Consider the following 57671-nt stretch of genomic DNA (forward strand, 5'->3'; position numbering starts at 1 on the left):
ACCGACAACCAGCACCCCGCCACGACGTCGGCAAACTCACCAAACGGGAACTGACGGTAACGGCGCACAAACAGCACACGGGTTAAACGTCAAGCTCTGGCGACAACAACTCTTCCGGATCATGAGTTACATCGCCCAGCCGTCGGATGGGCTGGCCGCTTTCCGTGATCCGGAAGGCTTTGTGCACCTCTGGCTATACGAAGTCTTCCGGATCACGGAAGATAGTCAGACATCGATTGCTGGACCGAGGGGTACCACGGTCCGAATGGTGATCTTCGGGTCGGCGGCTCGACAGCATGACGATTTCGGGGCGTGGTGTGGGGGTGAGGGAAGACGCCACTCGCACGCCAACAACGTGGACACGACCCAGCGGCGCGACGCCATGAGTGGCGCCGCCTCGAAGAACAGCGCCGCCTCGAAGAACAGCGCCGCCTCGAAGAACAGCGCCGCCTCGAAGAACAGCGCCGCCTCGGAGAGCGGCTCCGGCGGTCAGGTGGTCGCGGCGGTGTCCACGTCGAAGATGCGGACCTCGGACCAGAGGGTGGCGCACTCGTCCCGGAAGGTGTCGTGGACCGGGTCGACCTGGTAGGCGTCGTGCGCCGCCTGGTCGGTGAAGGTGACCACCAGGGCGTAGGAGTAGGCGCGGTCGATGACCGGCCGATCGGTCGCCGCGGGGCGGCCGAGGTGGCCGTCGACGACGGTCCCGATGGTCAGCAGGCTGCGGGCGCCGGCCAGGAACCGCTCGTGCTCGGCGGGCGTGAGGTCGGGGCGCAACGTGAAATACACGGAGTGGATGAACACGCCGGCACGCTACCGCACGCCGTCGTCAGTGTTCTGGACCGTCAGACCGGTGCGGAGCAGCGCGACCAGGCGGCGCGCGTTCGCCACCTGGCAAGAGCCAACTTCAGACTTCGATGTGGGAGCCCATGATGACGGTGCGGTCGCGGGGCAGGCCGAAGTGCTCGACGGCGTCCGCGGTGATGTACGAGGTGGCGATGAACAGGCGTTTGCGCCAGCCGGGCATGCTCGGCCGGTCGCCGCGGCGCAGGTCGATCTTCGACAGGAAGTACGACGCGGTGTCCAGCTGGATGCGGCCCTCGGTGGCGGCCGGGTCGAGCAGCCGCAGCGCGGCCGGCACGTCCGGGGTGTCCATGTACCCGAACCGGACCGTCACGTGGATGATGCCGTCGTCGGCGTAGCCGAGGTGGTCGACAGCGATCCGCTCGGCCGGTGGGACGCGCGGGACGGGCTCGGTCACCAGCGCGAGGATGAGCACGTGCTCGTGCCGCACATGGTTGTGCTCCACGTTGGCGCGCATCGCCAGTGGCGTCGTCTCCTTGCCGCGGTTGAGGAAGACCGCGGTGCCGGGCACCTGCGTCAGCCGCGGGCGGCCGCCGTGCAGCCCGTCGATGAACTCGCGCAGCGAGCCCTCCTGCCGCTGCCGCTCGGCGGTGACGATCCGCCGACCCTTCTGCCATGTCGTCATGACGGTGAACGCGGTGAGGCCGATGAGCAGCGGCAGCCAGGCGCCGTGCACGAACTTGGTGAGGTTGGCCGCCACGAACAGCAGGTCGACGGCGAGCAGCACGGCCGCGCCGCCGATGAGCAGCCATCGTGGCGTGCGCCACTTCCGGGCGGCGATGTAGAAGAACATCAGCGTGGTGATGGTGATCGTGCCGGTGACCGCCATGCCGAACGCGAACGCCAGCGCGGCGGAGCTGCGGAACGCGAAGATGAGCGTGAGGACCGAGACCAGGAGCAGCCAGTTGATCCACGGGACGTAGATCTGCCCGATCCGCGACTCCGAGGTGTGCACGACCCGCAGCCGCGGCAGGTAGCCCAGCTCGGCGGCCTGGGCGGCGACGGAGTACGCACCGGTGATCACGGCCTGGGCGGCGATGACGGTGGCCGCGGTGGCGAGGACGACGAGGGGCAGCCGCGCCCACTCCGGGACGAGCAGGAAGAAAGGGCCCTCGATGTTGGCCGGGTCCTCGAGGATGAGCGCCCCCTGGCCGAGGTAGCTCAGCACGCACGCGGGAAAGACCAGCCACAGCCAGCCCCGGGTGATGGCGCGCCGGCCGAAGTGCCCCATGTCGGCGTACAGCGCCTCGGCGCCGGTGACGGCGAGTACCACGGCGGCGAGGGAGAAGAAGGCCACGCCGAAGTGCCCGGACAGGAACCCGATCGCATAGGTCGGCGAGAGCGCCCGCAGGATGCCGGGGTCCCGCGCGATGCCGGCGATCCCGGTCCCGCCGATGACGACGAACCACAGGATCATCACCGGCCCGAAGACCCGGCCGACGGCGGCGGTGCCGCGCCGCTGGACCAGGAACAGCACGATGATGATGGCGGCGGTGACCGGCACCACCGCCTCGGCGAGGGACGGCTCGACCGTCTTGATGCCCTCGACCGCGGACAGCACGGAGATCGCCGGGGTGATCATGCTGTCGCCGAGGAACAGCGCCGCGCCGAAGATGCCGAGCGCGGCCAGCACCGCCGCGGTCCGCCGGCCGCGCTGCCCGCCCCACCGGCGCAGCAGCGTGATCAGCGCCATGATGCCGCCCTCGCCGTCGTTGTCGGCGCGCATCGCGAGGAGCACGTAGGTGACGGTCACGATGGTCATCACGGACCAGAACACCAGCGACACGACACCGTAGACGTTCTCCGCGCTGACCGGCACGGGATGCGGGTCGCTCGGCGCGAACACGGTCTGCAGGGTGTAGATCGGGCTGGTCCCGATGTCACCGAAGACGACGCCGAGCGCGCCCACGACCAGCGCCAGCCGCGCGGTGTCGTGGGCCTTCTGCACGCTGCCCGCCATCGGGTGCCTCCTTCGCAGAGGTCGCCCCTCCGTCCGGACTGTACTGGTCAAGGTCTGCCGCCCGTGGCGGAACCGGGACGGGTTGTCCCCCGTGCGAGCCACAAGCGATGCCCACCGCACGGTGACGCTGACACCCCTCGATTTCCCTAGCGTTGACCGGGTACGCGGAAGCGAAGGAGACGAAGATGTCGTTCTGGATCAGGTTGCCGGTCCTGCTCGTGGTGTTCCTGGCCGTGCTCGTGCTCGGTCAGCTGGTCGTCGGCGCGGCGGACGGGTCGCCGCCGGCTGCGCTGCTGGCCGGCCTCGGGTACTCGGGCCTGGCGCTGGCGGCCTACGTCATGGCGGTCCGCCGGCTCGAACGCCGGCCGGTCGCCGAGCTGCGCCGGGCGCGGGCCGTGCCGGAGACCGGGGCCGGCGTCGCGGCCGGCGTCGGGCTGTTCACGGCCGTAATCGCGGTCATCGCCCTGTTCGGCGGCTACCGGGTCGACGGCTGGGGGTCGGCCGGCGGCGCCGTGACGCTGGCCGGTGTGATGGCGGTCGCCGCGGTGGCCGAGGAGCTGCTGTTCCGGGGCGTGCTGTTCCGGCTGCTGCTCGAACGCTTCGGCGCGCCGGTCGCGCTCGTCGTGTCCGCGGTCCTCTTCGGCGGCCTGCACCTGTTCAACCCGGGTGCGACGCTGTGGGGCGCGACCGCGATCGCCGTCGAGGCCGGACTGATGCTCGGCAGCGCGTTCCTCGTCACACGTTCGCTGTGGCTGCCGATCGGGCTGCACTTCGGCTGGAACTTCGCCGAGGCCGGGCTGTTCGGCACGACCGTCTCCGGCACCGAGGGCGGCCCGGCCGGCCTGCTGCGCGGCGTCGCGCAGGGCTCCGACGTGGTGAGCGGCGGCGCGTTCGGGCCGGAGGCGAGCATCGTGTCCGTCGTGTTCGGCGCGGCCGCGACCGTCGTCCTCCTGCTCCTCGCGCGGCGCCGGGACGCGCCGGTCACGCCGGTCGCGCCGCTGCCGGCCGACGGTCGTTAGGCTCCACGGCATGCGTATGGGGGCCGGCTCCGGTGGCCGGGCGGCGCGCGTGCTGGGCCGGTGGCACGCACTGCCGGTCGTCGCCCGGGACGGGGTGCTGGCCGGGGCGTTGCTCGCGGTCGCGCTGCTGCCGCCGCTGACGAGGTACAGCACCGGGGTCGGCGAGCTGCCGGTCCGCCCGGCCGACGCACTCGCCGTCGTCGCCGTCGCCGCGCAGTGCCTGCCGCTCGCGGTGCGGCGCCGGCTGCCCGCGCTGTGCCTGCTGGTCGTGGAGGCCGGCTTCGCGGTGCAGCAGCTGCGCGGGTACTCCACCTTCGCCGGCCAGGCGCTGCTCATCGCGCTCTACAGCGCCGGGGCGTACGCGGGCGGGCGGGTGGACGCGGCCAGGGCGCGGCGGCGGCTGGCGGTCGTGGCGACGGCCGGGTACGCCGCGCTGGCCGCCGGGCTGGCCGCCGCCGGCTCGGCGGAGGGCTGGTTCGGCTTCACCACGTTCTACGTCACGCTGTGCGCGTGCTGGGCGGGCGGCGCGTGGATGCGCCGGCAGCGGCAGCTCGAGGCCGAGCGGCGCGAGCGGACGGCGGTGGAGACGCTCGCCGAGGAACGCGCCCGCCTCGCCCGTGAGCTGCACGACGTCGTGACCCACCACGTCACGGCGATGGTCGTGCAGGCGGACGCGGCGAAGTTCCTGCTCGACCCGGCCTCGCACGAGGTGGCCGCCGGCCTCGACGCGATCAGCGACACCGGGCGGCACGCGCTCAGCGAGCTGCGGCACCTGCTGGGTGTGCTGGACCCGGCCGGGCGCCCGACCACCGACGACCGCCGCCCGGTGCCGGGTGGGATCCGCGACCTGGTGGAGCGGACCCGGGCCGCCGGGCAGCCGGTCGACCTGGAGGAGTCGGGCACCGCGCGGCCGGTCCGCGGCGGGCCGGAGCTGGCCGCCTACCGGCTGGTCCAGGAAGGCCTCACGAATGCGCTCAAACACGCGCCGGGCCGGCCGACCCGCGTCGACGTGCGGTACGGCACCGCCACGATCGAGGTCTGTGTGAGCACCGAGAGCGTGCCGGCGCCGCGCGTACCATCCACGGTGGACGGTGGGCGGGGGCTCACCGGCCTCCGTGAACGCCTCGCCGTGTTCGGCGGCGAACTGACCGCCGGTGCCCACGCGGGCCGGTTCGTGGTGCGGGGCACGATTCCGTTGGGAGACGGCGATTGAGCGGCACGATCCGGGTCGCGGTCTGCGACGACCAGGCGCTGGTGCGCACCGGGTACGCCACCATCTTCGCGGCGCAGCCCGGACTGACCGTGGTCGGCCAGGCCGCCGACGGCGCCGAGGCGGTCCGGCTCGCCCGCCGCGAGCGGCCCGACGTCGTCGTCATGGACGTGCGGATGCCGGTGCTCGACGGCATCGAGGCGACCCGGCAGCTCGCCGGTCCCGGCGTGCCGGACCCGGTCAAGGTGCTGGTCGTGACGACGTTCAACCTCGACGAGTACGTGTACGAGGCGCTCAAGGCCGGCGCGAGCGGCTTCCTGCTCAAGGACACGCAACCGGCGCAGCTCGTCGACGGCGTACGGGCCGTCGCGGCCGGCGACACGCTGCTCGCACCCCAGGTGACACGGCAGCTCATCGGCCGCTACGCCGGGCGGGTCCGACCCGGCCCGCACCGGGACCAGCGGGTCGGCACGCTCGCCCCGCGCGAGCTGGAGGTCCTGCGGCTCATCGCGCAGGGCCGCTCCAACGCCGAGATAGCCGCCGCGCTCGTGATCAGCGCCGAGACCGTGAAGACGTACGTGTCGCGGATCTTCACCAAGCTCGACCTGCGCGACCGGGTGCAGGCGGTCATCCTCGCGTACCGCAGCGGCCTCGTCGCCCCCGACGACTGACCGGTCGCCGGAGTCGCGTTCGACGATCGGCGCGGCGGACGGCAGGACGGCCGCCCATGCGGGCAGCTCGACGCCTGCGCCGGCGCCCTGCGGGTGCCGCCCCTGCCGGCCGCCCTGCGCCACCTGGCAACCGCCGGCCTGTGGACAACGCGCGGGACCGCTGCGTATTCTGGCCAACTTTGCTTCGGACGGAGGTCACGATGGTCGAGTACCCACCGGAAGTCACCCGGCGCTTCCACGGCACCCCGGAACAGCTGCACGCAGGCGTCGTCGGCGAGTGGCCGAAGCCTCCCGGCCCGATCGTGCTGCACCCGTACGACCCGGCGTGGCCGGACAGGTACGCGGCGGTGAGCGCCGCGATCCGCGCCGTCCTCGGCGACCTCGTCGCCGGCCTGGAGCACGTGGGCTCCACGTCGGTGCCGGGACTGGCCGCCAAGCCGGTCATCGACATCGACCTGCTCATCGCGGACACCGCCGACGAGTCCGCCTACGTCCCGGCCCTGACCGCCGCCGGCTACGTGCTCGTGCTGCGCGAGCCGTGGTGGCACGGGCACCGGATGCTGGTCAGCGCCGCCGCCGACGTCCACCTGCACGTGTGGCCGCAGGACGCCCCGGAGCCGGTGCGGCACAAGCTCTTCCGCGACTGGCTGCGCACCCGCCCTGACGATCTGCGGCTGTACGCGTCGGTCAAGTACCGGCTCGCCGGGGAGACGGCTGCGAACCCGGGCGACTACAGCCTCGCGAAGAACGACGTCATCGACGACATCTACGCCCGCGTCTTCGCCGCCTGAGCGAGCCACCGCAGGACGGCGAGGGGGTGGGCGGCGGGTTCGGGGATCGGGTGGAAGACGTGCTCGACGACGTCGTCGAGCACGACGAGGGTGAGCCGTTCGTAGAGGGTCATGTCGGCGGCGGTGAAGGTGCCAGCGAAGGCAGGCGGCGGCCGACCAGGGCGGCCGGGTCCGTGCCCGGTGACGGCGCGCCGGTCGCGACGCGGGTGGTGGCGGCGTCGCGGCGGGTGTTGAGCGCGTCGCGCTGCGCGGGCGCCCACGAGGCCGTCGAACTGCGCGACGGCGATCCCGCGCGCTTCCACGGCAAGGGCCTCGCCAAGGCCGTCGCCGCGGTCAACGGCGAGCTGGCCGCGGCGGTGACCGGCCTCGACGCCGACGACCAGGCCCTCGTCGACGAGACGATGATCGCGCTGGACGGCACGCCGGACAAGGGGCGGCTCGGCTACGCCGGCGCCCGCTGACCGTCACCCGGCGCTGTCACGGGCCGGGTCTCGGCGGGGGTCTGCTCGAAGGTCTGCACCGTCCAGAACACGGCGAACAGCCCGGCGACGATGATCTCCAGCCAGAAGAGCGTGACGACGCCGGTCAGCCACAGCACGAGCAGGACCGCGGTGGCGCCGATCAGCACCAGGGCGATGATGCTGTACCGGTTGCGCGGCAGCGCGGCGGTTGACTGCTCCCCGGCCGGGGCGCGTTCCCGCTGGTGCCGGCGGGCGTTGATGACGACGACCGCCAGGATGCAGGCGAACAGGCCGAGCGCGGCGACGTAGTGCGCATAGTCGATGAACCGGTCCTCGGCGGCGACGAAGGAGCCCAGCGCCGAGCCGTACACCAGCAGCGCCACGAGCATGCCCAGCCACGTCGAGCGACCGTGCCGCCCCTCCTTCACCACGATCGCGAGGGTGGCCAGGATGCCGAGGCCGCCGAGGACCAGCAGGGCGAACATGTTGTTCTCCACGTTCGCGCGGGCGGCGGCCTCCAGGGACCGCACCGACAGGCAGTCCACCCCGTCGGGCAGCTTGTCGGTGGCGACGTCGCACAGGCGGACCGCGGTGCGGAAGTCCTTGTCCCGCGCGGTGGGGACGATGGCGACCACGGCCGCGAACATGCCGCCGAGGTTGAGCAGGACGTCCTCGGGGTCGGTCGTGCCGCGCAGCGCGATCATGAACGCGCCGAGACCGATCAGCGAACCGACGAAGAGGCTCTGCGCCGGGGTGTAGTAGTAGGCGCTCACCGACGACAGCAGGTGCCAGCCCTGCTCGCCGGTCTGGTAGATCACCGATACGCCGAGGCCGACCAGCAGCGCGACCATGGCGATGCGCACGTAGCGGTACGACCTGGCCCACGTCTCATTGGATAGTGGACGCATCGGAACACCTCCCGTCACTGCGAGTAAGGTCCTCCCGGACCGGGGGTGACGTCCAGCGTCTTGTCGGCAAGCTGACGCCTCCACCGATCGGAGCCGGCCCTCGCGCGAAGAGGTGCGCGAGGGCCGGCGGTCATGGTCGGCCTTCTGTTAGGCCCTGTACCGCCACGGATGACGCCGTCCGCTGCCGCCCACGTTGGCGTTGCCTGCGATTCCTGGACGCATCGCCGCTCCCTTCGTTGCTGTCCGCTGGGTCCACCGTGGACAGGTGCGGCGTTGTCCGGAAGGCCCGCGGGCGCCGGACAAACAACGCCGGACAACCGGCCACGGCGGTCAGGACAGGAAGCTGCCGTACGGACCGGCCAGGATCGCGTTCTTCTGGGCCTGGCTGAAGTGCGTGTTCGGGTAGCTGTAGAAGGACGCCGACATCGGGGTGCCGTCCGTGGACGTCGAGTCCGGCAGGCCGAAGCCGTGCCCGAGCTCGTGCACCATGCCGCCGTACCAGCGGTTCATCGGGCCGTTGATGCCGGCGCCGCCGTCGGCGTCGTGGCCGCTGAGCAGGAGCCAGCCGGGGCTCGCGCCGCCGCCGGACTTGCCGGGGTCCTCGGCGCTGATCTCGCCGACGATCAGCCAGCGGCTGTCGGGGTTGCCGAGGTTGAAGCGGCGGCGCAGCTCCGCCTGCATGTTGAACACCACGCACCAGTACCGGTCGCCGGTCGGCGAGCAGTTGGTGTTGATGTACCAGGTGGTGTCGTGCTCGCCGTTGACCGTCTCGACCACCGTGCTGTTGAGCGCGAAGGTCTTGCCGAGCTCCTGGCGGTAGTAGCGCTGCGCCTCGCGCATCACGTTGGCGATGCCGTCGGGGTAGCGCTGGTCGTACGCCACATCGGTGGGCTTGAGCCAGAAGACCCGCACGGTCTTGTTGACCGGCCCCGACGGTGACTGCGAGGCACTGGGCGACGACGACCTCGTCGGTGAGGCGCTGGGCGACGGTGACCTCGTCGGTGAGGCGCTCGCGCTCGGGCCGACGGTGCCGGTGCAGAGCACGTTGTTGAGCCGGAACGCCGTGGGCACCGTGTTCGTGCCGGTCCAGGCGCCGTTGAAGCCGAACGAGGCACTGGCACCGGTGCCCACCGCGCCGTTGTAGCCGGCGTTGACCGCCGACACCGCGGCGCCGTTCTGCGTCACCGTGGCGCCCCACGCCTGGGTGACGGTCTGACCGTTGGCGAAGCTCCAGGTCAGCGTCCAGCCGTTGATCGCGTCACCGAGGTTGGTGACCGCCACGCTCGCGCCGAAGCCGCCCTGCCACTGCGAGCTGATCGTGTACGTCACCCGGCAGCCGGCAGCGGCGGCGCTGGCCGTCGTGGCGACCACCGCTCCGGTCGCGGCGAGCCCGGCCGTGAGGGTCCCGACCAGGAGCCCGCGAAGCCCTTGTCGCATCATCCCACTCCTCCCATCCATCGATTCCGATAGAGCGAGCGTCACGATGCAGACCGAAAACCTTTTCGTCAAGCTGGGCGCCTTGGTCGAGCGGTCGGCGGGCGAAAGTTTCAACGGCCCGGGCCGCGCTCATGAGGGCCCCTGCCCGGGCCCGCCCGCATCGCAACCGGCGCGGGTCCGCACCTCATCGGCCGCACCGGCCCCCGCACGGTGACGGCGGACCGATAGGGTCGTCCGCGTGGATCTGGACAACATCGCCGCCCGGCTCGGGGTGGCCGTCGAGGACGTCGAGCGCGTGCACCGGCTCGCCGGTGACCGGCCGTCGGCGCCGCTGCCCGCCAAGGCCGACGCGCCCGCGATCCTCGACCGGCTCGCGGTGCCGCCGGACGACGCCGCGGAGATCATGGCCGGCTGGCCCGATCCCGGCGATCCACAGTGGACTCCGGAGCTGCGCTGGCTGCTCGACCGTTCGGTCGCGCTGGTCGGCGCCGACCTCGGTGGGCACGGCTGGCTGCCGCCCGGTCCGGAGCTGCCGCGCGAGCGGGGCCTCGCCTGGCGCCATCTCTACGTGTACGCGTACCTGGCCCTGGTCGACGTCGTCATGGGCTACCACCGCGACCACGGCGTCGCCGAGGCCGTGTCCTGGGCGACCCTCGCGGACCTGGGCCGCAACCTCGCGGTCGACCGGCGGATGCGCGGCGAGGGCTGGCCCGTCATGCAGGCGTGGCTGACCCTGCACGCGCGCGGGGGCCTGTTCGAGCTGGGCCGGCTGCAGCACCAGCGCGGCGAGACCTCCCTCGACCTGCACATCCCCGACGCCGGACCGCTGAGCGCGGAGGCGGTCACGGCGTCGCTCGACGAGGCCCGCGCGTTCTTCCCGCGCCACTTCCCCGACGAGCACTACACCGCGTTCTCCTGCGGCTCGTGGCTGCTCGACCCGCAGCTGCTGGAATACCTGCCCGGCGACTCGAACATCGTCCGGTTCCAGCAGCGCTTCGAGCTGGAGCCCTACGAGGAGCCGGAAGGCCTCGACCCCGACGTCGAGGTGCTGCGCTTCGCCTTCCGCAGCCTGACCACACCCCTCGACCGGCTCCCGCGCGGCACCGCCCTCCAGCGCGCCGTCATCGACCACCTCCAGGCCGGCCGCCACTGGCACTGGCGCCGCGGCCACTTCCCCATCTGAGCCGGACCTCGCCGCTCAGCCCGTCAGGTGGTCGCCCCGGCCGACGTCGTCGTCGAGCTCGGCCAGCTCGATGGACCGGTGATACAGCGCGACGATCCCGGCGGGCCTGCCGTCCAGGTGACGCCGCACCGTCCACTCGTCGGTGTCCACCCGGCGACGGCACGGGCGCCACGAGGCTCAGGGTCCGATGTGGACGAACGGCGCCCAGGTGCTCGGTCTGGCCGGGTCGGCGTCGCGCCGGCGGCGGGTGGCCGCGTGCAGGGCCGCGGCGGCGGTGTCCGGGCGCAGCTCGCCGTGCACGACGACGGTGCGGTAGACGTCCTCGGCGACGGTGGCCGCCGCGTCGTCCCACACCGTCCACAGTGTCCCGATGACGTGCCGCCAGCCGGTGTACTGCAACGCCGCCACCAGCGAGATCGCCTCGTCCGGGTTGTGGACGCCGCCGACGGCGGTCTTGCACGCCGACAGGAACGCGAACTCGCCGCCGAACCGGTCGCCGGCCAGCTCCGCGATCGTGAGCATCCCGTCGTGCAGCGCGAGCCCGCCGCGCGACGGGTCGCCGAGCTGCTGGTCGCCGTGGCAGCTGAAGTGCGCCCAGGCGTGCCGGCCGAGGGCGGCGCGCACCTCGGCCCGGGTCGCCGCCGGCCCTTCCCGCACCGTGCGCCGCGCCGCGGGGAACAGCGCGGTGAGCAGGTCACGTTCCCGCGTCACGTTCGGCAGCGGCGGCAGGCCCGGCGTGGCGGGCAGCGCCACGACCAGCATCCTGCTGTCCGCCGGTGGCGCGTCCGCCGTCCTGGCCTGCAGCAACGATCGCAGCGTCGGCGTGTACGACGAGACGACCCGGTCCAGCACGGTCCGCCCGGCGCCCTCGTCGTGATGGCCGGCCGCGTGGACAGGCAGGAAACTGAACGGCCCGGTCGGGCACCACCAGACCCGGGTGTGTCCGGGCGGGAGCGCGGCGAGCACCGGCCCGGCGACGTCGTCCCAGAGCCACCGCAGGGTGGCGTCGATGTCGAGCTCGGCGAAGATGTCCCCGGCCTCGACGGCGAGGAGCGCGGCGAGGTAGGCGTCGGCCCGCGCGGCGACGGCGGCGGCGTCCAGCCCCGGGAGGCTGATCACCCGCGTCCCGTCGGCGCCGACGAGGAGGGCGTCGCAGCGGGCGGCGGCGGCGTTGAGGAGCACGACGGTGCCCCCGGCCGCGGCGGCCCGCAGCCGCTCGACGCCCGGCGACCGCAGGAAGTCCTCGAAGCCGGGCAGCGCCCTCGCCTGCCGCACCAGCGCGTCCCACTGCACGGCGAGATTCATCCGCCGGTCGATCGCCCCGTCCTCCGCGAGGTTCAGGGCGGCACGGACCGCATCGACGCGGGCGGCGAGCGCCGGGGCGGCCTGCCGCAGGGCGGTGATGTCGGCGCGGGTCTCCAGCAGCTGCGACCACAGCACCCCACGGCCGTGTTCGAGCAGCTCGACCGCGCGGTCGGGCAGGCCGGCGGCGATCGCGCAGGCGCACGCCTCCGCGGCGATCCCCGCCCAGCGCCGCAGGAGCCGCTCGCGGCTGGACCGGACGCTCCCCCGCCATGCGACGAAGGGCATCATCGCCACCGCCACGGCGTAGGCGTCGACGGCCCGGTCCCACTGTCCGTGCGCGGCCGCGAGGGCACCGGCCCGGGCCCCGGCGGCGATCCGCTCCTGCGGGGTCGCCGTCGCCATGCCCGCCACGGCGCGCCACAGGTCGAGCGCCGCGTCGAGGTCCGTGGGGTCCGCCGTCCGCGCGAAGCGCCGCTGGAGGCTGTCGGCGAGGGCGTCGCGGGCGTGCGCCGTCGGCGCGGCCGCCAGGGCCTCGCGGGCCACCGCGACCGCCTCGTCGACGAGTTCCCCCGCGCCTTCGACGATCTTCGCGAGGAGCACCTTGTTGAGCAGGATCAGGTGGAGGTCCCGGTCCTGGTGCCCGGGGGCCGCGGCGCCGGCCGCCGCGCGGGCGAGGGTGACCGCCTCGTCCAGCGCCGCCGGGTCGCCGTCGGTGAGGAAGGTGTCGTACAGGGCCGTCGCGAGGTTCCCCAGGTACATCGGGCGGCTCGGATGTCCGGGAAGGGCCACGTCCACCGCCGCCCTGGCCAGCTCGACCGCCTCGGCCTGCGCGGTCCGGTCGGCGTCGCCGGGTTCGCGTCCGGCCGTGGCCGCCACCCCCAGGGTCGCGCCGAGGTTGGTGAGCAGCGTCGCCCGTTCGGGGCCGGCCGGGCCGGCCGCCGCGAGCGCCTCCCGGCCCAGCCGGACCGCCTCGGCGAGATCGGCCGGGTCGCCGAGGTCGAAGTACCGGTTCCGCAGGTGCACGGTCAGGTTCGACAGGTACCGGGGCCGGTCCGGATGGTCCTCGGCGAAGCCGGCGACGGCCGCCCGGGCGGCGGCCACGGCACCGTCGAGGTCGGCGCGGTCACCGCCGGCCAGGTACCGCTGCCGCAGCGCGAGCGCCAGGTTGGACCGGTACATGGGCAGATCGCCGTGACCGGCGGGCGTGGCCTCGACCGCGGCACGGCCGACGGCGACGGCCTCGTCCACGTCCGCCGGCGACCGCGTCCACTCGGCGCGGTGCCGCAACGCGGTGGCGAGGTTCGCCATCGGCGCCGCACGGTCGGGGTGCCCGGCGGCGGTCGCGGCCACCGCGGCCCGCCCGGCGGTCACGGCCTCGTCGAGGTCGGCCCGCGCACCGTGCCGTTCGAACCGCAGCAGCAGCGTGCCGACCAGGTTGGCCAGCGGGATGGCCCGCTGGTCGTCCTGCGCGGCGTCGACCGCGGCCCGGCCGGCCGTGACGGCCTCGGCGATGTCGGCCGGATCCTGCGTCACCGCGTACCGCAGCCGCAGCGCGATCCCGAGCCCCGACAGCGCCCCCGCCCGGCTCCCCCACCGGCCGTCGTCGGCCACCTCCACGGCGGACCGGGCCACGGCGACCGACTCGTCCACATCGGACAGTGCACCGAACCGCGTGAACCGGGAGAGCAGCGCGTTGGCCAGCCCGACCCGCGCCGGGCTGGGACCACCGGCGACGGCGGCGCGTCCGGCCGTGATCGCCCGGTCCAGGTCGGCGGGGTCCCCGAAGGTGACGGACCGGCACCACAGGGCGGTGGCGAGGTCGCTCATCGACTCCGTCCGGCCCTCCGCGCCGGGGCTGAACAGGTCGACGGCCTGCTGGAGCAGCCCGATCGCCGTGTCGAGCACGGCCGGGTCGCCGCCGGCGAGGACCCGCTCGAGCAGTTCCGCGCCCTGGCCGCCGCGCAGGTACGCGTAGGCGTCGCCGTCGCTGGGCCCGACGAGGTCGGCCATCGGGTCGGTCCCGATGCCGGCGTCGCGCTCCAGGACCCTGGCGGCGTCCCGGTCCGCCTCGTCGCCGAAGTGCTCGAACCGGGTCCGCAGCGCGTGCGCGAGCGCCTGGACCCGCTCGGCGAGCAGGTCCTCGTCGTCCGGGCCGAACCGCAGTGCCGCCTCGGCCGCGCCGACCGCGGTGTCGAGGTCCTCGCGCCGGCCGGTGCTGCCGAACCTGGTCATGGTCAGATCACTGAGGGCGGCCCAGACGTCCGCGTCGAGCGGGTCGACCCGCGCGGCGCCCCGCACGCACTCGACCGCCTCGTCGAGGTCCGCGACCCTGCCCGTGGCGGCGAACCGGCGGCGCAGCGCCGACCCGGCCTCCAGGCGGAACCGCACCGCGTCCGGGCCGTCCGGCGCGGCGGCGACGGCCCGGCGGACCAGCTCGATCGCCTCGTCCCGGTCGGCGGGGGCGCCGGTGGCCTCGAACCGGGCCCACAGCACCCCGCCCAGCCCGTGCAGCTCCGCCGGCGCCGCGGCGATCGGCCGCCACAACGTGATCGCGTCGTCGAGGTCCGCGATGTCGGCGGTCACGTCGTACCGCTGCGTCAGGGCACGCACGAGCAGCCCCGGCGACCCGGCGGGTTCCAGGTCCAGGGCGGACCGCCCGACCGCGACGGCCTCGGCCAGGTCGCCGAGGGCACCGCCGGTCGCGTACCGGGCCAGCAGCGCCCAGCCGAGCTCGGTCAGCGACGCGGCCCGCCGCGGGTGACCTGTGACGGCCGCGGCGAGCCGCAGCGCGTCGACCGCCTCGTCGAGGTCGCCGGCCGCGGACCGGGCGCGCAGGGTCCGGGCGAGGTTCACCAGCAGCTGCGGCACGAACGGGTGCTCCGGCGACGCGGCCGCCACCGCCTCGCGGTGCAGGTCGACCGCCTCGTCCAGGTCCGCCGGGGTGCCGGTGGCGGCCCGGGTGCGCAGCAGACCGGCGAGGCTGTTGCGGAACACGGACCAGTCGTGGTGGCCCTCCTCCAGCAGCGCGACGGCGTCTCGGCCGGCGTCGACCGCCGCGTCGAGGTCGGCCGGGTCACCCGTCACCTCGAAGCGGATCCCCAGCGCCTGCGACAGGGCGTTGCGGGACTGTGAGCCGTCCAGGTCCCGGACGAGGCCGACGGCGGCGTCGAGGTCCGGCAGCGCACGGTCGGCGAGGAACCGCTTCACCAGGACCACGCTGAGCTCGTAGGCGCCGCCGTCGTGCGCCGGGTCGTCGTCCGGCACGACGTCCATCGCCTGCTGGAGCACGGCGACCGCCTCGTCGAGGTCGGCGCGCCGGCCCCCGCGCTCGAACCGCAGCCGCAGCGTGTTGCCGAGGATGAGCTCCAGCCGCACCCGCAGCTCGTGCCCGGCCGGCAGCGCCGCCAGGATCCGCCGGCGCAGTGTGACCGCCTCGTCGAGGTCGGCCGGATCGCCGGTGAAGCTGTAGCGCACCGCGAGCATGTCGGCGAGCTCACTCGGCACGGTGACGGTGATGAGCTCGTCGTCGATGTCCAGCGCCATCAGCCACCGGGCGTTGCCGACGGCGTCGGCGAGGTCGGCGGGATCACCGGCGAGCAGAAACCGCTCCCAGAGCGCGCTCATCGCGTGGAAGCGGAGGTCGGGCAGGGAGTCATCCGGGGCGGCGTCCGTCGCGTCGCGCACCGCCCGCACCATGGCGTCGAGGTCGCCGGGGTCGCCGCTCAGGTCGTACCGCAGCCGCATCCCACCGACGAGCGCCAGGAAATGGTCCCAATGTGCCTCGCCCTCGGTCGTCGCAAGTGTGCCGCCGAGCGTGCGCAGGGCCTCGTCGAGGGTGTCGAGGTCGCCGTCCTCGCCGGTCAGTGCCTGCATCGCCGCGACGGCCCGGTCCGCTGCCTCGTCCTGCACGGGGCGCGCTCCTTCAGCTGGTGAACCGCATTCCCGGCGGCGCGATGCCGCGCCACAGGTAGGTCGTGACCGCCTCGCCGCCGGCGCGTTCCCGGTCGGGGCTCTCCGGCACCGGCCAGCGCAGCGCCGCGTAGATCAGGTGCCGGTGCAGGTCGAACGCCGCCTGCAGCAGCTGCCCGTACGCCCTGGCCCGGCCGAGCATCGCGGCGTGGTACGTCACGACGCAGCCGGCGACCGAGACCAGCGGCGCCCACCACGCCGTCCACGTCCAGGCGCTGAACAGCAGGAACCACAGCCACAGCCGGGCCGCGTCGTCCAGGCTCCGGCGGGCCTCGGTGAGCTCCAGCTGCACGTCCTTGTCCAGGGCGAGCCACAGGTGCGGCCAGCAGATGACGGGGTCGAGCCCGTACCGCTCGGCGGGCCGGTCCTCGGCGGCACGCAGGATGTTGCCGAGCCGGGTCGGCATGATCCGGTCGACGCCCGGGAAGTCGTGCAGCCGCTGCTCGGCCGCGGCGAGCCGCAGCGGGTCGACCGGCTCGCCGCGGAACGCCCGCCCCGACAACGCCTGCAGCTGCGCGTCGGCGTCCTCGTAGCGGCGGCGCTGGAAACGGCGCGGTGCGCGGGTGAGCGGGCCGTAGCCCTCCAGGAGGCGCAGCACCGGCAGCGTCAGCAGCTCGGCGACGACCGCCGACCCGGCGATCAGCGACACCGCCGCGGCGAGCAGTGCGACCTGCTCCACCCCGGACAGCGCCCCGATCCGCTCCGACCACCGGTGCCCCCGCGCCGGCGTCCACAGGGCGAGCAGGCCGCCGGCCCAGAACGCGAACGCCGGCGTCAGCAGCCGCGGCACGAGCTGCTCGGCGAGCCGGTTGCCGACGGTCAGCCCGAACGGGTTCACGCCGCCGCCCCGTCAGCCACCAGGTCGGCACCGTCGTGCGGGCAGGTGGGGACCGGTCTCGCCACGTCGATGCGGAAGTACTCGTAGTCGCCGTTCGGGCACACGTACCGCGGCGCGAGCGGCACCCGGGCGACGCCCGGCGGCGGGTGCACACCCCGCTGACCGTCGGCCGGGACGAGCTCCCCGGCCCGTTGCCGAAGTGCGGGGACGCCACGCACGTAGGTCAGCAGCGGCACGGTGACCCGCTCGCCGCGCCGCCCCCGCTCGACGATGTCCGCCAGCACGGCGTCGGCGCCGGCCACGGCGCCGGCGTCCAGCAACGTGGGCAGCTCCTCCCGCAACCGCTGCGCAAGCTCGACGGACACCGCGTCGTCCATCCGGCCCCCCTCAGAGCACCAACCGCGGCGCCCAATCTATCGCCGGCGCGCCCGCACGGTCACGCCCCGGAACCGTCGGATGCCGGTCAGCACCCGTAGGTGGCCGGGATCCGGGGGTGGCCCGGGGCGTTCCCCGATGCCCGGGCGGCTCCCCGGCGGCGACAGTTGAACGGTCGAACACGAATGGAAGGAGCGACGCGATGGAGACCGTTCACGGCACGATGCGGCAGCACGACCTGGTGCGGCCGGAGCAGGGGCGGGTGCTCGGCGGGGTCTGCGCCGGGCTGGGGCGGCGGTTCGGGATCGACCCGTGGCCGGCGCGGCTGCTGTTCGGCCTGGTCCTGCTGGCGATCCCGGGGACGCAGATCCTCATCTACCCGATCCTGTGGATCATCATGCCGGCCGAGGTGACGGCGAAGGTCGCCGAGCAGCCGGTTGAGCCGACACTGACGAGCGTCTGAGCTACTTGCCCTCCGGGGAGCCGTCCGACGTCATGGCGCCCTGGCCGGGGACGGCGGGCAGGAAGACGTGGGCGTGACCGTTGCCCGCGTCGACGTTGAGCTGGTCGAGCTGGGTGCCGCCGACGGCCCAGGTCGCGACGGCGATGTCGCGGAGCCGGCCGGCGTGGGTCAGCTGGGCGGCCTTGCCCGGCGCGGGGGTCGCGAGCGCCTGTTCGTAGGCGACGACGGCCTGCTGCACGGTGCGCGCGCCGGCGGCGAAGCCGGACCGGGCCACGTTGACCCCGGTGCCGGCGGACGGCGGGTCGGCGAACCCGGCCACCGCCTTGGCCGCCGCCGCCTGCCAAGCCGCGACCTGCTGGGCGGTAGCGTCGGGTCCGGGTGCGGCGCTGCCGGGCGGGACCGCGACGGCGAGCCCGTCGAGCACCGGAGTCAGCACATCAAGGGCCTTGCGGGCCTGATCGGTCAGCGCCACGATCTGCTCCGCGTCGCGTTTCGCGTCGGCGGCCTTGAGCGCGTCGATGGACCGTTCGGTGTCGGAGCGCGGGTCGGCCGTCGCGGCGCCGATCGGCCCGCCGAGCAACGCACCGACCGCCAGGGCCAGCACCAGCCACACCCAGTGGACACCGGTCCGGCGCCGTTGCGACGCGGCGACCGGCCGACGGTTGACCTTGTTGCCCACAGCGGTGCTCCTCGCTCACGATGACGGCCGTCATCGACGCGGCCCGCCGAGGCCACCCGATTCTGTCCTGCGCACCGGATCCACGACGGCCGGCCGCCTCCCGCCGAGGAGCGCCGGCCGGTCCGTTTTCCGGCCTTCCGACACAGTACGGTCCATGACGAGCGCGGGAAAGACCGGGCGGCACGGCGCTGCCGCCGGCGCTGCCGTTCGCGATCATGTTCGCCGCCTGGGAGATCGCGGCCCGGCGCACCCGGGTGACCCACCTGCTGTCCGGCTCGCGCGGCCGGCGGGCGATTCGTGCCTCCTTGCGACGGCGTGACCGATGATCCGGACATGTCGATCGTGTCGTAGGCTGCGTGCCGGTTGAAGGTCACCGTCCTGGGAGCCCCGCCCGTCAATGAACACCATCCTGTCGCCGGTCGCTCGGATCGCCGCCACGTGCCGCGCGCTGATCGACGCGCCGTGGTTCAGCGTCGCCTCGTTCACCGTGATCATCATCAACGCGGTCGTCCTCGGCCTGGAGACGTACGACGACGCGCAGCGCGCCGCCGATGACGCGCTCCGGGTCGTCGAGTACGGCTGCATCGTGTGCTTCGCGGCCGAGCTGCTGGTGCGGTTCGGTGCGCAGCTGCCGGCGCCGCGGGTGTTCTTCCGGGACGGCTGGAACCTCTTCGATCTGTTCATCCTGCTCTCGCCGCTGCTGCCGGGGGTGCGGGAGAACGTGACCGTGCTGCGCATGCTGCGGCTGGCCCGGATCGTGCGGACGTTCCGGCTCTTCCCGAGCCTGCGGGTCATCCTCGTGGGGATCCGGCGCAGCCTGCCGGGTCTGGGCAGCTTCCTGCTCGTCACCGTGCTGCTGCTGTACGGGTACGCCATGCTCGGCTGGATGATGTTCGCCGAGGCCAACCCTGAAAGGTACGGCACGGTCGGGCAGGCGATGCTGACCCTGTTCCTGCTGCTGTCCCTCGACGGCATCACCGACACCCTGCAGACCGGCCGCGACGTCACCGAATGGGCGGTGCTGTATTACGTCTCCTACATGGTCGCCGCCTGCTTCCTGCTGACGAACCTCCTCGTCGGCGTCGTGCTCAACGCGCTGCAGGAAGCGCACCACGAAGAACGGCAGACAGCGACCGCCGCCCGCGAGCAGGACACTCCGCCCCCACCGCCGGAGGACCCCGCCGACCGGACAGCGGACACGTCCGTCGCGACGCAGCTGGCGTCGCTGCGGGCGGCCGTCGACGCCCTGGAGCGGCATCTGGCCACGCCCGGAGCGGACGCGCCGGCACCGCGGCAGGTGGCGGCAGCCGGCGACAGATGAGCCGGTCCCGGACGCGGTCAGCCGCGTCCGGGACCGGTCAGTCGTCGTCCGAGGAGAACGCCCGGGCCAGCAACGCGGCGATGGCGACACCGACCACCGCGATGCCCACCTGCACGCCGATGACCAGCCAGTCATAGCTGTGCCCGCCCACCACGAGCCTCTTGTCGCTGCTGATGTCCCACCGGTCGGCGGCCCACGTCCCGGCCACGGCGGCACCCATCCCGATCAGCACCGTGAGAATCAGGCCGATCGGCTGCCGTCCCGGCAGCAGAATCCGCGCGACGACCCCGATGACCGCGCCGAACACGATCGCCGACAGATAATCCTGTGCACTCACCGAGCGACCTCCTCACCAGGCTCCGCATCGCATTGTGCCCCAGGAGCGCAAGCAACGCTCCGTGCTGTCCGTCAGCAACGGGTGTCCGCTCCCTTTCATCGTCACGCCGAGAGGCATTGATGACCGACACACGGCATGCAGGCAGCGGCGGCGCGAGCGCCGCCAGGAAAGATCTCGTGGCGGACGCGGAGCAGCTCGCCGCGGATGCCATCGCCCTGATCGACGGCGCGGACTTCGGGCCCGCGCTCGCCGCGCCGATCGGCCGGGTCCGCGACCAGGCCGGACGGGTGCTGGCCATGGTCCGGGATCCCTACAAGGTCGGCGTCATCGGTGAGTACGGGGCGGGTAAGACCCTGTTCGTCGCCTCGATGCTCGGCTTCCTCGACAACCTGCCGATCGGCGACCGGCCCACCACCGGCAACGTGACCCGCTTCCGGCTGCGGCCGGTCGCCGGCGGCACGACGAGCGTGGTGACCGGCCGGCGGATCGTGTTCCTGAGCCGTTCCGAGTGCGAGGCGTGCCTGGCCGACCTCGGCCGGCAGATCCGCGCGGTCGGCGGCCCGCACCCGGACCTCGACACGCTCACACGGAAGGCCGTCGACGGCGACCCGGACGCGTTGGAGGCCTGGCACCGCACCGCCAGGCCGCTCGACCCGAGCCTCGACCGCCTTGTCCGGCAGCTCGTCGCGGTCGCCGCCAGCGCCCGGCAGCACGACGCCTGCCTCGGCACCACCCGGGACGTGTCGGCGGAGGAGTTCGGCGCGCTGGTCCAGATCGTCTACGAGGGCCAGTCGCCCGCTCAGCTGTTCTGGCTCGTCCGTCAGGCCGAGGTCGCGATGGACGTACCGGTGACGCTGCTGCCCGGTCTGCTCGCGAACGGCGACGCCCTGCGGCCCCCGGACCGCAAGGACCTCGCGGGCTTCGGCGAGGGCACGGTGCTGGAGCTCTGGGACTTCCCCGGCATCCTCAATCACCTGTCGTCCGAACGCGACCGGATGCTGACCGAGACGCTCCTGCACGACGTCGACACCGCCGTGGTGCTGCTGAAGGCGGCCAACCCGGACAGCATGGCCTCCGACGAGCTGACCCGGCTGCTGACCGCGGTCAACGGCGGCGCGATCGTCGGCGTCGGCAACGTGTTCGACAATCCGCAGGCCATCCGGTTCAAGGAGCCCGGCCTGGACAGCGACGACGCGGTGCGCAGCAGCCTGCCGTCGATCGCCGAGCTACTGCGCACCGCCGGTGAGCTGGTCCCGGGCGAGCCTTCGTTCCTCTACGCCGGCCTCGTCGCGCTCGGCCGGCTCAACCCCGGGCTCGTCGCCGGACGGTTCGACGAACGCGCCAGGATGCAGGACCACCTCGCCGGATACGCCCAGCAGGTCGCCCTCGGGCTGCCGGAGGGCAGCCCGCTGCGGGCGGTGCTGCTGCCGGTCGCCGAGGACGGTGGCCGGCGCCGGGTCCAGACGATGCTCGTCGACCAGCTGTCCGTCCACGGCCTGCGCCGCCGGGCGGAGCGGGTCGAGCGGGAGGACTCGCGGCTGCGCGAGCTCCTGCTGCTGCTGGAGTCCGCGGTCCAGACGGCTCCGGACCCCGGTGGCGCCGCCGCCGCGCACGTCGAGTTCCAGTCCGTCCTGTCGGGCCTGCGCACCGTGCTGATCCGGTTGCGCCGCGGCCTGCCGAGCGTGCTGTCCGGCGCGCTGGCGGCGGACGAGCCGGACCGCGGGCCGTTCGCCGACTTCGTCGAGGAGACCGCCGCCCATCGCGTGCACCGGTGGCCGCAGTGGCGCCAGACGCTCGACTCGGTCCGGGGCCGCGAGGTCCAGCAGGGTCCCGCGACCACCACCGAACTGGTCGGGCCGTTCAGCGAGAGCTGCGTGGAGGCGTTCGGCACGGTCCGGGGCGAGGCGCTGTCCCGCTGGGAGCGGGCGTTGATCCGCAACGCGGAGGACACCCTGGCCGCCGAGGAGACGCTGCGCAGCCGCGCGAAGGCGGTCTTCGCCGACCGGCCGGGCCCATGGACGCTGATCGTCCGGCCGCAGGACTGGCAGGGGCTGCTGACCAGGGCCCCGGCCTCGATCCTGGAGAAGGTGCCCTACCAGGCGCCCGGACCGGACCGGTACGCCGCGGCGTTCCCGCTGCGCCGCGACTCGCGGTTCGCGTGGTCGCTGCCGGCGAAGCACCCCTACGACCCGTCGGACTCCGAGCTGGTGCACCGCAGGCACCCCGGCTATGTCATCCGGCTGCGGCACGAGTTCGTCGCCGCGGGCGCGTACCTGATGCAGACCGACGTCGAGGTGGTCCGGGGCTGGGCCGAACAGGTGACCCTGCACTTCTTCGACCGGTTGCTGCAGACCCTGGCCGGCGCGAAACCACCCGACACGTCCTCGGCGGGCGAGGAGGCCAGGAGCACGCTCCTGGCCGCGATCCAGCAGCTGCGCACCCGCTCGACCGGCACCACCGCCGGCGGACCATGGTCGGAATGGGAGAACTGACATGGACATCGAGCTCGAGTTCATCGACCAGGCCGACGGCAGCGCCCGGCAGCGGTTCACCCTGGACGGCACCGACCGGCCCGTCGCGCTGCCGTCGCCGCTGCTGATCAACCGGTCCGGGCGGCACATCGTCGTCCAGGCGGTCCGGGTGACACCGGACACCACCACCGGCACCACTCCGGCCAGACAGATCAGCGACCTGTGGCAGCCCGTGCTGCCGCTGGCCGGGGTCGACCTGCCGCCGTACGGACGGTACCTGGCACCCTGGCAGTACGTGGCGGGCTCGGCGCTGCCACCCGGCCAGACGGCGTTCACCTGGTCGGTCGACGCCGCCGAGCGCCTCGCCGACGGCAGGCTGGTCCCGCTCGGCGAGCGGCTGCGCCGGCAGTGCGTCCTCGTGACCCCGTCCCGGATCCCGGACGCGCCCGCGCCGGCGGCGCCCGAGCCGCCCGCCGCCGAGCCGCGGCCGACGATGTCCGACACCGACCAGCGGTACAAGGGCTGGGTCGCGATCGACTTCGGCATGTCCAACTCGACCATCACGATGTTCGACCAGAACCAGAAGCGTGCGCTGCTCGGGATCGCGCCGACCCAGGTCGCCCGGCTCCGCGACTGCCTGACCGAGCTGCTCAACGGCACCGCCACCGAGGACTTCGGACTCTCCGGCGACGAGTGGCGGGACCTGCTGGAGGGCGCCGGCCGCACCCTCGCCGCGTCGACGCCCGGCGCCCGTCTCGCCGACCCGCTCACCCAGCTGAAGGAGTCGCTCGCCGGCGACCGGGTCTTCGACGTGCTGCTGGCCCTCGACCAGGAGGTCGACAACGCGCTGCCGGCCCGCCGCGACGCGCTCACCGGCGGGCTGCAGCGGCTCTACCGGGATGCGTTCGCCCGTCCTCCGATCGCCGAGCTGCAGTTCTTCCCGGTGCCCATGCACGCCAACACGCCGGCCATCTCCAGCGACGCGAGGGTCCTGTCGCTGGCGCCCTTCGAACTCGCCATGTGGGACGACGGGTTCGACCCCACCGGCCGGGCCGTGCCCGTGCCCGTGGCCGTGCAGCACCAGCCCGGCCTCAAACGCTTCGTCGGCAACAACCGGCCGCTGCCCGGCCTCCCGCCGGACCTGCCCGGCGCCCCGACGACGGACGACGCGCTGACCGCGGTATGGCGTTGCCTGCTGGACCGGGTCTCCGAATTCCGCCGGATGAACGGCGACCGGTACGCGGCCGGCGAGGTCCACCGGGCGGTCGTCACCTACCCGACGACCGCCCCGCCGCAGACCCGCCTCGACATGGAACGCCTCGCGCACTCCGTCGGCCTGCGGTTCGCCGACACCCGCCTGGACGAGGCCACCGCCGCGGCGATGTTCAACCTCATGCGGGCGTTCGCCGGTGACCCCGCGATCGGCGTCGAGGCGTTCCGCGCCCGCAGCCGGCAGGTCGCTCCGGAAACCTGGCAGCACAACATCCTGGTCATCGACATCGGCGGCGGGTCCACCGACGTCGCGCTGCTCGCGCTCACCCTGCGCGACCACACCGAACGCGACGGCGGTGTGCCGGTCGACCAGCAGGGGCGCTACTACGAGCTGCGGCCGACGGTGCTTGGCAAGGCCGGCAATCTCCAGCTCGGCGGCGACCGGATCACGCTGGGCATCTTCCATCTGTTCAAGGCCCGGATCGCCGACCTGCTGCTGACCCGGTCGCCGGAGATCGTGGTCAGCGAGTACCCGCCCTTCCTGGAGGGCGGCGTCTACCGGGCCGGATCGGTGCTGCCCGTGGCCGGTGCCGAGGACACCTCCGCCACCGAGCCGACCAGGCTGGCCCTCATCGACCAGGTCGTCCCCACCCGATGGTCCGCCGTCCGGACGGCCGCCGAGGAGGAGCAGGCCCGCGAGCGGTTCCTGCGGCTGTGGAACGAGGCGGACAAAGCCAAACGGGCGTCCGCCGCCGGCCGGCCGTACCTCCTGCGCAACCTGCAGGAGCTGCTGAAGCTCGGTGCCGCCGGCGCGCACGCGTCGACGATCGAGGTCGACCACGCCGCCATCCGGGCCGAGATCGACCACGTGCTGAGCCGCGCGATGGAGATCGCCCTGGACGTCGCCTGCAAGCGGCTGCTGGCGGCGAGAGGCGGCACCGAACCGCTCGACATGGTGATCCTCTCCGGCGGCACGACCGCGCTGCCCCGCGCCCGGCAGCTGCTGCAGGAGATCTTCACCGGCGAGAGCGCCCACAGCGGCTGGGGCACCCTGCGCTGGAATCCGCTGCACGTCGTGCACGACCCCGCGTTCGCCAAGGTCGGCACCTCCATCGGCGCCTGCTGGACCGAACACGTCCGGCAGAAGGGCTACGCGGATCCCCGCCGGGCGAAGCGCAACGTGGCGATGGGCCGCACCGAGCTGCACATCGACGTCGACAACCTGCTGCACGGCCTGCCGTACGATCTCGAGCTGTCCGGCACGGGCCCGAACCAGCTCCCGGTCTTCCCCGCCGGCCGCGAGTTCGAACGCGTCGGCGAGTCCGGGCAGGGCGCCCAGCGCTCCGAGTGGATGCCGGCGATCCTCGACCTGGCCGTCAACCGCAGCGGCGTGTCGAAGGCCGAACCGGCCGTGCTCTGGGGGTTCCTGAGCCTGCAGGAGCTGCACGACGACGAGGACGAGCCGGACCGGTTCGACCTCGACGAGTGGGTCGGCCAGGTCTCGATGCAGTTCGAGATCGACGAGGCCGACATGCTGACCGTCCACTTCTGCGCCGGCAGTCCGCACTACAGCCTCGACATGTCCGCGTGCCCTCCGGACGATCAGGTGGCCGGCCGGGACACGGCCTTCGCCCCGGTGCGGCTGCGGCACGACCTGGTGGTCAACCCCGACGTCGCCGGCGGGATGGCCAACCACGGCAAGATCCTGCTGCGCGAGGACAGCGAACCCGACGGCTGCGTGGTCTCCCCCGGCGAGCAGACGGCGCTGAGCTGCTGGGTCAGCGTCCGCTTCCCGCGGGAGGTGCCCACCGACGGCACCTGGTGGATCGGCCGGCGCGATCCCGACGACCCCACCGTGCTGCACCGGGTCGGGACACCGTTCCGGGCGGCCATCCGGCACGGCCGCGGCGCGGACACCCGCATCGTCGTGGACGAGACCGGCCGCGTCCAGCCCGTCCGGGGCTTCGTGCCGTACCTGCCGGCCCGGTCCATGGCCGACGTCATCGCCAACCCCGGCCGGGTCCTGAGCGTGCCGATGGAACCCGGCAAGATCGACCTGGACGAGCGCTTCGACCCCTTCAACGGCTCGCACTGATGGGGCCGCTCGACGACGCGCTCGGCGCGCTGCTCGACGAGCCGGCCACGGCCACCCTGGTCCGTGGCCTGCTCGCCGGCATGCGCGCCGCGCTGGAGGAGGCGGCGCCCGGCAATCCCGCCACCGACGCCATCAACCGGATCCTGGCCGGGCGGGGTGCCCCGGACGGCCGTCGCGCCGCCGGGGTGCCGGCCGGCGCGCCGCCGCCCCGCGACGGGCTCGGCGCCCGGCTCGCTCCACTGTGGACGCGGGCGGCGCAGATGGCCGGTGAGCACGACCCCGGTCCGGCCCCCGCCGACCCGGCGCAGCTCTGGGGCGCGCTGCACCTGCTGAGCCTCCGGATGGCCCCCGACGACCGGTGGGACGTCCAGATCCGCGCGGCGGACGAGGCCCGCGCGGCCGGCACCACCGTCGACGCCGCCGCCGTGACCATCCGCGGCATCGACCGGGACACCCTGATCCCCCGGCTGTCCGTCGGGGGCCGCACGCTGCACGAAGGCCTGGCGACCGACCCCGACGCGCCGCTGCCTGCCGAGCTGCGGGTGCACGCCGCGGTCGTCGACCGCCCCGGCGCCGACCCGGCCGCGGTCGCCTTCACCCGGGTGGTGGTGCCGGTCCTGCACCTGCTGTCCCAGGACCGCCACCTCCGGCACTGCCTGCAGACCCTGCAGTTCCACGGGCTGGCCGAGCTCACGTCACCGGCGGAGCAGGAGCGGCTGCGCGGCCAGCTGACGGCCAGGACGGCGGCGCTGATCGCCGCCGCCCCGGGCGCCCAGGGCGGTGCGGACCGGCTGGAGTGCCTGGTCCGCCTGCACGAGGCCGTGACGTCGGTGGTGCACCTGCCGCCGGCCGCGGACGTCAGCTGGTGGGGCCGGCTCCGCGTCCGCGCGCACACCGCGATCCGCGACGCCGCCGCCGAGCTCGGACCCGGACTGGTGAAGCTGCCACCGGCCGGCTTCGACAGCGCCCGGGCGCTCACCGCGCACGACATCCCGCTGCGGATCCCGGAGGTCTCCGGGATGGTCCTCGCCTGCGTCCGCGTCTGGTCGAGGGTCCACGACACCGAATGCCCGGGACGGGTGATCTATGGAAGCTGAGGCGCGCCACTGCATCGACCGTATCGCCGACGGCCGGGCCGCGTTCCACCCGGCCGAGCTCCGGCACGGCTGGCTCGCCGTCGACGCGGACAACCGCCCCGCGGCGGCGGCCTCCACCGCCGGGACCGTGACGCTCCGGCTCGCGGCCGCCGATGGCCCGTGCCGCGTGGACTGCCTGATCGGCGGTCCCATCGGCGCGCTCCGCGACCGCAGCCGGCTGCTCGGGGAGCTCGGCCTTCCACCCGAGGTCGTCGTGCCGCGCTGGCACGAGCAGGGCCTGCGGCTCGGCGACGGCTTCCGCCCGGTCCTCGTGCACCCCGAACTCCAGGAGACCGTCCTGGCCGGGCGCCTGCCGCAGCTGACCCTGACCGAGGTGCAGAGCCTCCTGGAGCGCTGGCTCGGGATGCGCGACGGCCTCGAACAGCGATTCGGGCTGCGGCACGCGGGGCCGACCCCGCATCTGGCCCACATCCCGGCCGACGGCGTCGCGACGCTGCGCGTGACCGGCTGGGAACGCCCACCGGCCGACCCACCCGAGCCGGACCTGCTCGAAAAGGCGCTGCACGACCGGCTGGCACAGCTCAGCCCGCCGCCCGCACCACCCGATGACGACAGCGGCGCGGCGCCGGCCGGGGGCCGCGCGCTGGTGGTGTCCGCCGTGGTGATGGCCACGGTCGTCGCCGGCTGCCTCGTCGGTCTCATCGCACTGTGGACTATGTAGGAGCGAGCGTGAAGCCGACCCCGAAGCTCTTCGGCGCCCTGTTCATCGCCATGGCCCTGCTCTGCGCGGCGGCCCTCGTCACCGCCGCCGTGCGCATCTCCGCCGCCGACAAGAAGGCCGACCGGCTCGGCGACGACCTGGAGCACGCCCGGGCCGACCTGCGGACCTCCCGCGAGCAGGCCGAAGCCGCCAACGGCCAGAACGCGCAGGCGCTCCAGGCGGCCCGCCAGCAGGTCGCCACGACCAGCCCGCAGGACCTGGCGCGCGGCCTCGCCGAGCTCACCTTCGAGCTGCCCCTCTACTCCTGCGACGGCGGCGACGACAACTGCGACAGCGGCAACAGGAAGCCGCTGCCCCTGCAGCTGAGCCGATGCGGCACCCAGTTCTGCCTCTCCGGGTCGAAGTGGATCAGCGGGTCCCCCACGCTCGCCCTGGACGGTGACACCTGGTCCGCGCGTGGCAGCGCCGTCTCCGGCCGCGCAGCCTGTTACAACGTCCCGACGAGCGGCGCCGCCTGGGTCTTCACCGCCAGGGTGACCGGCGCGCAGTACACCATCGCCGGCGGCTGGAAGACCACGAAGGCCGACATGACCTTCTCCGCCACCGTCCCCGCCAGCACGCCCTGCAGCGCCACCACGATCTGGTGGAAGGGCACCCTGCCACTACGATGACACCACACGCCGATCGAGGATTTGGTGACCCTGGACCAGGTCGAGCTCCTTCGTCGCATACTGTTCAACCTCGGCCAGACCGCACTGGCGCTGTTCGAGCACACAGACGCACCTGCCGATCTCGACGCAGCCATCCGGGCCGCCCGCGCCGCGCTGGCAACGTCCGCCGGCGGAGGTCTTGACCCGTCGGCCCTGCTCGCCAACCTGGCGACGATGCTGCTGGGTCGCTTCGAGCGGTTCGGGGCCGCGGCGGACCTCGACGAAGCCGTGCTGGTGACCCGGACAGCCCTGATCGTCCTCGGCGACGAGGATCCACACCGCCTGGACTGGCTGTCCCAACTGGGCAGCAGCCTGCGTCTCCGATTCGACCGGCTGGGCCGGACCGCGGACCTGGACGAGGCGATCAGCGCGGCCCGCGCCGTGATCGCCGCGACCCCTGACGCCCACCCCGCTCAGGCGGGACGATGGGTCAACCTCAGCAACGCCCTGGCGACCCGGTTCGAGCGGGGCGGCGCGCCGTCGGATCTGGACGAGGCGGTGCGTCTGGTGCGGTCGGCGCTCGACGCCGTCCCCGACCACGGACCCGACCGGGCAAGGGTGCTGTCGAACCTCGGCTCGAGGTTGTGGACGGTGTTCGAACAGTCCGGTTCGGCCGCGGACCTCGACGAAGCGGTGCGGATGGCCGATGCAGCCGTGGCAGCCACCACGGACGACAACGACCCGGCTCTGCCGGACCGGCTTTCCAACCTCGGCCTCACGCTGCACGCACGGTTCGGGCTCTCCGGGGACCTCGCTGATCTCGGCACAGCAGTGCGCAGCGGACGGGCGGCCGTGTCGGCAACGCCCGATCGGCACCCAGAGTTGCCGGGCCGGCTGACCAACCTCAGCATCGCGCTGCGATCCCGGTATGAACGCCTCGGCGAGCTGACGGACCTGGACGCGGCGGTCCTCGCCAGCAGCGTCGCCGTGTCCGCAACCCCCGGCGACCACCCAGAGCGTGCCCGGTTCCTGTCCAATCTGGGCGCCATGCTGATGTTCCGGTTCCAGCGGAAGAAGTACCCCGCGGACATCCACGACGCCGTGGAGGCCATCCTCGCCGGTGTCGCCGCAACCCCCGGCGGCGACTTCGAGCGAGCGAACCGGCTGTCCAACCTCGGCAGCGCGCTGCAGCTGCTGTTCGCGGTGACGGGTGCCTTGACGGACCTGGACCAGGCCGTTGCCAGATGCCGGGACGCGGTGACCGCCGCCGGCGACAACTCGCCCGATCGTGCCGGCATGCAGGCGAACCTTGCCGCCGCGCTGCACGTCCGGCACGGACGGACCGGTGACCCGGCCGACCTCGACGAGGCAGTCGCGCTCCTGCGCTCGTCCACTGCCGCCACGCCCGCCGGTCATCCCTCGCGGGCATGGCTGCTGACCAGCCTGGGTCTCGGGCTGCGGAGCCGGTCGGAGTGGGCGCCGGCACGCGACGCGTGGCGGACTGCCGCCCTGATCGCGGACGCGCCGGTTGCCGACCGGGTGCTCGCCGGCCAGCTGTGGGGCAGGATGGCCGCGTCGACGGCGCAGTGGCAGGACGCATCCGACGGGTACGCCACGGCCGTGCGGCTCCTGCCTCAGCTGATCTGGCGGGGCGTGAGCCGCCACAGCCGGGAGGAACTGCTGGGCGAATGGACCGGGCTGGCCCTCGACTCCGCCGCCTGCGCCGTCGCCGCCGGCCACGCGCACCAGGCGGCCTCTCTGCTGGAACAGGGCCGCGGCGTGCTGTGGACGCAACTGCTGGAGCACCAGACGGATCTCGCCGGCCTGCGCGACGCCGCCCCGGCGCTGGCCGACCGGCTGGCCGCCGTCGGCGCCGCCCTGGACCCGCCGCCCGCGCATCAAGGATCGAACTCACCGCCGACCGAGCCATGGCGCGCTGCCGGTCACACCTCTATGATCGGCCAGCTCTTGCCGAGCACGGCCTCGATCTGCTCAGGCAACGACGTGTAGACCGCAACCGACAGGCTCGCTGCCACCAAGGCGGCATGACCGGCGCCCAGCCGGCCCGACTTCGCTGCCATGCCTCCGATGATCGGAAGATCGTCAGGGCCATGCACATCAACACCGGGCTCATCGACCAGCACTACCGGCAGTAACCGAAGCACCCTCAGCATGTCGTGCTCGTCGACGCTCAATCCGGAGTACGCCTCAATCAAGCAGGTGCTCGGGACCGTGACCGCAAAGCCGTTCTCAGCCGCCCTGAACAGCAACTCGCCGATTCGATCGACACCGTGGACATACGCCATCAGCGCACCGCTGTCGAGCACCGCCTCGACGATCACTGCCGCGACCGCCAGTCGGCTGGAAGGAGCCCCTCGGACTTGAGTCGCGTGACCGTCTCGCTGTGCACTTCGCGAGGGACTCGAAGCTGCTCCCGGAGTGCTGCGGCTTCGTCCGAGTCCGGAGTGAACGTGCGGTGTCCGGCCCTGGTCAGCGCATCCTGCGTTCGTTCGACAAGCTGACGCCGCCGTAGCGCTTCCGTGACATATGCCGACACCTGCCCCGCCGGCAGGTCCTTCAACGGGCCAGCGACGTCCTCCGGCAACGACACTGTGAACCTGACCGTTGTCATACCGAAAAGCATACAACAGTAAGAACCCGAGCGTCCCCAGCCGAATGCCCGCTCGTGGTCGCGTTGCTGGCCGGTGAGGATCCACCGGCCAGCGCCTGGCTACGAGGGACGGCAGGTTACTGGTACAGGACCGCGGAGATCTTCGCTTCGTCGATGTTGGTCTTGTCGTACCAGTAGAAGCCGGTGTCGATGGACTTCGGCAGCTTCTCGCCCTTGATGGCGGCGACCGCTGCCTTGACCGTCTCGTAGCCGATGCCGACCGGGTTCTGGGTGATCGCCCCGTACATCGTGCCGGCCTTGATCGCGTCGATCTGGTCCTTGCCGGAGTCGAAGCCGACGATCGTCAGCTTGCCGGTGAGGCCCTTCTCCTGGGCGGCGTGCAGCACGCCGATCGCGGCGCCCTCGTTGGAGCCGTAGATGCCCTTGAGGTCGGGGTTGGCGGTGAGGATGGCCTTGGCGAGGTCGGTCGCCTTGAGGGGATCGCCGCTGTACTGGATGTCGACGATCTGGATCTTCGGCTCGTTCTTCTTCATGTAGTCCACGAAGCCGTCGCGGCGCTGGACGCCGGTGACGCTGGTCTGGTCGTGGACGACCATCGCGATCTTGCCTTCGTGGCCGATCTTCTCGGCCATGTGCTTGGCGGCCTCGGCGGCGGCGGCGAGGTTGTCGGTGGAGGCGGTGGTGATCGGCACGTCGCTGTCCACGCCGGAGTCGAACGCGATCACCGGGATCTTGTCGTTCTTCGCCTGGAGCATGAGCGGCCCGGCGGCCTGGCTGTCGATGGCGGCGAAGCCGATCGCGCCGGGCTTCTTGTCGATGACGGTCTGCAGCAGCTGGATCTGCTGCTCGACGTTGCCTTCCTCCTGGGCGCCCTCGAACGTGACGGTGACGTTGAACTCCTTGCCGGCCTGCTCGGCGCCGGCCTTCACGGCCTGCCAGAACTGGTGGCGGAAGCCTTTGGAGATGAGCGCGACGTAGGGCTTCTTCTCCTCGCCGGGTTTCTCGGCGGCGTCGGAGCAGGCGCCGAGCGTGAGGGTGATCGCGGTCGCGCCGAGCAGCGCGACGAACGCCTTCCTGTGCATGGGGGTGTACTCCTTCTCAGAGGGTGCGTTTTCTGCGGAGCATGTCGACGTAGACGGCGACGAGGATCACGCAGCCGACCACGACCGATTGCCATTCCTGCGGCACGGCGGTGACGCGCAGGCCGTTGGTGAGGACCGCGACGATGAGCGCGCCGACGACGGTGCCGGCGATCGAGCCGCGGCCGCCCTGCAGGGAGGTGCCGCCGATGACGACGGCGGCGATGGCCTCCAGTTCCAGGCCCATGCCGCCGACGGGTTGGGCGGAGCTGAGCCGGGACGCGGCGAGGACGCCGGCGATGCCGACGAACAGCCCGGCGAGGGTGTAGATGGTGAGCTTCCAGCGGACCACGTTGACGCCGGACAGGGCCGTGGCGGCCTCGTTGCTGCCGATCGAGAACGCGTACCGCCCGACGATGCTCTTGCCGAGGACGACCGCGGCGACGACGGTGAGGACCAGGAAGATGAGCACGCCGAGGGGGAAGCGGGCACCCGGGATCACCGAGTAGTTCATCAGCAGCTGGAAGTCGGGGTGCTCCTTGAAGTAGATCGGCTTCGTGCCGGAGATGACCAGCGACAGGCCGGAAGCGACGAGCATCATCCCGAGCGTCGCGATGAACGGCGGCAGGCCCAGGACCGACACGTTGAAGCCGTTGATGAAGCCGATCAGGCCGCCGAACAGGATCGCTCCGGTGACCCCCGCCCAGGCGGGCCAGCCCCAGTACGTCATGAACACGCCCGTCATGACGCCGCACAGGATCATGCCGGTGCCGATGGACAGGTCGATGCCGCCGGAGACGATGACGAAGGTGGTGCCCAGGGCCAGGATCCCGGTGACCGTGGCGGCCATGAGGATGCCGACGAGGTTGCTGGGCGTGAAGAAGTACGGGCTGGCGAAGGAGAAGAACACCAGGATGGCGATCAGGCTGGCGAGGGCGAGCAGCTGCTGCACAGAGCCCCGGACCCTGGCGGGAAAAGGGATCGAGGTCACGAGGTCACCGTTCCTTCGGTGCTGAATCGGGTGGCGAAGTCCATGATCTTTTCCTGGGTCGCGTCGGTACTGTCGATGACGGCGGTGATCCGGCCCTGGCACATGACCGCGATCCGGTGTGACATCCGCAGGACCTCCGGCAGTTCGGAGGAGATCATCACGATCGCCTTGCCGGCCGCGGCGAGCTCGTCGAGCAGCGCGTAGATCTCGTCCTTCGCGCCGACGTCGATGCCGCGGGTCGGCTCGTCGAAGATGAGGACGTCGCAGTCGCGGACGAGCCATTTCGCGATGACGGTCTTCTGCTGGTTGCCGCCGGACAGGTGCTGCACCAGCTGGCCCGTCGACGGGGTGCGGATGCGGAGCTTGGCGACGTGGTCGGCGGCGGTCCTGCCGATCATCCGGTCGGCGACGAGCCCGAGGTTCGACGTGAAGCGGGGCATCGAGGCGAGCACGACGTTGTCGCGCACGTTGCGGCCGAGCAGGACGCCGTAGCGTTTGCGGTCCTCGGACAGGTAGCCGATCCCGGCGCGGGCCGCGTCGGCCGGGTTGCCGACGGCGACCTCTCGGCCGTGGACCGTGACCGTGCCGCCGTCCTTGCGGTCCGCGCCCACGAGGGCCCTGGCGACCTCGGTCCGGCCCGCGCCCATGAGCCCGGCGAACCCGAGGATCTCCCCGCGGCGCACGTCGAAGCTGACGTCGCGCAGCAGGGCCTTCGTGCGCAGGCCGCGCACCGACAGCACCGGCTCGCCGGTGACGACCGCGCCCCGCGGCCGCTGCTCGCCGGTGATCGTCCGCCCGACCATCAGCGAGATCACCTGCGGGATGGTGCTCGACGCGGTGTCGAGGGTGTCGACGTTCCGCCCGTCGCGCAGCACCGTGATCCGGTCGGTGATCTGGGCCAGCTCGTGCATCCGGTGCGAGATGTAGATGACGCCGGTCCGCGGTGTGACGAACCGGCGGATGAGCCCGAACAGCGTGGTCACCTCGACCTCGTTCAACGCGGCGGTCGGCTCGTCCATGACCAGCACCCGCGCGTTGAAGCTGAGTGCCTTCGCGATCTCGACCATCTGCTGCCGCGCCACCGTCAGGTCACCGACGAGGTCAGTGGGCTCCAGCGGCAGGCCGAGCCGGGCGAGCAGCTCCCTGGTCCGCCGGTTGAGCGCCCGCTCCGACAGCAGCAGCCCGCCGATGCGCGGCTCCCGGCCGATGAAGATGTTCTGCGCGACCGTGAGGTCCGGCATCAGGTTGAGCTCCTGATGGATGATCGAGATGCCGAGTTCCTGCGCGTGCCTCGGGCTCGTCGGCGTGTACCGGTCGCCGTCGAGCGAGAACGTGCCGGCGTCCGGCCGGTCGATGCCGGTCAGCAGTTTCATGAGGGTCGACTTGCCGGCGCCGTTCTCCCCGACGAGCGCCAGGACCTCACCGTGGCGCAGCTTCAGGTCGACGGCGTCGAGGGCCTGGACGCCGGGGAAGCTCTTGCTCGCGCCGCGCACCTCCAGCAGCGCCATGTCAGGCTCCCCTGGCGGGGCTGCGCGTCTGCCAGTACCCGCCGCCGGGGTAGCCGAACTCCTGCAGCGACCGTTCGTGCATCTGTGCGCTGTACCCGGGCGCGTCCGGCAGCACGTAGTGCCCGTCCACGACGACGCACGGGTCGGTGAAATGCTCGTGCAGGTGGTCGACGTACTCGGTGACCCGGCCCTCGAGGGATCCGGACACCGCGACGTAGTCGAAGATCGACAGGTGCTGGACGAGCTCGCACAGCCCGACGCCGCCGGCGTGCGGGCAGACCGGGACGCCGAACTTCTTGGCCATCAGGTAGACGGCGAGGATCTCGTTGACGCCGGCGAGCCGGGCCGAGTCGAGCTGGCAGTAGTCGATCGCGCCGGCCTGGAAGAGCTGCTTGAACAACACCCGGTTCATGCCGTGCTCGCCGGTGGCGACCCCGATCGGCGCCACCGCCCGCCGGATCGCGGCGTGCCCGAGGACGTCGTCGGGGCTCGTCGGCTCTTCGATCCACAGTGGACGGAACTCGGCCAGCCGGCCGACCCAGTCGATCGCCTGCGGCACGTCCCACACCTGGTTCGCGTCGATCATCAGGTCCGCGTCCCAGCCGATGACCTCGCGGGCGATGCGCAACCGTCGGACGTCGTCGGCGAGGTCCAGCCCGACCTTGAGCTTGACGTGCCGGTACCCGGCGTCGACCGCCTCCTTCAGCAGCCGGCGCAGCTTGTCGTCGTCGTAGCCGAGCCAGCCGGCGCTCGTCGTGTAGCACGGGTAGCCGCCCAGCTCGCGCAGCCGCTCGATCCGCTGCGTCCTGGTCGGTGCCATCTCGCGCAGCATCGCGAGGGCCTCGTCCGGGGTCAGGGCGTCGGTGATGTAGCGGAAGTCGGTCGCGGCGACCAGCTCCTCGGGCGACATCTCGGCGAGCAGCCGCCACAGCGGTTTCCCGGCCCGGCGGGCCGCCAGGTCCCACACGGCGTTCATCACCGCGGCGAGCGCCAGGTGCACGACCCCCTTCTCCGGCCCCAGCCAGCGCAGCTGCGAGTCCGCGCCCAGTTCCCGGTAGACCGCGCCGAGGTCGCGGCACAGCTCGCCGGCGTCGCGGCCGAGCAGCGGCTGCGCGCGCTGCCGCACCGCCTCGGCGACCAGGTCGGTGCCGCGGCCGATGGTGAAGGTGAAGCCGTGCCCGGCGAGCCCGGGGGTGTCGGTCTCCAGCACCACGTAGGCGGCCGAGTAGTCGGCGTCCCGGTTCATCGCGTCCGACCCGTCGAGCCTCAGCGACGTCGGGAACCGCACGTCGTGGATCCGTACTGCGGTGATCGTCGTCATGCACACACTTCCGTCCAGCGTGCGGACCAACCCGCGGTGGCGTGATTGATCCGATCTATTGGCGACGGACACTAGCACCGCACCTCGCCGTCCGTCTCCACCGAAACGGCACATTCATAGGATGTATTTCGTCGAAGCGCATCGACGGCACACGCTAGGTGGCCGCTCTTGCGGCAGATCGGGCGCTTATAGGGGATTTTGCCCGGCAGGCGTGTCACGATTCTGCTGTTGACGTTTCCAGACCTCCCATGTCTAATCCCAACGTTGCTCTGCTAGACATCCGGCTAGACATCCGATGGATTCGGTAAGGTGCCCGCGATGATCCGCTGCGGTACACGCGCCGCCGTCACGACGCTCGCGGTGCTCGCGCTGATCGGTCCCGCCGCCTGCAAGGGCCCGGAGGGCACCGGCACCGCCGACGACGCGACCGACTCGGGCGGGCGCATCACGGTGTGGGTCGACCCACCCCGGCTGCCCGCGGTGAGCGCCTTCCAGCAGGCACACCCCGAGATCCCGGTCGACGTGATGACCATCAACGGCAACGTCGGCAGCACCGAGCTGCAGCAGAAGTTCGTGCTGTTCAACCAGGCCGGCACGGGCTGGCCGGACGCGATCTTCTTCCCGTCCAACGACGACATCGCCTGGGCCGCCAACTCGAAGATCAACTACGTCCGGGACCTGACGGAGGACCTGGCCGACGTCATCGCCAAGTACGCACCGAGCTCGATCTCGCAGTGCCGCATCGACGGGCTCTTCCGCTGCCTGCGCAACGACGCCGCGCCCGACGTGCTCTGGTACGACAAGCAGCTGATGGCCGCCTGGGGCTACCGGCCGCCCGCCACCTGGGAGGAGTACGGCGAGCTCAGCCTGCGCATCGCCGCCGAGCACCCCGGCTACGTCACCGGCTTCCTCGGCGACGCCTACGCCCCCGATCGCTACCTGTGGGCCAGCGGCTGCCCGACCAACCACCGGCTCGGCGAGCGGCAGGTGCACATCGACCTCGGCGACCCGCGCTGCACCCGCGTCCGCGACCTGCTCGACCGGCTCGTCGCCGCCCGCGCGGTCGCCCCGGCCGGCATCTTCTCCCCCGAGGCCGCCGAGCTCGGCAAGCGCCTCGTCATGAGCCCGGGCGCCGTGTGGTGGGGCAGTTTCCTGTTCCGCGACACGTGGAAGGTCCCGCCGGGCCGGATCGCCGCGGCCGCGCCGCTGCGCTGGTCCGCGGACGACGCGCCGCACACCAGCTCCGAGGGCGGCGGCCTGTGGGGCTTCTCCCGGCACATCAAAGGCACCCAGCTGGCGAACACGCTGACGTTCGCCCGGTTCGTCGCGGCCGACCCGCGCTGGCAGGTCGAGCTCAGCGTCGGGCTGCCCGGGGTCACCCCGCTGCAGCAGCCGTGGCTGGACCGGCAGCGGGAGGCGAGGTACCTCGCCGACTTCGACGCCGCCGCCGCGGCGTTCGTCCTGGCGAGCACCATCGTGCGGCCCGAGCGCGACTACACGCGGTACAACACCGGCACCGTGTGGACGCACACCGTCACCCCGGCGCTCACCTCGGGGCGCTCCTTCTCCCACGCCTGGACCGTCTTCGGCGAACGGCTCGTCGGGGAGGCCCGCTCATTCGGCTACACCGTCCACGACAGCGCTTGAATCGAGTCCGCCCGTGTCGACGTACAGGAGCAGCAGCCAGATCTACGCGCCGGTGCACGCGGCCGTCCCGCCACCGTCCCATCCACCGCGGAGGATCGTCCGGCCCGGCAGAACCGGGCGGGCCGGACGGATGGGACGCCGCGCCGCCGCGGTCCTCGTCCTGCCGTACGTCGCGCTGCTGCTCGTCGGCGGTCTCGGGCCGGCCGGGTACGCCGTGGTCAAGAGCCTGCAGAACGAGTCCGAGACCGGCTTCGGCGGGCTCAGCAGCTACCGGCGGGTGGTCACGGACCTGCGCTTCGCCGAGACCTTCGGCAACGTGGCCCTCACCATGGTCATCTGGCTGCCGCTGATGCTGCTCGGCGTCGTCGGCCTCGCGCTGCTCGTCGACGCCAGCCCGGGCCGCTTCGGCACCACGATGCGCTTCGTCTACTACCTGCCCGGCGCCCTCACCGGCGTCGCCAACTTCATGCTCTGGCTGTTCCTGCTCGACCCCGGGCAGAGCCCGGTCGCGTTCCTCTGGCACGGCTTCGGCCACCACACGCTGGGCGAGGTCGCCCAGCCCGGGAACCTGCCGTACATCCTGGCCGCCATGCTCTTCTTCCAGGGCGCCGGCACCTGGGTCGTGGTGCTCACCGGCGGGCTGAACAGCATCTCCGAGGATCTGCTGGAGGCGGCACGGCTGGACGGCGCGGGCGCCTGGGGCATCGCGTGGCGGGTCAAGCTGCCGATGATCCGGCCGTGGCTGGGCTACCTCGCGCTGCTCAACCTCGCCTACGGCTTCCAGCTGTTCCTCGAGCCGCAGGTGCTGAGCCAGGTCACCCACGGGCTGATCGCCCCGCAGTGGACGCCGAACCAGCTCGGGTTCTCCTACGCGTACCAGATCCTCGACACCCCGATGGCCGCGGCGATGTCGGTGATCCTGCTGACCGTGACGCTCGGCGTCGGCCTGCTGGTCGTGCGCCGCAGCGGCCTCTTCGACGACGAACGGTGACCCGACGATGCCCGTGAACCTCGGCCGCGCCGGCCGGATCCTGACCCTGCTGCTCGTCGCGGTCGGGTTCGCCTACCCCGTCGCCGCGTTCGCACTGGTCGGGCTGCGCCGCGACGACGGCTCCGGCCCCACCGGCCTGTCCCTGGGCAACGCCCGCGACAGCTGGCACACGGTGCTGCGCTTCAACGACGGGGTCGTGCTGAGCTGGCTCGGCAACTCGCTGATCGTGGCCACCGGCGGCGCGCTCGTCGCCGTCGCCGTCGGGCTGCCGGCCGGCTACGCGCTCGCCCGGCTGCGCTTCCCCGGCCGCCGGCTGCTGCGCTTCTGCACGCTGCTCACGATGGTCGTGCCCAACACCGTGCTGGTGATCCCGTTGTACCTGGAGGTGAGCGCGGCCGGAGCGGTGAACAACATCTGGGTCGTCGCACTCCTCATGGGCTTCTACCCGTTCGGCGTCTACCTCACGTACATCCATTTCCGCACGACCCTGCCGGTGCCGGTCCTCGAGGCGGCCCGCATCGACGGGCTGTCGGAGACCGACATCTTCCGCCGGATCGCGCTGCCCGCGTCGAAACCGGCGGTCGCGCTGGTCGGCTTCTTCAGCTTCGTCGCGAACTGGACCAACTTCTTCCTGCCGCTGGTGCTGCTGCCGCTGTCCTCCAGCACGACGATCTCGGTCGGCCTGCCGCAGCTGGTCTCCTCCAGCCCGCTGTTCGACCCGACCAACGCCGCCGGGCTCGACGTGCGGCTCTACGCGCCGCAGCTGGCCGTCGCCACCCTCGTCACGGTCGCGCCCGTGGTCGCCGTCTTCGTCATCGCCCAGCGGGCCCTCACCCGCGGCCAGATGCTGGGCGCCGGCCGCCGCTGAAGCTGTATCGACGCCGATACATCAGGTAGTCGAGTTGACAGATCGGCGCTCCTCTTGCAAAGGTCCATTCAAGACGGCCGCTTCCCGGGCATCCTCAACTCGGACCGCCGTTTCGTCAGGTGCGTCGGCGTCGCTCCTCCGTGAAGTGCCGGAGTCCGCCCGATGCCCCCGCGTCACTGCCGTTCGCCGCCCCCGTCCAGCGTGTGGGCGCGGTCCCGCCGCCCGCACGCGCAACGCGGATCAAGCCTGCCCTGGAGACGGTGGCAGGCGCTCACCGCCATGAGGCAATCCCCGCGTTCCCGCTCGAAAGGACATCCAATCCCATGAGTCTCTCCAGGCGCCAGGTTCTGGCTTCCGGACTGGCCGTCGCCGGTCTCGGTGCGACTGCGTACGTTGCCGGCACCGCCGAGGCCGCCAGCGCCCCGGGCGATGTGGTCGGCAAGATCTCCGTCGGTTACCAGGGCTGGTTCGCCTGCCTCGGTGACGGGTCGCCGATCAACCAGTGGTGGCATTACAGCGCCAACGGCGGTCAGCCGCCGTCGCCGAGCAACACGACGCTGGTGTCGTGGCCGGACATGCGCGAGTACACGAAGAGTTACACCACGGCGTACGCGAACCTGGGCAACGGGCAGCCCGCCAAGCTGTTCTCCTCCTACGACCAGCAGACGGTCGACACCCACTTCAAGTGGATGCGTGACTACGGCTGCGACACGGCCGCGTTGCAGCGGTTCAACCCGGTCGGCGGCGAAGGCCCCGTCCGCGACGCGATGACGGTGAAGGTCCGCAGCGCCGCGGAGGCGTTCGGCCGCAAGTTCTACATCATGTACGACGTCACCAGCTGGACCGACATGCAGTCGCAGATCAAGACCGACTGGACGACGAAGATGTCCGCCTACACGGCGTCGCCGGCGTACGCGCGGCAGAACGGCAAGCCGGTGGTGTGCATCTGGGGCTTCGGCTTCAACGACCCCGGCCGCCCGTTCGCGCCCGGCCCGTGCCTGGACGTCATCAACTGGTTCAAGGCCCAGGGCTGCTACGTGATCGGCGGCGTGCCGACCTGGTGGCGCACCGGCGTCAACGACTCCCGTCCGGGGTTCCTCGACGTGTACCACGCGTTCAACATGATCTCGCCGTGGATGGTCGGCCGCACCGGCGACGTCGCCGGCCTCGACTCGTACTACAACAACGTGAACGTCGGCGATCAGGCCGACTGCAACGCCAGAGGGATCGACTACCAGCCGTGTGTGATGCCGGGTGACCTGTCCGCCGGCGCCCGCGCCCACGGCGACTTCTACTGGCGGCACATCTACAACATGACCCGGCTCGGCGCGCAGGGCCTGTACGTGTCGATGTTCGACGAGTTCAACGAAGGCAACCAGATCGCGAAGACGGCCGAGAACGCCTCGATGCAGCCGGCGAACTTCGGCCACCCGGCGCTGGACGCCGACGGCGTGGCCTGCTCCTCGGACTACTACCTGCGGCTCACCGCCGACGGCGGCCGGATGTTCAAGCGGGAGACCCCGCTGACCCCCACCCGGCCGACGCAGCCGGTCGTCGGCGGGCCTTCGACCCCGCCGACCGGCACCGCGTTCGCGTTCCGTTCGAGGGCGAACAACCGCTACGTCACGGCGCCGAACAGCGGCAACTCGCCGCTGATCGCCACCGCCACCGCGGTCGGTAACGCGGAGCGCTTCGAGGTGGTCGACCTCGGCGGCGGGAACATCGCGCTACGCGCCAGGGTCAACACCCGGTACGTCTGCGCGGAGAACGCCGGCGCCGGGGCGCTGATCGCCAACCGCACCGCCGCCGGACCATGGGAGACGTTCAAACTGATCCGCAACGGCAACGGCACCGTCAGCCTCCTCGCCACGGTCAACAACCAGTACGTCTGCGCCGAGAACGCCGGCGCCGCGGCCCTGATCGCCAACCGCGCGGCGATCGGCGGCTGGGAGCAGTTCGACCAGCTCCCGGCGTAGCCACGAGCGCGGGAGGGGCGCCGACGCCCCTCCCGCGCTCGTCATCCGCGGTTCAGGCGTAGACCTCCAGCTCGTAAAGCGAGTAGCCCCACTGCCCGGACTTCGTGACGCCCTGCATGCGGACGTATCTGGCCGGGCCGCTCACCGGGAGGCGTTCCGTGCCGCCGGGCGAGCTGGCCTGGGTGTACATGTCCCGCCAGGTCGTGCCGTCCGTGGACGCCTGCAGCTTGTAGGACTTCGCGTAGGAGGCCTCCCAGCGCAGGGCGACCTCGCGCAGGTTGTAGGTGGCGCCGAGGTCCACCTGCACCCAGTTGTCCGCGGCCTCGCTCGCCGCCCAGCGGCTGGACAGGTCGCCGTCGAAGGCCTTCGCGGCGTCCTGCTGCGCGCTGGACGACGACGACGCCGTGGCGGGCCTGCCGAGGGCGAGGTTGACGGCGGCGGCGCTGAGCGTCAGGTCGAGCACGACGGTCCTGCCCGCCTGCAGCGGCAGGACCCGGGCGATGCCGCCCAGCGGTGAGCTCTGCACCGTGCCGCCGGTGGCGGTGATCGACGCGATGCCGGAGCGCTGGATCAGGGTCAGGTTCTGGTCGATGTTCGAGGTCACCGTCACCTGGACCTTGCGGGTGTCGGTGTCCCACGTCAGCTTGTCGATCCTGAACTGGCCCTTGCCCAGCATGCCGGAGATGGTGCCCTTCTTCAGGCCCTTCGGCAGGGCCGGCAGCACCTCCAGGGTGCCGGGCGACGTGGCGGCCAGCATCTCCATCATGATCGTGGGCACGGAGTTGACGACGTCCGTCGCGAACACGCTGTGGTTGTTGTAGTGCGACGTGGCCATGCTGGAGTAGTAGTAGTCGTCCTTGGCGAAGCGGAGCAGCTTCGCGTTGACCGAGTCGGCGTTGTTGAGGTCGGCGGCGATCAGCGCCCCGTGCAGCAGGCCGTGCCCGGCGTTCTCGTAGCTGCCGGCGTCCTTCTTCTGCAGGAACGTCTGCGCCGCGGTGTACTGCGCCCGGTTCGTCTCCGGGGTGATCTCGCGGTACGGCCAGACCGGCATCAGTCCGCTGGAGTGCCGGTGCTGGTAGTTGTTCTTGTTCGCCAGGTCCGGCCACGCCCACTCGGCCAGCGCGCCGTCGGTGTTGACGATGTACGGCGGCAGGTTGTCCAGCTTCTCCTGCCAGACGGGGATCTTGTCGGCGTCGCGGCCGAGCGCCCGGCTGGTCTGGATGAGCGTCGACAGCGCGAACCGGGCGCCGGAGATGTCGTACACCGAGTTGACGCTCAGCGGCACGCCGCCGGGCGGGGTGTTCTCGGGCGAGATGGAGCCGGCGAGGACGTACCTGCCGTTGCCGTCCTTCTTGACGAGGAAGTCCTCGTAGAAGTCGCCCATGTCGCGGATCAGCGGGTAGTACTGGTCGGCGAGGAAGGTCCGGTCGCCGGTCACCTGGTAGTACTCCCAGAACGGGTACAGCAGCCAGGACTCGCCGCCGGTCACGTACTGGTACGGATAGTCGAAGTTGATGTTGGAGATGAGCCCCTCACCGTTGGGGGTGTTGCCGCCGGTGAGCATGCCGCGCGTGCCGAGCAGCTTGCGGGCGTTGGTGCGGAAGTCCGCCTGCCACTGCTTGTTGAGCCAGAAGTACCCGGCCATCGCCTCCGGCATGTTGCCGACGTTGCCGCCGGAGATCTGCAGGTTGAGGTTCGCGTCGAGGTGGTAGTAGCCGTCCCAGCCGACGTTGCTGTCGCCGGTCCAGTTGCCGAGCAGGTCCGGAGCGGCCGTCTCGTTGCTGGAGGCGAGCAGGTGGTAGCGGCCGGCGTAGAACATCCGCTCGTACAGCGCGGGGATCGGCGCCGACGCGGTCTTCTGCTCGGCCAGCAGCTGCTCGGTGGACTTGGCCCGGTCCTGCGCGCTGACGCCCAGGTCCAGCGACACCCGGTTGAAGATGCCGCTGTGCCTGCTCACGTGCCGGCTCAGCAGCGTCTGGTAGCTGTCGCCGAGCGCGGTCAACCGCGACTGCAGCAGCTGCCGGTTCCACTCCTGCTCGGCGGGGACGCCGCCGTTGTACGTCCCGTCGTACCGCTGGGTCAGCGACTGCAGCATCACGTAGGTCGCGTTGGTGACGGACACGTCGGTGCCGCTCATCGTCTTCGTGCCGTCGGTGACGATGCGGGTGACGCCCTCGTAGCCGGCGTTGTAGGTGCCGTTCGGGTACTTCGCCCGCAGGTTGAGGAAGCTGGTGTTCGAGGTGTTGACGTACGTGACGCCCTTGTTGAGCAGGTTCATGCCGGGATCGATGGACAGGCCGAGCTTGACGCTGAGGCGCTGCCCCGACGGTGCGGGCAGATACTGGATGGTGGCGCCGTCGGTCCTGGACACGAACGCGTCGCGCTGCCAGCGGCCCTGGCCGTCGTTCCAGTTCACCGACACCACCCCGGAGGAGTAGTCGGTCGAGCGGACGTAGTTGCTGATCGCGGTGCTGCCGGTGACCTGCGTCGTCATCTTGAAGCCGGGGTGCTTGCTGCCCTCGCCGCCGCCCTGGTACCCCTGGACGTTGGCGGCCAGGGTGTTGGCGTCCCGGTACTGCCCGGCGATGAGCAGGTCACGGATGCGGGCGAGGTCGGTGCCGCTCACGGTGTTGAAGGTCCGGTGCGGCCGGGCCTCCGACCGCGCCATGAAGAAGTCCTTGTCGGTGAAGACGGTGGTCTCGTTGCGCGGGTTGCCGAAGACGATGATGCCCTGCTTGCCGTTGCCGGCGAGCAGGCCGTTGGCCCAGTCGCCGTAGGTCTGCGGGTAGGTCGTCGAGGGCGCGACCATCGCCGCGCCGCCACCGCCGCCGGTGGAGCCGGTGCCGTACACCTCGAACTCCCACAGCGAGTAGCCCCACTGGGTGTTCGGGGTGACCCCCTGCATCCGCACGTGCCGGGTGGTCCGGCCGATGGTCACGGTGTCGGACCCGCCGTCGCCGGTCGTGGTGGACAGGACGTCCGTCCACTGTGTCCCGTTGTCCGACACCTGGACCTTGTAAGCCTTGGCGTACGCGGCCTCCCAGGACAGGACCACAGTGGACACGGCGTAGGCGGCGCCGAGGTCCACGGAGATCCAGGCGTTGTTGTCGTTGCTGTGGTCACTGGACCAGCGGGTGGCGCCGTTGCCGTCGATCGCGTTGGCGGCCACGAGTGCGCCGTCCTGATAGGACGCGGTGGCCCGGGCGCCGGCGTTGCGGGCGAGGTTGACCGGGGTGTCGGCGAGGGCGTCTGGCAGCCGCACCGCGGCCGTGCCGAGGATCAGCACGGCCAGCGCGATGCCCAGCACCCGCCGGGCGCGCTTTGCGCTTCGTCTCATGGAGGTTCCGTCCTTCACCGGGTGGTGATGCGCAGCGAGGAGATGGCGTCGTTGTTGCCCGTGGACCGCAGGTCGGCGGTGTCCGCGGTGATGGTCCAGGCGGTGCCCTTGAAGTCCGCGTCGAGATACGCGGTGACCAGGTAGCCGGCGGGCACCCGGATCGAGGAGACGCTGTCGTTGGCGATCCCGGCGGCCTGCAGCTGCGGCAGGTCATAGCTGCCGACGCCGAGCGACGCCGACGCGCCGCCGTAGTTCGGGTCCGTGTAGAGCGTCGGGCCGGTGGCGCCCGGCGGTGTGCCGTACACCTCGAACTCCCACAGCGAGTAGCCCCACTGGGTGTTCGGGGTCACCCCCTGCATCCGCACGTAGCGGGCGGCCCGGCCGACGTTCACGGTGTCGTTGCCGCCGTCGCCGGTGGTCGTGGAGTACACGTCCGTCCACTGTGTCCCGTTGTCCGACACCTGGACCCTGTACCCCTTGGCGTACGCGGCCTCCCAGGACAGGACCACAGTGGACACGGCGTAGGCGGCGCCGAGGTCCACGCAGATCCAGGCGTTGTTGTCGTTGCTGTGGTCACTGGACCAGCGGGACGCGCCGTTGCCGTCGATCGCGTTGGCGGCCACGAGCGCGCCGTCCTGATAGGACGCGGTGGCCCGGGCACCGGCGTTGCGCGACAGGTTCACCGGCACGCCGGCCGGCGGCGCGGGCGGCGCCGGCACGCTCTGCCCGGCCGGCGGCCACAGCGTGAACGTGTTGGTCCCGGATCGTGCGGAGGCGAACGGGCCGGGGAGGGTGTTGGTCGTGCTGACCTGCGCGCCGAAGAAGTCGGTGGTCACGTCGGCGGCGATGCTCTCATTGGCGCGCGGGATGACGCCGACCCGGGACCGGGTCGCCGGGGTCGCGCCGGCGATGCCCGTGGTGTTGAGGTCGAAGCTCAGCGACATCGCCGTGTTCGTCGCCGTGTAGCGCACGTTGGACAGCGCGCCGGTGGCGTTGCCCTCCTTGACGTGCGTCTTGCCGGTCGCGTTGTCCGGCAGCGTCGAGCCCTGGACGAGGTTGTTGTACCAGAAGTCCTTCTGCGGCGAGGTGAGCGCGGTCGACTCGTTCATCGTGCCCGGCTGGAAGTAGTAGGCGTCCCGGCCGCCGCCGTCGATGGCGAACCGGCCGTTGTCGACGAACAGGTTGTTGGCGAAGACGATGCCGGTGGCGTCGAGGGTGCGGATGTCGCTGTTGCCGATGAAGACGTTGTTGTCCACCAGGATCGGGCCGTGGACCGCCTCGGCGTAGTAGCCCCACGGGCTGTTCATGACGATGTTGCCGGTGACGCGGACGTTCTGGTTGCCCCAGTCGGTCCAGATGCCGGCCGAGTTGCCGCCGCGGGAGTTCTTGACGTAGTTGCCCTTGATGAGGCCCTCGTTCATGTAGTGCACCTTGATCGGGGCCGTCTCCGCGCCGCTGAACTCGTTGCGGTAGTTGGTGTCCTCGATCATGTTGTACAGAATGTCGGAGTTCCACGAGAAGACGCCGGCGATGCCGGACTGACCCGACCTGCCGATGTAGTTGTTGCGCACGATGTGCGAGCCGTACCTGGCGGTGTCGCGGAAGCTCGTCCGGGTGGTGCCGGGGCGGTTGCCGGCCCACTCGTCGTTGCCGAGGCCGATGTCGATGCCGATGGTGCGGGCGTTGACGACGACGTTGTTCTGGATGATCCAGCGCAGGCCGCCGTTGACGCTGATCGCGCCGGCCTGCCGCCGGGCCGGGCTGTCCGGGAAGTCCGAGTAGGTGTTCGCGGCGTGCTTCACGACGAGGCCGTCGACGGTGATGTAGCCCAGGCCCCACGCGTCCGGGGCGAAGATCTGCCGCCGTACGTTGATCTCCGCCAGTCTGGCGTTGGGGTCGGCGCCGTTGAAGTTCGCCCACACCGTCGTGCTGCTGCCGGCGACCTGGGAATACCAGGTGTTCGCCGCGGCCTGCACGTCGCCGAGCGCGGGCTTCTCGGAGTAGGCCTGCTCGTCGAGGTAGACGTCGCCGGCGTTGTAGCCGGGGAAGGTGCCTCCCCCGCCGCCCTGCGGGTGGCCGGTCGCGTACGGGTTGTAGGCGCCGAAGTAGGTGTTGGGCAGCGTGACGCTCCAGACGTTGCCACCGGCTCGCACCCAGGTGTCGATCTCCTCGGATCCCTTGACCACGACGTCGCCGTCGCCGGCCTTTGTGTACGTGATGCGGGCCGCCTCACCGGTGCCGCCCCGCGCGGGCTTGACCGTCTCGCGGTACAGCCCGGCGTGCACGAGCACGGTGTCCCCCGGCTGCGCCTCCTGCGCGGCGCGGTTGATGGTCAGGTAGGGCGCGGCGGCGGTGCCGGCGTTGGCGTCGTTGCCGTTCTTGGCGACGTGGATGCTGCGCGGCGCCGCGGCGTGCGCCACGGCCGAGGGCGCCACGAGCGCGGCGGTCACGAGCGCCAGGCCCGCCATCCCGCCCGCGAGTCGTGTCGTCGGACGGGTCCTGCTGTGTCTCATGTGGGGGTCCTTTGCGAGGGCGGAGTCGCGGGTGTGATCGCCGGCCCAGAGGGCAGCGACGATCACAGGTGGCACGGCCGTCCGGGGTGCGGGACGCCGGCCATCGCCGCCTGGCGAGGTCTCAGGCGGTTGGCGGGTGCGAAGGCGAGCCGACCGTGGCGGTGCGGTCGGACCATGACGTTCAGGGATCTCCAGGCCGCCGATGACCTCGGAGATCAAAAAGTTAGATTATTAATCTAAGCTGGACGACCGACACAGTCAACCATGCCGCCGGCTAGCGCATGGTCGAGACTAGCGGGCCGTGCCCCGGCGCGACAGAACCCTGCAGCACCAGGGCCGCCCCGCCGATCGCCGCCGAGTCCCGCGGGTTGCTCGACAGGTCGACCCGCACGTCGTGCACGTCCCGCGCGAACGCCCGCTCCGCGAGCCGGCGGCGGATCTCGGTGACGTAGATCGACCCGGCGACGGCGAACCCTGGCCCGGCGAGCACGAGCGTGTCGATGTCCCACAGGTTGGCCAGCAGCAGCGCGCCTTCGGCGAGCAGCTCCGCGGACTCGGCGAGCAGCGCGGACGCCTGCACGTCGCCGTAGATCGCGGCCCGGGCGAGCACGTCGAACGCCCGCGCGTCGGGGTCGCCGGCACCGATCCGCAGCCGGTCGGCCAGCCCGGGGACCGCCCTGGCCCGGGCGACGAGCGCGCGCGGCGCGGCCCGCTGCTCCAGGCAGCCCCGGTTGCCGCAGTGGCACCGCTCGCCGTCGCGGGCAACCGCGAGGTGGCCGAGCTTGCCCGCGTTGGAGCTCGCGCCCCGGTGCAGGGCGCCGTCGAGCACGACGCCCGAGCCGATGCCCGAGTTCATGTACAGGCAGCCGAAGGTGCGCTCCCGCGACACCTGCCGCCCCCAGAACTCCCCGACGGTCGCGGCCGCGGCGTCGCTGTCGACGAGCACCGGCACCCCGAGCCGGCCGGTCAGGGCGTGGGCGAGGTCCAGACCGGCCGGACCCGGAGGGCCCAGGAGTCCCGGCAGTGCGAGGAACCGGCCGCGGCGCACGTCGACCGGCCCCGGCCCGACGACGGCCATGCCGGCCACGCTCTGCGGCGGCAGACCCAGCCCCTGGGTGATCTCGTGGTACAGCGTGGCGAGCCGCGCCATCAGGCTTTCCGGTCGGCCGTCCTCGGGGGTGGCGACGAGCTGGCGACCGACGGTCCCGCCGCGGGTGTCCGTGACCACGCACGTCAGCGCGTCCGCGGCGACGTGGATCCCCACGCCGTACGCCGCCCGGGAGTTGATGACCAGCATGGAGCGGGGCTTGCCGCGGGTCGCGACCAGGTCGCCGGTCTCCCGCACGACCCCGTCGTCGATGAGCCGGCGCACGATGTTGGAGATCGTCGGCTGGGTCAGGCCCGTCGCGTTGACCAGCTCCACCCGGCTGATCGGCCCGGAGGACCGGATGAGGTCCACGATGAGCGCACGACTACCGGGTCCCGCGGCCGCAGACTCCCGTCGCGCCACGCTCAACCGCCTCTCGTCTCGCCGTACGCTGTCGCACGACTACGTTACGGGGACGAAGGTTAATCCACGAGGAGGCGCTCATGGCCGCGGTACCCACCGCCTCGGTGTCGAAGGGCACGCCGGTCGGCCTCGCCCTGGTGCGCGACGCGGAGGTCCTCGGCGCCGAGCCGTTCTTCCACGAGTTCATCGCGGGCATCGAGCGGGTCCTCGTCCCGCTCGGCGTGCCGGTGCTGCTCCAGGTGGTGGCCACGGTGCCGCAGGCGGTCGAGCGGATGCGGGCGTGGGCGCGGTTCGGCCTGGTGCAGGGCGTCATCCTGATCGACCTGCTGCCCGGCGACGAGCGCGTGGCGCTGGTCAAGCACCTCGGCCTGCCGTGCGTCGTCATCGGCGACCCGGTCACGGCCGGCGGCCTGCCGGCGGTGTGGACGCAGGACGAGGTCGCCATGCGCGACGTCATCGCCGAGCTGGCCGCGGCCGGTCACACGCACCTCGGGCATGTCGGCGGCCCGGCGCAGATGGCGCACACCATCATCCGGCGCCGCACCTTCGAGACCGTCGCCGCGGAGCACGGCATCCGCACGACGTCCTTCGACGGCGACTACTCCGAGGCGGCGGGGGTGCGCGCCGTCACCGCTCTCGCGGCCCTCGACCAGCGGCCCACCGCGCTGGTCTTCGACAACGACGTCATGGCGCTCGGCGCCCTGCACGAGGCGGCCCGCCTCGGCCTGGCCGTGCCGGCGGAGTTGTCGCTCGTCGCCTGGGACGACTCGGCGCTGTGCCAGCTGGCCGCGCCCCCGCTCAGCGCCGTCAGCCACGACGTGCAGGAGCTGGGCGAGCTGGTCGGGCACACCCTGGCCGGGGCCCTGTCCGGGGACGAGCCGCACACCGTGAAGGCGGCACCGGCCAGGCTGACGGTCCGCCGCTCCAGCCGGTAGTCGTTCACCCGCATCTCCGTGGTCGGACTCGGTCGAGCCAGATCATAGATTAAAAATCTTTGTTATTGACTTCGCCGGTCCGGTCGGCGACGCTGTGTCGAGCACCGTCCGGGACACCCCCTCCCCACCTGTCACACAGCGCCGGTCGTCGCGTCGACGCGCTGTCCCCCTTGCCTGCCCGAGTCGTAAAGGAATCCCTATGGACCACCGCACCAGGCCGCGGGCCGTGCGCGCCGTGGCCGCGTTCGTCGTCAGCGCCCTCACCCTCAGCCCCGCGCTCGTCGCCTGCGGCTCCGACGCGACGACCGGCACCCCCGACGCCATCGACGTCGTCACCCGCTGGTCGGCCGGCAACTCCGCCGCCGCCGCCCAGAACCGCGTCTTCGCCGCGTTCACCGCCGAGACCGGCATCAAGGTCAACGTCACCGAGGGCCTCGAGACCATCGACGACCAGGTGGAGAACGCCGTGGCCGCCGGCAGGTCGCCCGACCTCGTCATCGTCAACCTGTTCGACAAGACCCTCGGCTGGCTCGACGCCGGCGTCACCGTCCCCGCCGACCAGTACGTCAAGGACTGGGGCCTCGGCGACAAGCTCAAACCCGCGGCGCTCAACGAGTGGCGCGTCGGCGGCGCACCCGGCGGCAAGCTGCAGGGCCTGCCGTTCTCCGGTTTCAGCTGGCCACTCTGGTACAACACGGAACTGCTCAAGAACGCCGGCGTCGACAAGATCCCGGCGACCACGGACGAGCTCATCGCCGCGGCCGGGAAGCTCCGGGCGGCGGGCGTCGCACCGCTCGCCGTCGGCGGCAACGACTGGACCGGTCAGAAGTTCTTCTACCAGGTCGCCCAGTCCTACACCGACGCGCCGACGATGCAGCAGGTCATGCAGAAGGGCGGCTACTGCGCCACGCCGTCGGTCCTGGAAGGCATCAAGCTGTTCACCCAGCTGCGCGACGCCGGCGTGTTCGTCGACAACGCCGCCGGGCTCATCGCCGACGGCATGTACGCGGCGTACTACTCGGGCAAGGCCGCGATCATGCCGGCCGGGTCGTGGGCGTACACCGAGTCCACCGCGTCCGGCACCGGCATCGACAAGCGCACGACCCTCGGCGGGTTCCCCATCCCGAGCGGCTCGACGTTCAAGAAGCCGACCGCGTTCCGCGGCTTCACCGGCGTCGGCTTCATGATCACGAAGCGGGGCGCCGAGCCGGGCCGGATCGACAATCTCCGGAAGTTCATCACGAAGTTCTACGCCGACACCACCGTCGGCGACTTCGTCAAGGACTCCGGCATCCTGCCCCCGACCAGTGGGGACTTCGCCTCCTACGCCACCAATCCGCTGCTGTCGCAGTCACTCGGCCTGGACGCGGGAGTCGACTACGCCGTCCTGCCCGACGTCTGGATCGGCGCCGCGTCCGACCGGATCGTCCAGGTCCTGACCGGCGCCTACGGCAAGTCGACGCCGCAGCAGATCTGCGCCGGCCTCGACACCGCCACCAAGGGCTGACGGTCCCCGGTCGCGCGGGAGCCGCACCACCGGCGGCTCCCGCCAAGTCGAAGGAACACACGATGGTCTCCACCTCCACCGCGCGGCCGGTCCGCGGCGGCGGGCTGCACTCACCCCGCGTCCTCTGGCTGACGGTGCCGTCGCTGGCGTGGTTCGCCGTCTTCGCCGTCGGCCCCCTCGCGGCCATGTTCGTCATCGCGGCGCTGCGGTGGAAGGGGCTGCTGTACGAGCCGGCGTACGCCGGGACGGAGAACCTCACCAAGGTCTTCGCCGACCCGGTGTTCTACGCCGCCGTGCGCAACAGCGCCGTGCAGGTCGCCGTCGTGATCCCGGTGATGATCCCGCTGGCGTTCATGCTCGGGTACCACCTCAACAGCAGGCCCCGCGGCTACCGCGTGCTGTCGGTGCTCTACTTCTCGCCCGGCCTCATCTCGATCTCCGTCACCGGCATGATCTTCTACGGCGTGCTGTCGCCCGACGGCGGCGTCAACGGCCTGCTGCGCACCGCCGGCCTCGACCCGTGGGCCACCGCGTGGCTCGCCGACCCGGACACCGCGCTGGCCGCGCTCATCGCCATCGACCTCTGGCGCGGCGTCGGCTGGACCGCGGTCCTGTTCGCCGCGCGCCTGGCGAGCCTGCCCGCCGACGTCCTCGAGGCCGCCCGCGTCGACGGCGCCGGACACTTCCGCACGATGTGGCAGATCGCCTTCCCGATGGTCAAGGACTACGTCCGCACGCTCACCATGCTGCAGTACCTGTGGACGCTGTTCACCTCGGCCGCCCTCATCCTGCTGCTCACCAAGGGCGGACCCGGCACCTCCTCCACCACCCTGTCCTACCTCGTCTACGCCAAGGCCTTCGCCCAGCGGGACCTCGGCTACAGCCAGGTCGTCGGGGTGGTGCTGCTCCTCCTCGGCATCGCCGGGATGGCCCTGATCCATGTCCTGCTGCGCGCCCCCCGGGAGAACGCCCGATGACCTCCACCAGACGCCCGGCCGCGACAGTCCTCTCCTGGCTGTACGCGCTGCTGCTCGCCACCCCGCTGTACTACCTCGCCGTCAGCGCGCTCAAGACCAACATCGAGATCTTCACGCGGCCGTTCGCGCTGCCGGCGCACTGGCTGTGGCGCAACTTCGCCACCGCCTGGCGCACCGCCGACCTCGGCGGCGCCCTGCTCAACTCGGTGCTCATCTCGGCCGTGGCGATCCTGCTGACGCTGGCGCTCGCGCTGCCCGCCGCGTACGCGCTGGCCCGCCAGGACAACCGCCTCTCCCGCGCCATCACCGGGGCGTTCTCGGCGGGCTTCCTCATCCCGCCGTTCGCCGCGCTGATCCCCACCGTCATCCTGGCGATCAAGCTGGACCTGTTCTACACGCGCGAGTTCCAGATGCTCTTCCTGCCGGCCAGCGCCCTGCCGCTGTCGGTCCTGCTGCTCACCCAGTTCATGCGCACCGTGCCGCCGGCGCTGGTGGAGTCCGCCGCCCTCGACGGCGCCGGCCACTGGCGCCTGCTGACCAGCGTGTTCATCCCGATCGCGATGCCGGGCCTCGTCAGCGTGACGATCCTGCAGCTGCTCACGTTCTGGAACGAGTACCTGTTCTCCCTCACCATCACCGGCACCGCACCGGGCGTCCGGACCGTGCAGGTCGCACTCCCCACGCTCATCTCCGACTCCACCAACTTCGGCGTCCTCACCGCCGGCACCGTACTGACGCTGCTCCCGGTCTACATCACGTACGCGCTCGCGAGCCGCCGCATGCAGGAAGCACTCACCGCAGGGGCGGTCAAGGGATGACACTCACCACGCAGACGACGACCATTGCCGCCACCCGGCTCGACCTCGGCGGCACCTGGCAACTGACCTGGGTCTCCGGCCCCGACACCGTCCCGGACGCCGTGCGCACGGCGACGATCCCCGCGCAGGTGCCCGGCGAGGTGCACACCGCCCTCATCGCGGCCGGGCTCCTCGCCGACCCGGACGTGGGCTGGGGCGAGCAGGCGCAGACGTGGGTCGGCCACTCGCAGTGGCACTACCACCGCCACGTGCAGTGGTCGCCGACGCCGGGCGCCCGCACCGACCTCGTCGCCGACGGGCTGGACACCGTCGCGGAGGTCTTCGTCAACGGGCAGCACGTCGGGGCGGCGCGCGACCAGCACCTGACCTACCGGTGGCGGGTCGACGACGTCCTGCAGCCCGGCATCAACCTCGTCGAGGTCAGCTTCGCCTCGGCCTGGGACGCCGCCCGCGCCCACGAGCGTGCGCACGGTCCGCTGCCCAGCCCGTATGACGAGCCCTACGCGCACGTCCGGAAGGCCGCCGCGAACTTCGGCTGGGACTGGGGCCCGCACTACGTCACCGCCGGCATCTGGCGCGGCATCCGCCTGGAGACCTGCACGGGGCGCATCGAGCACGTCCGGCCGCTGGTCAGTCTTTCCCCGGATCACACGGCGGCCCACGTCACCGCGCACGTCCTGCTCGACGCGTCGGCGGGCAGCAGCGTCAGGGTCGAGCTGACGTCCCCGGCGGGACACCTGGTCGCGTCGGCGGCGACGGTACCGGCCGGCAGCGAGGCGGCCGTCACCGTGCCCGTCGAGGACCCCGAGCTCTGGTGGCCGATCGGTCAGGGCGGGCAGCCGCTGTACCGCGTCCAGGTGACGCTCGAACAGGACGGCGCCGTGCTCGACACCGCCACGGCGCGCATCGGCCTGCGCAGCGTGACCGTCGAGGAGACCCCCGACGGGCCCGGCACCCGCTGGGCACTCGTCGTCAACGGCCGCCCGGTGCGGGTCCGCGGGTACAACTGGATCCCCGACGACACCTTCAGCAGCCGTGCCACGGCCGATCGCGTGGCCGCCCGCATCGACCAGGCCGTCGCCGGCAACGCCAACCTCCTGCGGGTCTGGGGCGGCGGGCACTTCGCCACCGAGGAGTTCCTCGACGCCTGCGACGAACGCGGCGTCCTGGTCTGGCACGACTTCCTCTTCGCCTGCGCCGCGTACTGCGAGGACGACGACATGGTCGAGCTCGTCACCGCCGAGGCCTCGCAGGCCGTCGCCCGGATGTCCGCCCACCCCAGCCTCGTGCTCTGGTGCGGCGGCAACGAGACGGTCCTCGGCCGGCACCACTGGGGCTGGGCCGACCAGCTCGGCACGCGCGGCTGGGGCGCCGCCTACTACCTCGACGTGCTCCCCCGCGTCCTGGCCCGCCTGGACCCGACCCGCCCGTACCTGCCGAACTCGCCCTGGTCCGGCGGTCTCGACCGGGATCCGGTCGCCGACACCCACGGCCCGACCCACCTGTGGAACCCGTGGAACGACGCCGACTACGCGCACTACCGCGACCACGACCCCGCGTTCGTCGCGGAGATGGGCTGGTGCGGCCCCGCCGCGTGGACCACCCTCGAACGGGTCCTGTCCGGTGAGACCCCCGCGCCCGGCTCGGCGCTCACCCGGCACCACCTCCGCGCGATCGACGGCATGCACAAGCTGACCCGCGGCCTGCAGCCCCACGTGCCGCCCCCGGCGACCGGCGCCGACTGGCACTTCGCCACTCAGGTCGTCCAGGCCCGCGCCGTGTCCACCGGCGTGGAATGGCTCCGCTCCCGCGACCGCTGCGGCGGTGTCGTCGTGTGGCAGCTCAACGACTGCTGGCCCGCGATCAGCTGGTCCGCCGTCGATCATGCGGGGATCGAGAAGCCGCTGTGGTTCGCCCTGCGCCACTCGTTCGCGCCCCGCCTCGCCACGGTCCAGCCGGTCCGGCCGGGCCCGACCCACGACCCGGCCGGCCCCGACGGACTCCTGCTCGCGCTCGTCAACGACGCCGACGCGGACTGGCATCCGCGGGTGCTCATCCGGCGGATCGGGCTGGACGGTGCGGAGCACGCCCGATCGCATCTCACGCCCGCCTGCCCCGCCGGCCAGCTCGTCCGGCTGCCCGTCGACCCCGCCGTCGGCCGGCCCGCCGACCCGCGCGCGGAGCTGCTCGTCGTCGACGTCGACGAGGTACGGACCACCTGGGTCTACCGGCCCGAGCGTGACCTGGCGGCGCCTCGCCCCGAACGCCGGGTCGACGTCGCCGTCACCCGAGGCGAGCTGCACGTCACGGTCACCGCCGTGACCCTGCTGCGCGACGTGTGCGTGTTCGCCGACCGGCTCGCCGCGCCGCTCGGCCTGCGGGCACCCGACCTCACCGTCGACGACGCCCTCGTCACCCTCCTCCCGGGCGAGCGCCATGTCTTCCGGGTCACCCGCCGCGACGGCCGCGCGATCCGCCTCGGCCGTGCCGCTGCCCTGCCTTCCGGCGACCTGCTCGACCTGGCCGTCCGCTCGTTCGGCGAGGTCACGTCCTCATGATGGCCCCGTGACGCGTCAGGCGCGGGTGCTGTGGTAGCCGCCGCGGGACTGGCCGAACTTGTTCATGGCGAAGATGGCATACCCTTCACGACCGGTCACCGCGTCGTCGGACCAGCGCCGGATCATGCCGAGGTTGCGGGTCAGCGACACCAGCTTGGTGAGGGTCACCCCGTCGTCGCGGAACTGCGGCTCGGGGAATCTCGCGTACATCGCCCGCAGCAGCTCCGCGTGCCTGGACAGCCGCTGGGTCGCCGACTCGCGGTCGCCTTCGTAGAGATCGTCCAGTGCGTAGAAGGTGATCTCGCTGGTCCACAGGCCGATGCCGTCGGCGAGCACCGTCTGCTCCGGCAGCGCCCCCGGGGCGGACAGGTCGATGACCTCGCGGCGGTTGTCGCGGGCGAGGGTGTCGAGGTACTGCACGACGGCCGAGCCGACGTCGGTCCCGCTCGTCTGCACCTCCAGCACGATCCAGTACGTCTCACCGAACGCCAGGTCTGGTGCGAAGATCCGGATCCCGTCCTCGTCCTCGATCAGGTCCGGCAGGGCTTCGACGCCGAGGTCGCGCCGCCCGCGGTCGCGCGCGGCCCAGGCGTCGTCGAGCACTGCCGCCCGCGCCGCAGGATCGGTGATGAGGTCATGGCCGTACACGTGCCACAGCACGACCGCGGGGTCCAGGTCGATCTTCAGCTGGATGTTGATCGCCGCCAGGTGGTCCCGGCGGGACACGTCCTGGGCCAGGGTGAGCCGTACGTCGTCGGCGTGCGTGACGAACGTGGAGTGCCCACCCGTCAGCCCGGCGAGCGCGTCCAGCTCCCGCATCCTGGCGTCGGAGCCGAACCCGAAGCACGACAGCGTCACGGCGCCGCGGACCCGGCTGGCGAGGTTGGCCCGGATCTTGATCCAGTCCGTCTCGCCGGACGTCGGCTCACCATCGGAGAACACGTAGACGCAGTCGACCGTGGTCGCGTCGCCGTGCCGGGCGATCTCGTCCAGGGAGTACAGGATGCCGAGGTTCAGGTCCGTCGACCCGCTGGGCCGTAGCCCGCCGACGATCCTGGTCAGCTCGTCGGTGTCCAGGTCGGCCTTACGGGTGGCGCGCAGCGCGGTGCGGGCCACGCTGTCGAACGTGACGATGCCGAGGACGTCGACGTCGCGCAGCTGCCTGTGCAGCTCCCGGATCGCGACCTTGACGGTGTCCAGCTTCTCCCCGTACATGGAGCCGCTGGTGTCGACCGCGAACACGAAGTTGACCGGGAGCGGCTCGGCCGGCGCTACGCCGACCGGCGCGGTGGGCGCCGCCCGCAGTGCGATCTCCAGCAGGTGCGTCGTGGCCGGGTACGCCGTGCGGCCGCCGCTGACCAGCGCCTGGCCGTGGCTGACGGCGATAGCGGAGCCCGGCTCCGGGGCCGGGATGCGGCCGGTGTTGGCGACCACGAAGTCGTCGAAGCGGATCTGGTCCTGGTCGATCAGGACACCTTGATCGATGAGGTCCACGATGCCGAGCGTCGACCGGGTCCCGAACGCGTTGTTCCGCCGCACGTACAACCCGTCATGCGGCAACGGCCCCTCCCGCCGCCGCACCGGCACCCCCGGCGACGCGGCACCATCCATCAGGGGTGAACGCATCGCGCTTACAGGCCCGAGCGAGTCGCCGACGACGATCCGCTGAGACAGACGGTCCGTAAAGTCGAATGCGCCCATGCGATCGACCGACCCTTCCACCGGGCTGGTAGGCGGATCTGCAAAGAGCGCGAAACGGCGGGCATGACGCCCGAGCGTTGGCTGCTCGTCGATGGTGGTCAATGGGCCGATCCCAACGAGGTGGACCGCGACGCCGTGCTCCGTCCAGGCTTCGACCGCGTAACGGAGCCTTTGGCGCACCTGTGGCCGGATCGGCAGGTTGCCGATCAGGACGGCGTCGATCGACTGCCTGTCGACATGTTCGTGGATCTGCGCAATGGCCGGCACGATCGAGGTGTAGTCGTCGTCCGAGACGACGGTTTCCGTGATCGTGAGCCCACCGGCGGCCGCCCACAGTTCGGCCGTCCTGGTGACACCGTCCTGCTTCTGGCTGTCGCCGATGACCAGCAGGACCGTGCGGGTGCCTGCGGGGGTGTCGGGCGCGTTCACGGGCCGCTCCTCAGGTCTGATCCGGGCAGAGCACGGCGAGTTCGTGGTCGGAGCGGATCCCGGGACCGAACATGCCGTGTCCGGCCAGGCAGGCCAGCCAGATGTCCAGGCCGGGGTCGATTCCGGTACTGCGGTTCGCCAGGTCCGCCGCCGCCGACCTGGCCGTCGCCTCATTGCTCAGCAGCAGCACCCGGATCTTCAGCGCGAGTGCCGCCGGGTGGTGCGGGTCCAGGGCGAGGCCACGGTCCAGGTATGCCGACGTCGACTCCAGGTTCTGACGGACGAACGCGATCCGGGCCCGCCAGTACCAGTGCGCCGCCGCCGTGACCGCCGTCCGGG

43 protein-coding genes and 1 pseudogene (1 of these 44 running past the window's edge) are annotated in these 57671 nt (G+C 72.0%); 23 read left to right on the forward strand and 21 right to left on the reverse strand.

From position 1 onward, the window contains the following. Positions 1-489 precede the first annotated feature (489 nt). Together ABZS58_RS35000 and ABZS58_RS35005 are read right to left on the reverse strand one after the other, a co-directional pair. On the reverse strand, positions 490-801 hold the full coding sequence (locus tag ABZS58_RS35000; protein ID WP_354787546.1) for a Dabb family protein: 312 nt from the start codon (positions 799-801) through the stop codon (positions 490-492). A 103-nt stretch (positions 802-904) separates the two neighbouring features. After that, positions 905-2821, reverse strand: a complete 1917-nt coding sequence (locus ABZS58_RS35005; protein WP_354787547.1) for a potassium transporter Kup — start codon at positions 2819-2821, stop codon at positions 905-907. A gap of 185 nt (positions 2822-3006) precedes the next feature. Here ABZS58_RS35005 and ABZS58_RS35010 point away from each other — a divergent pair, with 185 nt between their 5' ends. The 4 genes from ABZS58_RS35010 (at position 3007) to ABZS58_RS35025 (ending at position 6512) form a co-directional block, all read left to right on the forward strand. Further along, positions 3007-3840 carry a CPBP family intramembrane glutamic endopeptidase gene (locus tag ABZS58_RS35010; protein ID WP_354787548.1) on the forward strand — a complete coding sequence of 278 codons (834 nt, stop codon included), beginning with the start codon at positions 3007-3009 and terminating at the stop codon, positions 3838-3840. 10 nt (positions 3841-3850) lie between these two features. Continuing rightward, positions 3851-5053 (forward strand): histidine kinase, encoded by a 1203-nt coding sequence (locus ABZS58_RS35015; RefSeq protein ID WP_354787549.1) that lies wholly within the window; start codon positions 3851-3853, stop codon positions 5051-5053. Further along, positions 5050-5721 carry a response regulator transcription factor gene (locus ABZS58_RS35020; protein ID WP_354787550.1) on the forward strand — a complete coding sequence of 224 codons (672 nt, stop codon included), beginning with the start codon at positions 5050-5052 and terminating at the stop codon, positions 5719-5721. Before ABZS58_RS35015 ends, ABZS58_RS35020 begins: the two co-directional genes overlap by 4 nt. A 200-nt stretch (positions 5722-5921) precedes the next feature. Next, entirely contained in the window at positions 5922-6512 is a 591-nt protein-coding gene (locus tag ABZS58_RS35025) for a GrpB family protein (protein ID WP_354787551.1), read from the forward strand. On the opposite strand, the gene ABZS58_RS35030 is transcribed toward ABZS58_RS35025, so the two are convergent. Then, positions 6488-6625 carry a hypothetical protein gene (locus tag ABZS58_RS35030; RefSeq protein WP_354787552.1) on the reverse strand — a complete coding sequence of 46 codons (138 nt, stop codon included), beginning with the start codon at positions 6623-6625 and terminating at the stop codon, positions 6488-6490. The two genes, ABZS58_RS35025 and ABZS58_RS35030, sit on opposite strands and share 25 nt — an antisense overlap. 93 nt (positions 6626-6718) lie before the next feature. Between ABZS58_RS35030 and eno the strand changes: the two are divergent. Next, positions 6719-6943: pseudogene (gene eno, locus ABZS58_RS35035) on the forward strand (phosphopyruvate hydratase); the annotation flags it as partial. An 11-nt stretch (positions 6944-6954) separates the two neighbouring features. Here eno and ABZS58_RS35040 read toward each other — a convergent pair. Together ABZS58_RS35040 and ABZS58_RS35045 are read right to left on the reverse strand one after the other, a co-directional pair. Then, the gene (locus ABZS58_RS35040) at positions 6955-7881 is read right to left on the reverse strand and encodes a hypothetical protein (RefSeq protein ID WP_354787553.1); all 927 of its coding nucleotides are present in this window, start codon (positions 7879-7881) and stop codon (positions 6955-6957) included. Between the two features lie 330 nt (positions 7882-8211). Further along, on the reverse strand, positions 8212-9321 hold the full coding sequence (locus ABZS58_RS35045) for a cellulose binding domain-containing protein (RefSeq protein WP_354787554.1): 1110 nt from the start codon (positions 9319-9321) through the stop codon (positions 8212-8214). Positions 9322-9556: 235 nt separating this feature from the next. On the opposite strand from ABZS58_RS35045, the gene ABZS58_RS35050 reads away from it, so the two are divergent. Continuing rightward, positions 9557-10501: an acyltransferase domain-containing protein gene (locus ABZS58_RS35050; RefSeq protein WP_354787555.1), complete on the forward strand. Its 945-nt coding sequence runs from the start codon at positions 9557-9559 to the stop codon at positions 10499-10501. A gap of 15 nt (positions 10502-10516) precedes the next feature. On the opposite strand, the gene ABZS58_RS35055 is transcribed toward ABZS58_RS35050, so the two are convergent. The 4 genes from ABZS58_RS35055 to ABZS58_RS35070 are packed head-to-tail and all read right to left on the reverse strand — an operon-like array spanning position 10517 to position 16990. Next, on the reverse strand, positions 10517-10651 hold the full coding sequence (locus ABZS58_RS35055) for a hypothetical protein (RefSeq protein ID WP_354787556.1): 135 nt from the start codon (positions 10649-10651) through the stop codon (positions 10517-10519). A gap of 27 nt (positions 10652-10678) precedes the next feature. Then, positions 10679-15715: a CHAT domain-containing tetratricopeptide repeat protein gene (locus ABZS58_RS35060; RefSeq protein ID WP_354787557.1), complete on the reverse strand. Its 5037-nt coding sequence runs from the start codon at positions 15713-15715 to the stop codon at positions 10679-10681. Positions 15716-15728: 13 nt separating this feature from the next. After that, complete coding sequence (locus ABZS58_RS35065; RefSeq protein ID WP_354787558.1) at positions 15729-16613, reverse strand: hypothetical protein; 885 nt, start codon at positions 16611-16613, stop codon at positions 15729-15731. Then, entirely contained in the window at positions 16610-16990 is a 381-nt protein-coding gene (locus tag ABZS58_RS35070; protein ID WP_354787559.1) for a hypothetical protein, read from the reverse strand. Before ABZS58_RS35070 ends, ABZS58_RS35065 begins: the two co-directional genes overlap by 4 nt. Before the next feature lie 200 nt (positions 16991-17190). On the opposite strand from ABZS58_RS35070, the gene ABZS58_RS35075 reads away from it, so the two are divergent. After that, on the forward strand, positions 17191-17451 hold the full coding sequence (locus tag ABZS58_RS35075) for a PspC domain-containing protein (protein WP_354787560.1): 261 nt from the start codon (positions 17191-17193) through the stop codon (positions 17449-17451). 1 nt (position 17452) lies between these two features. On the opposite strand, the gene ABZS58_RS35080 is transcribed toward ABZS58_RS35075, so the two are convergent. After that, entirely contained in the window at positions 17453-18130 is a 678-nt protein-coding gene (locus ABZS58_RS35080; RefSeq protein WP_354787561.1) for a hypothetical protein, read from the reverse strand. A 397-nt stretch (positions 18131-18527) separates the two neighbouring features. On the opposite strand from ABZS58_RS35080, the gene ABZS58_RS35085 reads away from it, so the two are divergent. Further along, on the forward strand, positions 18528-19451 hold the full coding sequence (locus ABZS58_RS35085) for an ion transporter (RefSeq protein ID WP_354787562.1): 924 nt from the start codon (positions 18528-18530) through the stop codon (positions 19449-19451). A 37-nt stretch (positions 19452-19488) separates the two neighbouring features. Here the strand turns inward: ABZS58_RS35085 and ABZS58_RS35090 are convergent, their stop codons facing one another. Further along, the gene (locus tag ABZS58_RS35090) at positions 19489-19788 is read right to left on the reverse strand and encodes a GlsB/YeaQ/YmgE family stress response membrane protein (RefSeq protein WP_354787563.1); all 300 of its coding nucleotides are present in this window, start codon (positions 19786-19788) and stop codon (positions 19489-19491) included. A gap of 119 nt (positions 19789-19907) precedes the next feature. Here ABZS58_RS35090 and ABZS58_RS35095 point away from each other — a divergent pair, with 119 nt between their 5' ends. The 6 genes from ABZS58_RS35095 to ABZS58_RS35120 are packed head-to-tail and all read left to right on the forward strand — an operon-like array spanning position 19908 to position 30044. Beyond that, positions 19908-22280 carry a hypothetical protein gene (locus ABZS58_RS35095; RefSeq protein WP_354787564.1) on the forward strand — a complete coding sequence of 791 codons (2373 nt, stop codon included), beginning with the start codon at positions 19908-19910 and terminating at the stop codon, positions 22278-22280. A 1-nt stretch (position 22281) separates the two neighbouring features. After that, a complete protein-coding gene (locus ABZS58_RS35100; RefSeq protein ID WP_354787565.1) occupies positions 22282-25566 on the forward strand; it encodes a hypothetical protein in 3285 nt (1094 codons plus the stop codon). Continuing rightward, positions 25566-26663, forward strand: coding sequence for a hypothetical protein (locus ABZS58_RS35105; RefSeq protein ID WP_354787566.1), 1098 nt, complete (start codon positions 25566-25568; stop codon positions 26661-26663). The genes ABZS58_RS35100 and ABZS58_RS35105 overlap by 1 nt, the downstream gene beginning before the upstream one ends. Further along, positions 26653-27384, forward strand: a complete 732-nt coding sequence (locus ABZS58_RS35110; RefSeq protein WP_354787567.1) for a hypothetical protein — start codon at positions 26653-26655, stop codon at positions 27382-27384. Before ABZS58_RS35105 ends, ABZS58_RS35110 begins: the two co-directional genes overlap by 11 nt. Before the next feature lie 8 nt (positions 27385-27392). Further along, entirely contained in the window at positions 27393-28055 is a 663-nt protein-coding gene (locus ABZS58_RS35115; RefSeq protein ID WP_354787568.1) for a hypothetical protein, read from the forward strand. A gap of 24 nt (positions 28056-28079) precedes the next feature. After that, positions 28080-30044 carry a tetratricopeptide repeat protein gene (locus ABZS58_RS35120; protein WP_354787569.1) on the forward strand — a complete coding sequence of 655 codons (1965 nt, stop codon included), beginning with the start codon at positions 28080-28082 and terminating at the stop codon, positions 30042-30044. On the opposite strand, the gene ABZS58_RS35125 is transcribed toward ABZS58_RS35120, so the two are convergent. The 5 genes from ABZS58_RS35125 to ABZS58_RS35145 form a co-directional block, all read right to left on the reverse strand. Then, positions 29978-30376: a hypothetical protein gene (locus ABZS58_RS35125; protein WP_354787570.1), complete on the reverse strand. Its 399-nt coding sequence runs from the start codon at positions 30374-30376 to the stop codon at positions 29978-29980. The two genes, ABZS58_RS35120 and ABZS58_RS35125, sit on opposite strands and share 67 nt — an antisense overlap. A 406-nt stretch (positions 30377-30782) precedes the next feature. Then, positions 30783-31748 (reverse strand): ABC transporter substrate-binding protein, encoded by a 966-nt coding sequence (locus tag ABZS58_RS35130; RefSeq protein WP_354787571.1) that lies wholly within the window; start codon positions 31746-31748, stop codon positions 30783-30785. 16 nt (positions 31749-31764) lie between these two features. Continuing rightward, on the reverse strand, positions 31765-32736 hold the full coding sequence (locus ABZS58_RS35135) for an ABC transporter permease (RefSeq protein ID WP_354787572.1): 972 nt from the start codon (positions 32734-32736) through the stop codon (positions 31765-31767). Then, positions 32733-34244, reverse strand: a complete 1512-nt coding sequence (locus tag ABZS58_RS35140) for a sugar ABC transporter ATP-binding protein (RefSeq protein ID WP_354787573.1) — start codon at positions 34242-34244, stop codon at positions 32733-32735. Before ABZS58_RS35140 ends, ABZS58_RS35135 begins: the two co-directional genes overlap by 4 nt. Before the next feature lies 1 nt (position 34245). Further along, entirely contained in the window at positions 34246-35565 is a 1320-nt protein-coding gene (locus ABZS58_RS35145; RefSeq protein WP_354787574.1) for an L-fuconate dehydratase, read from the reverse strand. Positions 35566-35883: 318 nt separating this feature from the next. On the opposite strand from ABZS58_RS35145, the gene ABZS58_RS35150 reads away from it, so the two are divergent. From ABZS58_RS35150 to ABZS58_RS35165, 4 genes are all read left to right on the forward strand, one after another. Then, entirely contained in the window at positions 35884-37212 is a 1329-nt protein-coding gene (locus ABZS58_RS35150) for an extracellular solute-binding protein (RefSeq protein ID WP_354787575.1), read from the forward strand. A gap of 13 nt (positions 37213-37225) precedes the next feature. Next, positions 37226-38203, forward strand: coding sequence for a sugar ABC transporter permease (locus ABZS58_RS35155; protein ID WP_354787576.1), 978 nt, complete (start codon positions 37226-37228; stop codon positions 38201-38203). Positions 38204-38210: 7 nt separating this feature from the next. Continuing rightward, the gene (locus ABZS58_RS35160) at positions 38211-39071 is read left to right on the forward strand and encodes a carbohydrate ABC transporter permease (RefSeq protein ID WP_354787577.1); all 861 of its coding nucleotides are present in this window, start codon (positions 38211-38213) and stop codon (positions 39069-39071) included. Between the two features lie 323 nt (positions 39072-39394). Beyond that, positions 39395-41047 carry a lectin gene (locus tag ABZS58_RS35165; protein ID WP_354787578.1) on the forward strand — a complete coding sequence of 551 codons (1653 nt, stop codon included), beginning with the start codon at positions 39395-39397 and terminating at the stop codon, positions 41045-41047. A 52-nt stretch (positions 41048-41099) separates the two neighbouring features. Here the strand turns inward: ABZS58_RS35165 and ABZS58_RS35170 are convergent, their stop codons facing one another. The 3 genes from ABZS58_RS35170 to ABZS58_RS35180 all read right to left on the reverse strand — a co-directional run bounded on the left by ABZS58_RS35170 (position 41100) and on the right by ABZS58_RS35180 (position 48356). Continuing rightward, positions 41100-44384: a discoidin domain-containing protein gene (locus ABZS58_RS35170; protein WP_354787579.1), complete on the reverse strand. Its 3285-nt coding sequence runs from the start codon at positions 44382-44384 to the stop codon at positions 41100-41102. 14 nt (positions 44385-44398) lie between these two features. Further along, a complete protein-coding gene (locus ABZS58_RS35175) occupies positions 44399-46897 on the reverse strand; it encodes a discoidin domain-containing protein (protein WP_354787580.1) in 2499 nt (832 codons plus the stop codon). Positions 46898-47171: 274 nt separating this feature from the next. Next, positions 47172-48356, reverse strand: coding sequence for an ROK family transcriptional regulator (locus ABZS58_RS35180; RefSeq protein WP_354787581.1), 1185 nt, complete (start codon positions 48354-48356; stop codon positions 47172-47174). Between the two features lie 131 nt (positions 48357-48487). On the opposite strand from ABZS58_RS35180, the gene ABZS58_RS35185 reads away from it, so the two are divergent. From ABZS58_RS35185 to ABZS58_RS35205, 5 genes are all read left to right on the forward strand, one after another. Further along, the gene (locus ABZS58_RS35185; RefSeq protein WP_354787582.1) at positions 48488-49342 is read left to right on the forward strand and encodes a LacI family DNA-binding transcriptional regulator; all 855 of its coding nucleotides are present in this window, start codon (positions 48488-48490) and stop codon (positions 49340-49342) included. Positions 49343-49541: 199 nt separating this feature from the next. Next, positions 49542-50849 carry an extracellular solute-binding protein gene (locus tag ABZS58_RS35190; protein WP_354787583.1) on the forward strand — a complete coding sequence of 436 codons (1308 nt, stop codon included), beginning with the start codon at positions 49542-49544 and terminating at the stop codon, positions 50847-50849. Between the two features lie 62 nt (positions 50850-50911). Further along, on the forward strand, positions 50912-51826 hold the full coding sequence (locus tag ABZS58_RS35195) for a sugar ABC transporter permease (protein ID WP_354787584.1): 915 nt from the start codon (positions 50912-50914) through the stop codon (positions 51824-51826). Next, positions 51823-52644: a carbohydrate ABC transporter permease gene (locus tag ABZS58_RS35200; protein ID WP_354787585.1), complete on the forward strand. Its 822-nt coding sequence runs from the start codon at positions 51823-51825 to the stop codon at positions 52642-52644. The genes ABZS58_RS35195 and ABZS58_RS35200 overlap by 4 nt, the downstream gene beginning before the upstream one ends. After that, on the forward strand, positions 52641-55202 hold the full coding sequence (locus ABZS58_RS35205; RefSeq protein ID WP_354787586.1) for a glycoside hydrolase family 2 TIM barrel-domain containing protein: 2562 nt from the start codon (positions 52641-52643) through the stop codon (positions 55200-55202). The genes ABZS58_RS35200 and ABZS58_RS35205 overlap by 4 nt, the downstream gene beginning before the upstream one ends. A 15-nt stretch (positions 55203-55217) precedes the next feature. On the opposite strand, the gene ABZS58_RS35210 is transcribed toward ABZS58_RS35205, so the two are convergent. After that, the gene (locus ABZS58_RS35210; RefSeq protein WP_354787587.1) at positions 55218-57332 is read right to left on the reverse strand and encodes a VWA domain-containing protein; all 2115 of its coding nucleotides are present in this window, start codon (positions 57330-57332) and stop codon (positions 55218-55220) included. Positions 57333-57342: 10 nt separating this feature from the next. Further along, a protein-coding gene (locus ABZS58_RS35215) for a hypothetical protein (RefSeq protein WP_354787588.1) crosses the window boundary here: on the reverse strand, positions 57343-57671 show its end. It continues 679 nt past the right edge of the window; 329 of the gene's 1008 nt are visible here — the last part of the coding sequence; the start codon falls outside the window, past its right edge; its stop codon occupies positions 57343-57345.

It is taken from the genome of Dactylosporangium sp. NPDC005555, assembly GCF_040605635.1.
Lineage (GTDB): Bacteria > Actinomycetota > Actinomycetes > Mycobacteriales > Micromonosporaceae > Dactylosporangium.

Bases quoted from the DNA above. Each gene is read 5' to 3' on its own strand.
- ABZS58_RS35200 (WP_354787585.1), top strand. From the start codon at position 51,823: ATGACCTCCACCAGACGCCCGGCCGCGACAGTCCTCTCCTGGCTGTAC.
- ABZS58_RS35085 (WP_354787562.1), top strand. From the start codon at position 18,528: ATGAACACCATCCTGTCGCCGGTCGCTCGGATCGCCGCCACGTGCCGC.
- ABZS58_RS35110 (WP_354787567.1), top strand. From the start codon at position 26,653: ATGGAAGCTGAGGCGCGCCACTGCATCGACCGTATCGCCGACGGCCGG.
- ABZS58_RS35100 (WP_354787565.1), top strand. From the start codon at position 22,282: ATGGACATCGAGCTCGAGTTCATCGACCAGGCCGACGGCAGCGCCCGG.
- ABZS58_RS35010 (WP_354787548.1), top strand. From the start codon at position 3,007: ATGTCGTTCTGGATCAGGTTGCCGGTCCTGCTCGTGGTGTTCCTGGCC.
- ABZS58_RS35145 (WP_354787574.1), bottom strand. From the start codon at position 35,565: ATGACGACGATCACCGCAGTACGGATCCACGACGTGCGGTTCCCGACG.
- ABZS58_RS35095 (WP_354787564.1), top strand. From the start codon at position 19,908: ATGACCGACACACGGCATGCAGGCAGCGGCGGCGCGAGCGCCGCCAGG.
- ABZS58_RS35045 (WP_354787554.1), bottom strand. From the start codon at position 9,321: ATGATGCGACAAGGGCTTCGCGGGCTCCTGGTCGGGACCCTCACGGCC.
- ABZS58_RS35130 (WP_354787571.1), bottom strand. From the start codon at position 31,748: ATGCACAGGAAGGCGTTCGTCGCGCTGCTCGGCGCGACCGCGATCACC.
- ABZS58_RS35015 (WP_354787549.1), top strand. From the start codon at position 3,851: ATGCGTATGGGGGCCGGCTCCGGTGGCCGGGCGGCGCGCGTGCTGGGC.
- ABZS58_RS35195 (WP_354787584.1), top strand. From the start codon at position 50,912: ATGGTCTCCACCTCCACCGCGCGGCCGGTCCGCGGCGGCGGGCTGCAC.
- ABZS58_RS35040 (WP_354787553.1), bottom strand. From the start codon at position 7,881: ATGCGTCCACTATCCAATGAGACGTGGGCCAGGTCGTACCGCTACGTG.
- ABZS58_RS35205 (WP_354787586.1), top strand. From the start codon at position 52,641: ATGACACTCACCACGCAGACGACGACCATTGCCGCCACCCGGCTCGAC.
- ABZS58_RS35160 (WP_354787577.1), top strand. From the start codon at position 38,211: ATGCCCGTGAACCTCGGCCGCGCCGGCCGGATCCTGACCCTGCTGCTC.
- ABZS58_RS35030 (WP_354787552.1), bottom strand. From the start codon at position 6,625: ATGACCCTCTACGAACGGCTCACCCTCGTCGTGCTCGACGACGTCGTC.
- ABZS58_RS35075 (WP_354787560.1), top strand. From the start codon at position 17,191: ATGGAGACCGTTCACGGCACGATGCGGCAGCACGACCTGGTGCGGCCG.
- ABZS58_RS35005 (WP_354787547.1), bottom strand. From the start codon at position 2,821: ATGGCGGGCAGCGTGCAGAAGGCCCACGACACCGCGCGGCTGGCGCTG.
- ABZS58_RS35190 (WP_354787583.1), top strand. From the start codon at position 49,542: ATGGACCACCGCACCAGGCCGCGGGCCGTGCGCGCCGTGGCCGCGTTC.
- ABZS58_RS35175 (WP_354787580.1), bottom strand. From the start codon at position 46,897: ATGAGACACAGCAGGACCCGTCCGACGACACGACTCGCGGGCGGGATG.
- ABZS58_RS35165 (WP_354787578.1), top strand. From the start codon at position 39,395: ATGAGTCTCTCCAGGCGCCAGGTTCTGGCTTCCGGACTGGCCGTCGCC.
- ABZS58_RS35025 (WP_354787551.1), top strand. From the start codon at position 5,922: ATGGTCGAGTACCCACCGGAAGTCACCCGGCGCTTCCACGGCACCCCG.
- ABZS58_RS35140 (WP_354787573.1), bottom strand. From the start codon at position 34,244: ATGGCGCTGCTGGAGGTGCGCGGCGCGAGCAAGAGCTTCCCCGGCGTC.
- ABZS58_RS35170 (WP_354787579.1), bottom strand. From the start codon at position 44,384: ATGAGACGAAGCGCAAAGCGCGCCCGGCGGGTGCTGGGCATCGCGCTG.
- ABZS58_RS35185 (WP_354787582.1), top strand. From the start codon at position 48,488: ATGGCCGCGGTACCCACCGCCTCGGTGTCGAAGGGCACGCCGGTCGGC.
- ABZS58_RS35070 (WP_354787559.1), bottom strand. From the start codon at position 16,990: ATGGACGACGCGGTGTCCGTCGAGCTTGCGCAGCGGTTGCGGGAGGAG.
- ABZS58_RS35105 (WP_354787566.1), top strand. From the start codon at position 25,566: ATGGGGCCGCTCGACGACGCGCTCGGCGCGCTGCTCGACGAGCCGGCC.
- ABZS58_RS35150 (WP_354787575.1), top strand. From the start codon at position 35,884: ATGATCCGCTGCGGTACACGCGCCGCCGTCACGACGCTCGCGGTGCTC.